We start from the raw sequence: 57,399 nt of genomic DNA, 5'->3' as shown, positions 1-57,399 counted from the left end.
GGCTAATATATCAGTGGCGTGCAAGCTTCCAGACAACAACAAGATATGGAGTAAGGCTATGACCACGATTGCCTATATCGCGGCTCGCTTCGAGCGGCTGCCTATGTCGGGCTATCAACGAAAGCTCTTCGCGATCATTGCGACCGCATGGTTCTTCGATTCACTGGACCTGGGCATGATGACCTTCATGCTGGGTTCGATCACCGCCGAATTCGGCCTCACCTCGACGCAGGCGGGCCTGTTGGCCAGTTCCAGTTTCGTGGGAATGTTCCTCGGTGCGGCAATCGCCGGCATGCTCGCCGACAAGTTCGGACGCAAACCGGTTTTCCAGCTGAGCATGATTTTCTGGGGCGTCGGCAGCCTCCTGTGCGGCTTCGCCGAGAATGTCGAGCAACTGATGTGGTTCCGCGTGCTGCTCGGCTTCGGCATGGGCATGGAGTTTCCCATCGGGCTCTCGCTGGTATCGGAAATCGTCCCGGCCAAGAGCCGCGGCCGCTACATCGCCATCCTCGAAGGCTTCTGGCCGCTGGGCTTCATCTGTGCCGGGGTGATCGCCTACTTCTTCATGCCGATCATCGGCTGGCGCGGAATCTTCATCGCCCTGGCCGTTCCGGCCCTGTTCGTCTTCATCGTGCGTCGTTGCGTGCCCGAGTCGCCGCGCTGGCTGGCCGAGGTCGGTCGTAACGACGAAGCCGATACGACCATGGATCGCTTCGAGGCATCGGTCATGCGCTCTGCACAGATGAACGCGCTGCCGGTGGTGACGCGCAGCATGGAAAACGCGGCTAGCGCCCTGGTGGCCAAGGCGCGCTTTCGCGACATCTGGCAGGGTGAATATGCCCAGCGCACTCTGATGTTGTGGGGGCTCTGGTTCTTCGCACTGCTCGGTTACTACGGCCTGACGGCCTGGCTGGGCGCGCTGTTGCAGAACGCCGGGTATGAAGCCACCCAATCGGCGCTCTACACGGTCTACATCTCGCTGGCGGGCATACCCGGCTTCATCTTCGCGGCCTGGCTGGTCGAGGCGTGGGGACGAAAGGGCACCTGCGTGCTGATGCTGCTGTGCAGCGCGGCCTCGGCCTTCCTTTATGGCCAAGCCGCCGCAACCGCCGCGCCTCTTGTATGGCTGATCACCGCTGGTCTGTTCATGCAGTTCTTCCTGTTCGGCATGTGGTCGGTGCTTTACGCCTACACCCCCGAGCTTTATCCGACTCGCCTGCGTGCGACCGGTACTGGCTTCGCCTCGTCCATCGGCCGCTTCGGCGCGCTGCTTGGCCCCTACATCGTCGGCGTGCTGCTGCCGCTCACCGGGCAGGGTGGAGTGTTCTCCATGGGCGCCATATCCTTCGCCATCGCCGCGCTGCTGATCATCTTCCTGGGTGTGGAGACCAAGGGACGCTCACTGGAGGACGTTTCCAACTGATCTGCAGGCCAGGTCGTCAACCAGAAACGCCTCGTCGAAGTGATTCGGCGAGGCGTTTTCTATTTCTGGAGGCTGAATGGGAGAATCTCGGCAATCAGGTTCGCCGATCTCAACCTTCGCGCACCAGCCTCAGGCCCAGATGGGTCGGTGGCAGACCCACCGAACAGGCGCCACTGGTGGGGTTGCGCTCGAAATCGGACAGTACCGACGGGTGGCGTCCAGCGGCGATGCGAATGTTGCAGAAGTCGCCACCACTGCCCGAAAAGCAGGTGTCGGTCCACTCCCAGACATTCCCACCGGCATCCAGCAAGCCGTGCTCGTTGCTCCCATAGCCGCCAAAGGGCTTGAGCGCTTCCGGCAGGCGCTCGCGGCTGGCACGTTGCGCATACTCGGCGAGCCAGCGGCGTGCCGGATTGCGTGGATCTTCTGTCACCGGCGCTTCGTCAATGTAGGCCGAGGCAGCCGCCAGTATCCATTCGCCATGCCGCGGCAACCGATAGTGATGTCCGCTCCGGCGAGAGAGCCAGGCCGCATAGGCGCTGGCATCCTGCCAACTCAATCCCACCGCCGGCAACTGTGCCGAAACCTCATCCGCTGTCTCCAGTGCCGGGCATTCGCCGGCATCGACACAGGCGGCGTATTCGGCCTGGCTGACCTGGCGGCGCATGATGGAAAATTTTTCCAGGCGCTCTTCGTGCACCTCGCTGGTGCCTGGCAAGTGATAGCGCGCCAGGCCAGCCGGGACCGTGACGAGCTCCGGCTCCACCAGAGTCTGCTCATCGCAGGCGGTCAGCAGGCCCAGTAGCAGCGGGGCCGCGAGGTACACGAAGCGACGCATGGCCTCACTCCTGTGATGTGATCGGACCGGGCGCCTTGACCTGCTTCATCAGCTCCTCGTTCCACTCGCCGCCTTCCACCACGATATGGCCGGCCGCGCCCATTTCCGCCTCGATCAGGTTGTGGTTGAGGTAGGCATAGACGCCGGGCTGGCGGAAGGTGTAGAGCGCCACGGCGGCCGAGCCACCGCGCACGAACCAGGTCTCAAGATTCTTCAGCGGCGGGTTGTCGAACTTGCCGGTTTCCCAAACCCAGTCACCGTGGCCGCCGATCAGGTGCGGACGGGAGTCGCGGTTGGCCTGGGAGTGGATCAGCAGCACCGATTCGCCGACGTTGGCTTTGAGGGCGTTCTTGCCGGTCAGGGCGCCGACCCGGCCGTTGAACACCACGTGGCTCGGGATCAGGCCGCGCATGGTTTCGCGAGTGTCGGCATAGCTGTCGAGCAGGGTGCTATAGTCCTTGAACTTGCCGTCCTTGTCCTTGGGAATGTACAGGTCGAACTCGCCGATGGTGTAGGCACGGTCGTAATGCAGCGGGTTGCCGGCCGGGTCCTTCAGACCCTCGCGCGGCAGCACCATCAGCGTGCCGCTCATGCCGGCCAGCACGTGCCAGGCGACCATGCCTTCGGGTGCGCAGTGATAGACGAAGGTTCCGGCACGGTCGGCCTTGAAGCGCAGCACGGCTTCCTGTCCGGGAGATACCAGGGTCATTGCGGCGCCGCCCAGCGCACCGGTAGCCGCGTGCAGGTCGATGTTGTGCGGCATGGTGTTGGTGGCCGGGTTGACCAGGGTCAGCTCTACGTAATCACCCTCGTGCACCACCATGGTCGGGCCGGGCATCGAACCGTTGAAGGTCATCGCCTGGAGCGTGGTGCCCTGGTCGTCGATGACCATTTTCTTTTCCTCGATCACCAGGCGGAACTGCACCACGCGCGGCTCTTTCGGCGCCACTTGCTCATGGGCATGCACCTGAGGCGGAGCCACAAGACTGACCTTCACATGTGGCAAACCGTCCGCGGCGTCCGCCAGAGCCTGACCGCTAAAAGCCAGTGCAACAGACAAGGCCAGGTATTTGATCGTATTCACAAGTTACGCTCCTGCAGGATCTAGTTGCTGCTCATTACGCGGCAAACCCGGCAGACGAACCTTGCGTCTCGACAAGAATTACCTCCGTTTTGGTAGAGGGCGGCGATTTGCCACAGACCAAATGAATACCTCGAACGAATGAGAAAAAGGCGCTGCTCGCGTTACCTCAACAGTCTCTCTGGGGCGATGGCAAAGGCTTCGCTTGCAACGCAGATATTGGCGCGACTGGCAGGGTCCGCTCGGCTCCTCGGGTGGCTCAAGACGATCCACTGTGCTGGAATTCGTGCCCCTCGGTTCGAGTCAAACGCCATCGGCCAGGGGCGATCCTTCAATCGAATGTTGAATGTAAGCAGGGCGGCATGAAAAACCAGCGTAAAGCGACCTTCATCGGGCTCGTTGCAATTGTCTTGTGGAGCTCGATCGTCGGCCTGATCCGGGGCGTCAGTGAGAGCCTCGGCGCGACCGGTGGCGCCGCCATGATGTACAGCGTCGCATCGGTAATGCTGTTGTTCACGGTCGGCTTTCCGCGGATACGGGAGTTCCCCCGACGCTATCTCGTCTGGGGCAGCCTGCTGTTCGTCTCGTACGAGCTGTGCCTTGCGCTGTCCATCGGCTACGCCAACAGCAGCCGGCAGGCCATCGAAGTCGGCATGGTCAATTACCTGTGGCCGGCCTTCACGATCCTGGCGGCGATCCTGTTCAACAAGCAACAGGCCAACCTGCTCATCGTTCCCGGCTTCCTCATCGCGATCCTCGGGATCTGCTGGGTGCTCGGCGGGGAACAGGGGCTGGCTCTGCCCGGGATGGCGGCGAACATCCGCGACAACCCCCTCAGCTACGGGCTGGCCTTCGCCGGCGCGGTGATCTGGGCGGCGTACTGCACGGTGACCACGCGGATCGCCGGCGGCAAGAACGGTGTCACGCTGTTCTTCATGCTGACGGCATTGGCGCTATGGGCCAAATACCTGGCCATCGGCGGGGAAGCGATGGCATTCAGCTACCACGCGCTGATCTATCTGGTGCTGGCCGCCTCCGCGATGGGCTTCGGCTATGCGGCGTGGAACGTCGGCATCCTGCACGGCAATGTCACCGTCCTCGCCGGTGCTTCGTATTTCATCCCGGTGCTGTCCGCCGCCCTGGCGGCCGTACTGTTGCGTACGCCGCTGTCGCTGTCGTTCTGGCAGGGTGCCGCCATGGTCTGCATCGGGTCGATCCTCTGCTGGTTCGCCACGCGTGCAAAACCGCCAGAATCGGCGCAGTCGGGTGACCAGGCCAGCGCAACCACGCCGCGTCGAAACGGATAAAAAAGGCGCTGCCCGCATTCGAGCAGCGCCTTTTCTATGGTCGGTCAGGGTTGACCGCTGAGGTGCCCGTCCCAGGCATTCAGCACGATCTGTCGATAGGCGAGGGTGGCATCGGCCACCGGAAACGCCTTGGCCAGTCGTGTCACCGCGAGCGCATCGGCGATCAGGTCGTCGAGGGTTTCCTCTTCGATGCCGAAGGCTTTCAGGTCGCTGGGAATGTCCAGGCGCTCGATCATGGCGCGCACTGCCACGGGCACCCGGCGCGCGGACTCTTCCGGGCAAGCGGTCGCCAAACCCATCATTTGCGCGATTTCGGCCAGCTCGCTCTGGCGCGTCTCGCAGAGTGCGTCGAGCACGTAGGGGAGCATCACCGCATTGGTGCTGCCGTGGCTTTTGTGCGTCTGCCCCGCGACCGCATAGGCGATGCCATGGCCCGCGTTGAGCCCGGCGGTGCCGTAGGACAGTGCCGCGTAGATGCTGGCATAGGCCATGCCGACCCGCGCCTCGGTGTCGTCGCCCTGTTGGTAGGCACGCTCCATCCAGGCGAAGCACAGGCGCATCGATTCCCTGGCGAAGAGCATGGTCAACGGCGAGCGACCGCTATAGCCCGGATCGGGATTGCCGGCGCGCTCGAACAGCGCGCTATCGAGCGTCAGGAAGGACTCGATGGCGTGGGTGAAGGCATCGATGCCGGCATCGGCCGTCACGCGGGGAGGGCAGGTGTAGGTGAATTCGGGGTCGATCAGCGCTATTTGCGGGCGCAGTGCGTTGTCCATCACCGCGATCTTGGTCGCATTGGCGGGGTCGAGCAGAATCGCACCGGGCGTCGCTTCCGAGCCCGTGCCGGAAGTCGTCGGCAGGGCGATCAGGGGCAGCGGCCTGCAGCCGCCGATGTCGCCCGCGAACTCGGCGATGGGCCGGCCGTGCGGCAGGGTCAGGGTCAGGGCTTTCGCCAGGTCGATATTGCTGCCGCCGCCTAGGGCAATGACATGGTCCGGCTGCTTGCCGGCCAATTGGTCACGCAGGACAGCGGTGGCTTCGTCGCACAGGCCCGTCGTCGGATCGGGCAGGCCGCCGGCATAGATGATGGTGCTTATGCCCAGCCGTTCGGCGGCCTCGGTGTATTCCTTTACCCAAGGGGTTTTCTCGGCGAAGAAGGCGTCGGTGACCAGCACCCCGGAGCGATAGCCCAGCCGGGCGAGCAACTGGGGCAGCTGGTGGCGCGAGCCATTGCCGATGATCAGGCGTCCGGGTGCGCAGAAATGAATCAGGTCTTCGGTTCTCATGGTCGCTCCTGAGCGTGATGAAGCTTGGCGATGAAGGCGTTGATGTGCTGCGCCACCTCGGCGGTGTTTTCCGTCAGCAGGCTGTGCCCGGCACCGGCGATAACGTGCAGCTCGGCGTTGGGGATGCCCTCGGACAACCAGCGCGCATGTTCGAGGGGCGAGTCCGGGTCGGCATCGCCATGAATGATCAGGGTGGGCAGCTGGATATCCGCGAGGGCGGCGCTGTGATCGACGTCCTGAAGGCCTTCCCAGGTCCAGGCAACCGCCTGGTGATCGGCGGCCATGGCGAGTTTCAGGCGCTTCTCGCGTGCGGCGATTTCCTTCAGCAGCCGATCGCCGCGTTCACTGAACCAGGGCGCCAGGCCGGGGCGAGGGGTGCCGGAAAGCAGAATCAGAGCGCATGGCTGTGGACCAGCGTTGCGGCGCAGGTATTCGAGCGTTACGGATACGCCCATGCTCCAGCCGGCCAGGATGAAAGGCCCGTCGAGCTGTCGAGCTATTTGCGCGAGATCCCCGCTGAAGGCTTCCAGCCTGTAGTCCTGGGGGGCTTGCCCGCGCAGGGCGTTACCCCGTCCGCGCAGGTTGGGGCAGATGACGTGGGCTTGTGTCGCACAGGCTTGGGCGACGGATGACCACGCAGCGCTGGTGCCTTGAATGCCATGCACAGCGAGTAGACTCATCCGGCCTGTTTCCATCGATGTTCGAGTCATTGTTATTTCCTTCGATGTACAGCTGATATATTAGTCTAGCTGATCATGATTCACTTTTGCTATGCTGCGATTGGATCGAAAGGAACAGCCGAATGGAAAGCAGCACCACCCTGACGTCGCCTCTTCCCAGCTTGACGGGAAAATCGAAGGCCAAGCTCACCGATATCGCTTATCAGCAGCTCGAAGAAGCCATAGTCACGCTCCGTATTCCGCCCGGGACGCTCATTTCCGAGCAGTCGCTGAGTGCCATGACCGGCATCGGTCGCACGCCCCTTCGCGAGGCGGTGCAGCGTCTGGCGCGCGAGCATCTGATCCTGGTGATGCCGCAGCGGGGCCTGCTGATCCCGGCCATCGATATCGGCAAGCAGCTGAGGCTGATCGAGACCCGGCGGGAGATCGAGCGGTTGGTCTGCCGCAGTGCCGCCAAGCGAGCGAACGAGCAGCAGCGTAAATCCTTCGCGCGGCTGGCCGAGGAGTTCAATGCGGCGGCTGTCGACAACGACGACATCACCTTCATGCGCTCCGACCGCGAGTTCAACGAGCTGTGCCTGATCGCGGCCAGGAACGAATTCGCCGAGAGTGCGTTGCGCTCGCTCAACGGTCTTTCCCGGCGCTTCTGGTACCTGCATTACAAGCAGGCTGCCGACCTGCCCGAGATGGCCCGGCTGCACGCCGCCGTAGCCGCGGCGATTGCGGCGGGCGATCCGAAAGAGGCGGCCGAATGCCTGGATCGGCTGATCGATAACATCGAAACCTTCACCAAGGCGACGGTGCTGCTCGATCAGCTCTGAGGCAGTGCCTGCTTCTGCAGGCTTGCCAGCAATCTCAGGAGGCCGGCGAGGCAGGCTGGCCAAGCGTCGGACAGCTGCCCGGGCTCACCTCAGTCAGCTTCTTTCAGGCCACGCAGCAAGGCCTCGTGGAACACCTCCGGGGCCTCTACCTGGGGTGAATGGCCCAGTTCGGGAAACGGCACGAGGGTGGCGCCGGGAATCGCCTGCTCAGCCTTTCGGCCCAGCTCGGGGTAGTTTCCCAGCCGTTGCGCGACCTGCTCCGGCGCGCGGTTGGCGCCGGGTGCGGTGCGGTCCTTGCCACCGATCAGCAACAAGGTAGGCATCTTCAGTTGGCCGAACTCGTGAATGACCGGTTGGGTGAAGAGCATCTCGGAAGTCTGCGCCTGGTTCAGCGCGACGATTTCCTTTCCATTTCCGGCATACATCCCGGCGAGCATGTTCACCCAGCGGTCGTACTCGGGCTTCCAGCGCCCGTTGTAGTAAAACTTCTGCTGGTAGGCCTTTATCTTCTCGAAATCCGTCTTCAGCTCGTTCGCGTACAACTGGTCGATGGTGGCATAGGGCACGCCTTCGGCCTGCCAGTCCTCCAGGCCGATGGGGTTGACCAGAACCAGCTGCTCGACGTTCTGTGAGTAGGAGAGGGCGAAGCGTGAGGCCAGCATGCCGCCCATGGAATGACCGATAACGGTGACCTTGTCGATATCCAGCGACTGCAACAATCCCTGGGTGTTGTGCGCGAGCTGGGCGAAGCTGAACTGGTAACCCTCAGGTTTGCTGGAACTGCAGAAGCCGATCTGGTCCGGGGCAATCACGCGATAGCCATTCTGCGAGAGCACTGCGATGGTTGCCTCCCAAGTGGCCGCGCAGAAGTTCTTGCCGTGCATGAGTAGCACCGTGCGGCCGTTGGCCTTGCCTTCCGGTTGCACATCCATGTACGCCATGAACAATGGCTGCTGTTGCGATGAAAATTCGTGGCGCTTGACGGGATGTGGGTAGTCGAACCCTTCGAGATGCGGACCGTAACTCTGCCGCTGCTCGGCATGTAGCGCTGGAACCAGGGCAAGCCCGGCGATCAGCGTCAGCGATGACATGGCTTTCTTCACACATCGACTCCTTGTAGGCAAGCGGCCGCTCGGCCGCGTTCATTCCGGCCGCTCGGGACCGCAGAAAGACATCGGCAATCCCCATGGTATGTAGCATGCGCGGCGCCGATGTCCGGCACTGAATCTTGCACGGGGTTCGGGTAGAGAACCGAACAAGAATTGTTTCTCCTTTATTCCGCCCACGACACGGAGGCTGGCTTGCCAGTTGCCGCGTTCTACCGTCCGGCGACCGAATGCCAATGGCGCAGCCCACTCGGCACAACGCCGGTCCAGCGCTTGAAGGAGCGGCGAAAGTTGGTGGTGTCCGTGAAGCGCAGGTAAGCCGCCACCTCGTCGTTGCCATAGCCCCTGGCCTGGTACAGATAGAGCGCCACGTGCTTGCGTACCAGGTCGAGTTGCTCCTGGAAGTGAGTGCCGTGCTTCTGCAGCTTGCGCTTGAGCGAGGCCGGGCTCATCCCGAAGGCCTGGGCGACCCGTTCCAGATTCAGCGGCGTGCGGATATTGGCCTGCAGGTATTCGTACAGCTGATCGAGGAAGCTGCCAGGCCAGCCATGGCTCGCCAGCAGCGCCTGGCTGGCCTGCTCGGCGACCTGGCCGGCGGTTGCGGATGCATTGGGCCAGGGCCGGTGCAACCATTCCAGCGGCAGGCTCATCATCGTCAGCTGGCTGTCGAACGTCAGATCCTCACCCAGGTGAACCCAGTACTGCTCGACGTAGCGGGGCTTGGCGTAGCTGAAATGAAAGCGCCACGGCAGGCGCTCGGCCGAAAGCCGCCGGCTCATGGCGACGACGGCGGTCATGCAGGCTTCGGCCAGGAAGACCTGCGCATGCGCGGCACCGCAACTGTCGCTCCAGTAGAGGTACGCCTGCTTGTCGTCGAGCAGCAGCCGAGGCGTCAACAACGGGCTGAGCAGCGCGCGGAAACGTTGCAGCCGCTCCAGTGCCTGGTGCAGCGTGCAGGCGTGTTCCAGCGTATGGCTGGCCTCGCCGTAATGGCCGGGCAAAAGCCTTTGCCCGAACAGGAAGCTGCTGTCGTCGGCATCCAGCAGGCGTTTGGCGTTGCCGATCAGCGTGACGAACTGCTCGGGACAAAGCTTTGCATGGCCGCCGGCGATATCGGCATAGAAGAGCCCGGTGCCACGCAGCAGCCTGTGGCTATCGATCCCGCGCGACAGCGCCAGGTCGATCAGCAAGGCCGGCTGATGGTGCGCCGCGATGAAGCGGGTGTCGCATTCGTAGCCGATGAGCATGATCCGCTCCTCAGGCGCAACGCGGCAGACGCTGTTTGGCCTGGGCCAGCCCCAGGTTGAGGCGCCTGAGCAACTGCTCGGGGTCGTCCTCCAGGGCCATGACGGTCGCGGTGCTGGCGCGCAGGAAGAGGCGTTCGCCGTGTCGCCCGGTTCGGTGTGCCAGGCTGGCGACCGCCTGCTGCAATTCTTCGGCGATCATCCGCGCCTGGGCCTCGCCGGTGTTGGGCAGCACCGCGACGAAGCGATCCCCCGCCAGGCGACACAGCAGATCCTGCCGGCGCAGATTGAGCATCAGCAGTTGCGCGATAGCCTGCAGCACGGCATCGCCTTCGTCCTGGCCATAACGTCGGTTGATGGCATCGAAGTCGTCCAGGTCCACGGCGACGAGCGACAGCGGCTGCTCCATCTCGCAGGCTTCTGCCAGCGCGCGCTGAATCTGCTGGCGCAGGTATTCGGCGGCGCCCAGAGGCGTCACCTTGTCGAACAGGCGATGTTCGCGAAACAACCTTTCGCGTTTGCTCATCTGCTGGCTGATGGCGCGCTGTTCCTGGTTGAGGTGATAGATGCCGAGCGTGAGCAGCAGCAGGCCGATGGGCATCGGCGCCGTCTCCAGCCAGTTGTCCCAGGCCACCGTCTGCGGCAGCTGGACGAACTCGTCCAGCGTATCCATCCACCAGGAGAAGAAGATGCAGGCGAGCCCGAGCGCCAGCAGCCGGGTCACTCGACCAGCCGGCCGGCTGCGCAGCAGCATGATCAGCCAGACCAGCGCCAGCACGGCCGAGCCGCCTTCGCCGGCGACATCCATCCAGTCGATTTGCGCCCAGCTTTTCAGCTCGCCGGTGGCGAGGTAGAGCTGCAGGCCGAGGTTGGCGGCGATGGCGAGGCCCACCAGGGGCCAGGTGTGCAGTCTGAGGAAGGATTTCATCGGTTCCGGGCCAGTCGGCAGTTGAAACCGGCACCTAAGCAGATCGGTGTGACAGTGGGGTTACGCGCGTCGGGGGTCAATTCGGCTCAGCTCGATTGCGTGCTGTAAGGGGCGTTCGAAGCCTTTCGGTGGCCCGCGAGCGCGCCGAGCACCGTGGTGCCGCGCCGGGACGATCGCCCGGGTCGGCCCGGACGGGGTCAATTCGGCTCAAAAACCACCTAAAACAGGCCGTAACGCCGCCGATTCGGGGCTCTTGCCCATGCGCTGTCACAGAACTGCCATACCCCCTGCCTACCGTCCGCTGCAGTTTCCGGGATCGGCCCGGATGGATTTCCGCAGAGGGGACGGGATGAGCGCTCATTGGCATCGGAACCGAAATCAGCGATTCAGGATCAGCCTGCTGGCGCTGGCCGTTGCGGCCAGCTCGGCAGCGCTGGCGCAGGAGCCTGGCGTCGAGCACGTCGAGGTGGTCGGCCAGGCGGTGAGCATCGACAAGGCGCTCAAGGAGCAACGCAGTTCCGACAGCGTGAAAAGCGTGGTGCATGCCGATGGCATCGGCCAGTTGCCGGACGACAACGCGGCCGAGGCGCTGCAGCGCATACCGGGCCTGTCGGTGGAGCGCGACCAGGGCGAAGGCCGCTTCGTCAGCGTGCGCGGCATCGCCCCGGACCTGAACAGCGTGACCATCAACGGCACCCTGGTGCCCGCGCCGGAAGGCGACCGTCGTGCCGTGGCGCTGGATGTGCTGCCGTCCGAGCTGGTGCAGTCGCTGTCGGTGGTCAAGACGCTCACCCCGGACATGGACGCCAACTCCCTGGGCGGCACCATCGAAGTGGAAAGCCTGTCGGCCTTCGACCACGACGGGCTGTTCTACAGCATCAGCGCCGAGGGCAGTCATGACGAGAACGTTGGCAAGCAGAGCCCGAAGTTCTCCGGCGCCTTCAGCAATCGTTTCAGCCTCGGGGACGGCGTCGACAACTTCGGCGTCGCTGCGGCGCTGAGCTGGCAGGAGCGCGATTTCGGCTCGGACAACGTCGAAACCGGCGGAAAATGGGATTTCGAAGACGGCGCGCGACTCGAGGAGCTGGAACAGCGCGACTACGAGATCACCCGTGAGCGTACCGGGTTCGGCCTCAACTTCGACTACAAGCCCGACGATTTCAGCAGCCTTTACCTGCGCACGCTCTACAGCCGCTTCAAGGACACCGAGACGCGCAACGCCGCCGGCGTCGCCTTCGATGACGCCCAGCAGGCCGGCGAGCGCGGCGACGCCGAGGGCTGGCGCGAGCTCAAGTCACGCGAGGACACCCAGACAGTCCAGTCCTACGTGTTCGGTGGCGAACGTATGCTCGGCCTGTGGACGCTGAGCGGCCAGGCCGGCTACAGCGAATCGCGCGAGCGCAACCCGGGCGGCATCGCCAGTGCGGTCTTCGAAGGCGACTTCAGCGACGCGGGCTTTTCCAGCACGCGCAAGCCGACGCTGTCCGTGGAGTCGGGTTTTTACGACCCATCCCGTTTCGAGCTCGACGAAGTGGAGTGGGAAAAGAGCGACGCCCGTGACCGGGAGAAGAACATCCGCCTGGACCTGGCCCGCGACTACGACATTCAGGGCTACGCCGCTCAGCTCAAGTTCGGCGGCAAGCTCAGCCGCCGCGACAAGTCCAACGACAGCGAAATCTGGGTCTACGACGATTTCGACGACCTGACCCTGGCCGATTTCCAGGCAGGGCGCGTCGATTACGGCCTTGGCCGCTTCGGCCCGGGCATCAGCGCATCGGGTATAGAGGGCCTGATCGGCGGGTTCGACGCCGGCGAGTTCTACGACGAGGAACAGTCGCGCATCAACGACTTCCGCATGCGCGAGGACATCGATGCCGCCTACCTGATGAATACGCTGGACCTGGACCGCTGGCGCTTCATCGTCGGCATGCGCTACGAGGGCACCGACTTCAGCGCCAAGGGCACCGGCGTGCGCGACGGCGTCTTCGAAACGATTTCCAGCAGTCGGCGCTACGATCACTGGCTGCCTGGGTTGCATGCGCGCTATCAGCTCAGCCCCGACACCCAGCTGCGCGCGGCCTGGACCAACAGCGTGGTGCGGCCGACCTTCGGCCAGCTGGCGCCCGGCTTCGTCATCGAAGGCGACGAGGCGGAGTTCGGCAACCCGAACCTCAAGCCACTGGAATCGGTGAACTACGACCTGGGCATCGAGCACTACATGGGCCGGGCCGGCGCGGTGTCGGCCTTCCTGTTCTACAAGGACATCGACAACTTCATCTACAACACCGACCTGGCCGGTACGGGGCAGTGGGCCGGCTATTCCGAGGCGCTCAGCTACGAGAACGGCAGCAGCGCCAGCCTCTATGGCATCGAGCTGGCCTATTCGCAGAAATTCGACTGGCTGCCCGCGCCCTGGAACGGCCTGCTGCTGGGTGCCAATGCTACCTTCAGCCGCTCCGATGCGGACATCGAAGGGCAGGGCGCCAAGCGCGGCATCGACCTGCCGAACCACTCCGATACCGTCGGCAACCTTATGGTCGGTTGGGCGAACGATCGCTTCAACATGCGCCTGGCGGCCAACTACAAGTCCGAGTACCTGGCCGAAGTCTCCGGTGTCGACGATGCGGATCACGACCTGTATGCCGACGAGCAGCTGTTCGTCGACTTCAAGGCCGGTTACTTCATCACGCCGAACCTGCAGCTGACCTTCGAGGCGCTGAACCTGACCGACGAAGCCTATTTCGTATACACCGGGCGCCAGCGCTACAACGCCCAGTACGAAGAGTACGGCCCGACCTACAAGCTCGGCCTGACGCTCACCCACTTCTGACCCGATGCCGCCCCGGTGCGCCTTTGCTAGGCGCCGGCTGGCGGCTGCTGACTGGACTACCCCATGTACGCACACTTGCAACGAAAACTCCTGCTGGCCTCCTGTATCGCCCTGGCCGCCTGCCAAAGCGCGGGCGAGCGCGCGGCGATTCATGCACCCGCTGCCTTGTCCAGCTCAGATTCCGCCCCCGTTGCTGTCGAGGCCGCACGCCTGCTGCGCACCAACGCCTTCGACCGTGTCGAACTCGACGGCCGCGGCTTGCGGCTACTGGACAGGAACGGCCAGGTCCTGACCCAGCTCTCCGGTCGTTTCGAGGGCCTCGATCAGCGCGAAGGCGACGCTGGCCTGCTGCTGGCGACCGTCGAGCGCAAACGCCAGCAGGCGATGCTCGTCGGCGTGAACAATGACGGGCAGTGGAGCGAGCCGCTGTTCCTGCCCAGGACCGCCTTCGCCATCGAAGGGCTGTGCCTGTTCCGCGACGCTGGTCGCAACGACTTTCTGTTCCTCGTCGGCGAAGAGGGCATCGGCGAACAATGGCTGGTGGGTAACGGTGGCCAGTTGCTGGGCGAGGCCCGTCGTGTACGCGGCCTGAGCCTGCCGCCCGCCAGTGGCCATTGTCAGGTGGACGATGAAACCGCGCGGCTGTTCGTCAACGAGGAAACGGTCGGCCTCTGGGCCTATCCCGCCGATGCCGAGGCGCCGCTGGAGCGGGTGCCGGTGGACCTGCGCGCACCCTTCGGTGGCCTTGAGGAGGGCGCGGCAGGCATGGCGCTGGTACCTGGCGGCGTGCTGCTGCTGGATGCCGAGGCCTCGGCGCTGCACTTCTACCAGGAGCAGGCGGATGGCTGGCAAGCCGTGGGCGCGGTGGCGCTGGAAGGCTTCGACGAGCCCGAGCAGATCAGCGCACGGGCCACGCCCCAGGGGCTGGAGCTGTTGCTGGTCGACGACGCCGGCAGTCGTCAGGCCACCCTTGATTGGGTGCCACGACCGCTCGAGCGCAAGCAACCCTTGCCGCTGCTGCCCGCCGAAGGCGAGAGCGGCCCTGTGCCGAGCCTGGGCGATGCGGCCGACGATCCGGCCATCTGGATCAACCGCGGCGAACCGGGCGCGAGCCGGGTGCTGGGCACCGACAAGAAGGGCGGGCTGGTGGTGTACGACCTGGAGGGCCGCCAGGTGCAGGACCTGCGCGCCGGACGGCTGAACAACGTTGACGTGCGCGACGGCTTCCGCCTCGGCCAGCGCCAGGTCGATCTGGCGGTGGCGAGCAACCGTGATCGCAACAGCCTGCATCTGTTCGCCATCGACCCGGCCAATGGTCGTTTGGAAGACATCGGCCAGATCGCCACGCCGCTCGCCGATATCTATGGGCTCTGCCTGTTCAAGGATCGCCAGGGCGCCATCCACGCCATCGCCAACGACAAGGACGGCAGCTTCCTGCAGTACCGGCTCGATGGCCGCAGCGGCAAGGCCCAAGGCGAGCTGGTGCGGCGTTTCAAGGTGGACAGCCAGCCGGAAGGCTGCGTCGCCGACGACCGTCGCGAGCGGCTGTTCATCGGTGAGGAAGACGTTGCCGTGTGGACGCTGGGCGCAGCCGCCAACGCACCGACCACCCTGGAGAAAGTCATCGGCGTGGGCGAGGTCGTGCACGACGATATCGAGGGGTTGGCCCTCTACCACGGCGAGCGCGCCGACTACCTGGTGATCTCCAGCCAGGGCAACGACAGCTACGTGGTGCTGGATGCCACGGCGCCCTACGCGGTGCGCGGTGCGTTTCGTATCGGCCTCAACGCCGCGCGCGGCATCGACGGCGCCTCGGAAACCGATGGCCTGGAGGTCACTTCGGCCAACCTCGGTGGCCCCTGGCACCAGGGCCTGCTGGTGGTGCAGGACGGGCGCAAGCGAATGCCCGAGGGGACGCAGAACTACAAGTACCTGTCCTGGGCGGCGGTCGCCGATGCCCTGGGCCTCGAATAGTCATCGTCCGGTAACGCAGTCGTCATTCAATACAGCTGCTCAGGCCGGGCAGGAGGAAACAGCGATGCAACATGCAGTCGAACAGATGTCCATATGGGGGCTGGTCAGCGAGGCCAGCGTGGTGGTCCAGGCGGTCATGGCGATCCTGGTGCTGGCTTCGGTGGCCAGCTGGTATCTGATCATCCAGCGCAGCGTCGTGCTGAGGCGCAGCGAGCGCCTTCTGCGCGAGTTCCTGCGCCAGTTCCGCCAGAGCGGTGATCTGGCCCAGTTACAGCGCGACGCCGAACGCCAGGCGCAGTCGCCGGAGGCTGCGTTGCAGCGTATCTTCCGCGAGGGCTTCCAAGTCTTCGGTCAGTTGCAGCGCCAGCCCGGTCTTGCTCCGCAGACGCTCGGCGAAGCCGTGGATCGCAGCCTCTACGTGGCGGTGGCCGAACAGGAGGAGCGCCTGGAAACCGGCCTGCAGGCGCTTGCCACCATCGGTTCGGTGAGCCCCTACATCGGCCTGTTCGGCACCGTCTGGGGGATCATGAACGCCTTCCTCGGCCTGGCCCAAGTGCAGCAGGTCACCCTCGCCACGGTGGCACCGGGCATCGCCGAAGCACTGATCGCCACAGCCATCGGCCTGTTCGCGGCGATTCCGGCGGTGATCGCCTACAACCGCTTCGCCGCTCGCGGGCAGGCGCTCGCCGGCCGCTACTACGCCTTCGCCAACGAACTGCAGGCCCGCCTGTTGCCGCGCCTGCATGCCGGCGCACCGAACATCGCCGTGGCGGCCGCCTGAGGAGAAAGCCCATGCTAGTCAGGCCCCAGCGCAAGCACGGTCCCAAGGCGGAAATGAACGTGGTGCCCTACATCGACGTCATGCTGGTGCTGCTGGTGATCTTCATGGTCACCGCGCCGATGCTGGTACAGGGCGTGAACATCGAGCTGCCCAAGGTCGCCGCCGAGGCGTTGCCGACGGAGAACGAGCGCAAGCTGCTCACCCTGTCGGTCAAGGCGGACGGCAGCTTCTACTGGAACCTGGGCAGCGAGATCGACATCGAGCAGCAACAGGATTCTGCCGTGGAGCTGGCCGAGATGCGGGCCAAGGTCGAGTCGCTCATCGCCGAGCACGGCGACGCCCAGGTCTACGTGCGGGCCGACGAGGCCGCCGACTACGGGCGCGTGGTGGCCGCCATCGCCGAGTTGCAGCGGGGTGGGGTGGTCAACCTCGGGCTGATCACCGAAGCGCCGGATACGATGGCACCGGGAGCAGGGCGGCCATGAACGCGGCGCTGATGGAGGGCATGCTGCTGCGCGAACCAACGCCGCCGTCCCGCGCCCCGCAGGGGCTGGCGCTGCTGGGTGCGATCGGCCTGCACGTTGCGCTGGGCGCGGTGCTGCTGAGCAGCTGGACGCCGACGTTCGAGCCGCCGAGCAACGCGCAGATCCTGCGTACCCAACTGCTGAGCCTGCCGGTGCCGGTCGAGCCGCACGTCCAGCCTGAAGCACCGATCGAACCGCCGCCCGAGCCTGTCGTGCCGGAGCCGGTGGTCCAATCCGAGCCCGCTCCACCGACCGAAGCCGAACTGGCGTTCAAGCGGGCCGAGCAGGAACGGGCCGCCGAAGCGGCGCGTCAACAGAAGCTGCGCCAGCAACGCGAAGCCGCCGAGCGCGAACGCCAGGCACGCGAGGCCGAACAATTGCGCCTGGCCCGGGAAGCCGAGCGCGCAGCCGAAGCCCCGCGCCAGCTCGAAGCCGAACGAGCCCGGGCTGCCGCTGCGGAACAGGCACGGCGCGAGGCCGCCGCCGCCGCGGACCGGCAGTACCTGCCCATCGCCAAGACGCCGCCGGTGTATCCGCAGCGCGCGCTGGATTCGGGTGTGCAGGGCGAGTGCACGGTCAGCTACGACGTCGACCCGAACGGCCGCGTGGTGTCGCCGCAGGTGGCGGGCCAGTGTCACCCGCTGTTCATCCGCCCCTCGCTCGATGCGGCCAAGCGTTTTCGCTACCGCCCGCGCATCGTCGACGGCCAGGCCGTGACGGTGCGGGGCGTACAGAACACCTTTCACTACCGCATCGAATGATGCGTTGAGGACTCCAATCGACATGAAGCAGGATTTTCGCGACTTTCACGCCTCCCTCGCGGCGCTCGACGACCAGTCGATCAACCCGAGCCGCCAACCGAACCTGAGCGAGGTGGTCGACCGCAGCCGACGCGGGCTGCTCAAGGGTGGCCTAGGCCTTGCGGGCGTGGCTTTTCTCGGCGGTGGGCTGTCCGCCTGCGGTGCGGTTGCGGCACGCAGCACGCTGCTGGGCTTCGAATCCGTTCCGGCGCAGTTGGACCCGACTTTCGACAGCGTGCAGGTGCCGCCGGGCTATCGCGCCCGGGTGTTCTTTTCCTGGGGCGACCCGGTGGAGAACGACGCGCCGCAGTGGCAACCCGACGCCAGCGACGACTGGCAGGCGCAACTGCTGCAGGCCGGCGACAACCACGACGGCATGCATTTCTTCCCTTTCCCCGAGGCGCCCGACGAGCACGGCCTGCTGGCGATCAACCACGAGTACGTCAACCCGCCGCTGCATCCCGACGGCATGAGCCTGGTGGACGGTCGCCGGCCGCTGGCCGAAGTGCGCAAGGAACAGGCCGCCCACGGCGTCAGCATCATCGAGGTGCGCAAGGATGCCGCCGGCCAGTGGCAGCGGGTGTATCCGTCGCACTACAACCGACGCATCAGCGCACTGACCCCGATGGCGGTCGCCGGTCCGTTGACCGGCCACGAACTGCTCAAAACCGCCTCCGATCCGAGCGGGACGCGCATCATCGGCACCCTGAACAACTGTTCCAGCGGCTTCACGCCCTGGGGCACCTACCTGACCTGCGAGGAAAACTGGCACAACTACTTTCTCAATCGCAATGCCGAAGACCTGGCTTCACGAGCCGCCCACGTCCGCTACGGCGTTTCAGGCGGCGAACGCAGCAAACTCTACGGCTGGGAAAGCGCCGATGAACGCTTCGATGCCACACCCGATTCCAGTCGACCCCACGGCAGCCATGTCAACGAGCCGAACCGCTTCGGCTGGGTGGTGGAAATCGATCCCTTCGACCCGCAGTCGCAGCCGGTCAAGCGAACCGCCATGGGCCGGTACTGCCGCGAATGTTCGGTGTTGTCGCTGGGCGAGGATGGGCGCATGGCCTTCTATTCCGGCGACGACTCGCGCGGCGAGTACATCTACAAGTTCGTGCCTGCCGGTCGCTACGTGCCCGGCGCAGATCAGCAGAACCGCCAGCTGCTCGACGAGGGCACGCTCTATGTCGCGCGCTTCGATGCCGACGGCAGCGGCCAGTGGTTGGCGCTGGTTCACGGGCAGAACGGGCTGACAGCGGAAAACGGCTTCCCCAGCCAGGCTGAGGTGCTGCTCAATGCACGCGCCGCGGCCGACCGGCTCGGTGCCACGCCCATGGACCGCCCGGAATGGGTGGCAGTGCATCCGCGCACGCGCGAGGTTTACGTCACCCTGACCAACAACGATCAGCGCGGCGACAAGGTGGCGGTCGACAAGGCCAACCCGCGGCCGCAGAACCTGCACGGGCAGATCCTGCGCTGGAACGAGGCGGGCGGCGACCCCGCGGCGACGCGCTTCGAGTGGGAGATATTCCTGCTTGCCGGCGAGCGGGAGGGCGCGCGCGATGCCGATGACAAGCCGGTGCCCGCGCACCTGACCGGCACCATCGATGGCGATGTGTTTTCCTCGCCGGATGGCCTGGCCTTCGATGCCGAGGGTCGCCTGTGGATCCAGACCGACTATGGCGACGATGAGCCGGTGATGCAGGCCATGGGTACCAACCAGCTGCTGTGCGCCGATCCGCGCACGCGCGAGGTGCGTCGTTTCCTGGTCGGCCCACGCGGCTGCGAGATCACCGGCATCACCTGGAGCCCGGACTACCGCGCCATGTGGATCAACGTGCAGCACCCCGAGCTGAGCTTTCCAGCCAGCGACGGCCGATCCCGGCCGCGCTCCTCGACAGTGCTGATCACGCGGGACGATGGCGGGATTATCGGAACTTGAGTGCGGCGTGCAGTGAAAAGCCGGCTGCGCTTTCAGGCCAGGCCGGCGGGCCAGCTCATAGGGGCTAAGGAGGTAAGGCCGCCGTCGAGGGTGTCCGCTCCGTGATCAACGAGACTTACGTTGATACGGAAGGCCAAGAGGCTGGCGATGATGAATGCGCACTCTTGCTTTACATCCCAGCCGCAAACTACTGCAGGGCAGGACACGAAGCTTTATCGACTTGTAGTTGAGACATTCGGTGCCAAAAAGCAGCTTGATACCGCTCGCACAGGAATTTCTTTTGGGACGATGGCGGCCCTTGGACAGAGGCAGCTACCCGCCAGAAGCAGCCGGTCAGACATCAGCATCCAAACCTGCGAGAGCGAACAGTATGTTCAACGCTGTCGGTAACATTCCAACCGTCATTTTTATTGACACCCCGAACCCATCCCCAGTAACGTCCGGCCTCCCTCCTTTCCGGCCACCTCTGCCGTGAACCGCCCAGGCGTTAACTCGCGAAGCGGTCATACAAGTTGCCGACACTTTTACGGTCGCTATCTGCTAGCGCGCCTCATTTCCGATATTAAGTGTTAAGGATGATTCTATGATCATTCGTCAGGCTACTAACGCCGACCATCCGCTGCTGCTCAACATTTGGCAGCGCTCCGTTCGCGCCACTCATCACTTCCTGCAAGAATCCGATATCGAGGAATTGCTTCCTCAGCTCCGTGATAACTACCTACCCGCTGTTGAGTTATGGGTTGCGGTGGATACGGAGGACTCGCCGTTAGGCTTTATTGGGCTCAATGAAAACCACGTCGAGATGCTCTTCATCGAGCCTGATCTGCGAGGGAAAGGTATTGGTCGCGCGCTATTGGATCATGCCCGGAGCTCGCGCCAACAGATGAGTGTTGACGTGAATGAGCAGAACCCCGAAGCGGTAGGGTTCTACTTACATTACGGGTTTGTTCAAACAGGTCGCTCTCCGCTTGATGGCGAGGGTCGCCCCTTCCCCTTGCTTCACCTGAGCTTGCCCGTCTAGGACAGTAATCGTGAATCGCTCCTGAGCTCTGCTTCGGGGCGATTCCAAATCCCAGCTCAGGCATCAAGCCTGAAATCTTTTGTTGGTCTTCCAGATGAGACGGCGTCCATTGATGCGGTAGCAATTACCTCATCTCAACTGCTCGTTGTGCCGACAGCCGTTTCTTAGTGGTTAGTTGCTTTAGGCTCAAACTTACGTTGACGAGCTTCCAAGTTACGAATGTTCCTGAGTGACTGCTCTTGGTCGTAACCTGCTGTGAACAGCTAGCCGCTTTGAAACCAAGCGAAATCCTCCCGGGGCGTTAGTGCCGAGCTATGGGTAATTAGCGGGAATTTGTCGATAAATATACTGGGCGGCTTTCTCAAACCGCCGCCCGCGCCTGCTGCCGGCGCCACATGCGCTTGAGCCAGCGCCAGGTGATCCAGCCGGCGCCGATCAGGTAGACCAGCCCGCCGGGGACCCACATGATCAGGCCGGCCAGCTGTTGGTCCTGGACGTCCCGTTCGGCGCCGTAGAACGACTGGGTGCCGAAGGTCAGCAGGGCGCCGAGCAGGCCGGTGTGCATCAGGGTGAGGAGGATGGCCATCAGCGCCTGGGGCACCTGTTTGGGGTTGGCACGCAGCACGGACCACCAGAACAGCCAGGCGGTGAACAGGAAGCAGGCGTGCTCCACCGCATGCCACCAGAGGTTGTCCAGCGCCAGCAGGTAGAGTTTCGGCGTGTGCCAGATCCAGATGACGGCACCGTGCAGAAGCGCCAGCAGCGTGGGGTAGCGGCCAGCGCGGAGAATGGTCGTCCAGAGCGGCTGGGCGAACGATCCGGTGACGCCGCGCCATTGCGGCAACGGTCGCGCCAGGGCCCACATGGGCGCGATCACCAGCATGAACAGCATGTGCTGGGTCATGTGCCAGCTGGTGCTGGTTTCTGCCCAGTCATCGATGGGGCCGAATACCGCGAGCACCACCAGCAGCATCGCGCCATGGAACCACAGTGCCTCGCCACGCCGCGGCGGCACCTTGCGTGCGCCGATCACGTACAGCAGCCAGGCGGTGGCGACCAGCAGGGCGGTCAGGAACAGCGGTGCGCGCTCGCTGAAGTGCGCGTCGAACAGACCATGAGCCAGTGCGGGTGCAGGTAGCGTCAGCAGGCCCACGGACCACAGCGCGACCCATAGGGTGAGTCTTCTCGAAGAATTCATAGACATGGTGGAAGCTGCAAGAGGGGAAGGCCGACGAAAAGGGTCGCCACGGCCGCGGTCAGGTGGACGCTCGCGGTCAGGCGGGTCACGAACTGCCGGCGCTCGTCCAGCGCCTGGTTGGCGCCGGAGAGCCGCCAGAAGTAGCGTGCGAGGCACAACAGCAGGGCGGCGGTCAGCAGCGTCAACAGGCCGAGGCTGGCGTTCAACCAGTTCCAGATGCCGTGCTCGGGCGCCGGCGGGCTGATGGCGCAGGCGACAGCCTGGCCACCATAGATGGCGACGAACCAGAGGCTCCAGATGATCAGCCCGATAGGGATCTGTACTGGATGGAAGGGTGAGGTGCGCGGATGTTTCATCAGGCGGCTCCCCAGGTCGCGGGAAACAGGACGATAGCCACATAGCTGGTCCAGAGTACGCCCAGGTTGTAGAGCCAGAGCTGTTCGACCACGATCGGCTCGTAGGGCGCCTGCTCGCCGACATAGCCGTAGCTCACCCGCCAGGCCTGCAGCGCCGTGAGCACCGCCGCCAGTGTGCAATGGATGAGGCTGTAGGCGAGCATCACGAAGATGATGGCGTCGTGCGCCGTGGCCTTCGGCTCGAGACCGGCCGTGAGCAGCAGCCACAGCAGCGTCGCGGACTGCATGAAAGCCAGGCCGGCGAGCAGTGCCAGATTCGGAAGCAGGCGCCGGATATCGCCCGCGCGCAACCGCCTGATCACCTGATGCAGGCCGAAGGTGCCGACGCTCAGCAGCAGGGCGCTGGCCAACATCAGCCAGCCGTTGAGCGATCTGTCCGGTACCTGCCAGTCCGGCGAGACCGTCCACAGGTAGAACCAGCCGAACAGCAGCGACAGGTACAGCGCACCATTAGCCAGCAGCGTCACGCCCATCCCCCACAAGCCGGGCCCGTCGAAGGTGCGCGAGTGCAGCGGCGGTTCGCCTGGCTGGGTCTTGGCATCGGGGGCGGCGCCAGGATGGGCGCCGTTCACCCAGGACCAGCGAAACAGCACGATCAGCGCGGCCAGCGTCGCGATGATCGCCAGCATGTAGGTCTTGTTCAGCAGGCTCAGGCACAGCATCGCGAGGAACAGAGAGGCAACGAAAGGCAGCCAGCTGTTTCCGGGCAGGTGCACCACCTCGCGAACGTTGCCGGTCAGCGGGTCGACGCCCCAGGTTTCCCGGCGACCATGGTCGATCACCGTCAGTGCATGCTCACCACGAGCGATGCTGTCGGGCAGATCCGGGTCTTTCCAGAGCGGATGGCGGTCGCGCACTTCCGGCAGGCTGATGAAGTTGTAGGCGCTTGGCGGCAGGCTGGTGGCCCATTCCAGGGTATCGGCGTTCCAGGGATTCTTCGGCGCCGCGACGCCGAAGCGGAAGTGCAGCACGATATCCAGCAGGATGGTGGCCACGCCGATGGACATGATGAAGCTGCCGATCGACGAGACCAGGTTCGGCATGTCCCAGCCCAGGCCCGTGTCGTAGGTGTAGACCCGCCGCGGCATGCCGATCAGTCCGGTCCAATGCATGATGAGGAAGGTCAGGTTGAAGCCGATGAAGAACAGCCAGAAACCCCAGCGGCCGAGCTTTTCCGAGGGCATCCGCCCGGAGAAATGCGGCAGCCAGTAGTACAGCCCGGCCATCAGTGGGAAGAACATCCCGCCCACCAGCACGTAGTGCATGTGCGCCACCACGAAATGGGTGTCGTGCACCTGCCAGTCGAAGGGCACCAGCGCGAGCATCACGCCGGTCAGGCCGCCGGCGACGAACACGATCAGAAAGCCCACCAGCCAGAGCATCGGCACCCTGTACACCGGTCGCCCCAGCCACAGCGTGGCCAGCCAGGCGAAGACCTGGATCCCGGTGGGTATCGCCACCAGCATGCTCGCCGCTGAAAAGAACGCCTGCGCCAGCTGCGGTATGCCCACGGTGAACATGTGGTGCACCCACAGCCCGAAGCTGATGAAACCGGTGGTCAGCACGCCCAGCACCACCCAGCGGTAACCCACCAGCGGGCGCTGGCAGAACACCGGGATCAGCGTCGAGACGATGCCCGCGCCCGGCAGGAAGATGATGTACACCTCGGGATGGCCGAACAGCCAGAACAGGTGCTGCCACAGCAGCGGATCGCCGCCACGCGCCACATCGAAGAAGGGCATGCCGGCGGCGCGCTCCAGCTCCAGCAGGATGCTGCCGAGGATCAGCGGCGGAAAGCCCACCACGATCATCATCGCCATCACCAGGATGTACCAGGCGTAGATCGGCATCTTGTGCAACGCCATGCCGCTGGCCCGGGTGCGGAGGATCGATACCACCAGCTCGACACCGGCCGACACCGCGGAAATCTCCACGAAGGTGATGCCCAGCAGCCAGAAGTCCGAGTTCACGCCCGGCGTGTGCGCGGCGCTGGACAGCGGCGTGTACATGAACCACCCGGCTTTCGGCGCCACGTCGAGAAAAATACTAGACAGCAGAATGATTCCGCCGAACAGGTAGCAGAAGTAGCCCAGCGCCGACAGCCTCGGGAATACCAGGTCGCGGGCGCCGAGCATCTTCGGAATCAGGTAGACCGCCAGGCCCTCCATCATCGGCACGGCGAAGAGGAACATCATCACCGTGCCGTGCATGGTGAAGACCTGGTTGTAGACGTCCGGCTCCATCAGCTCGTAGCCGGGCAGGGCGAGCTGGGTGCGGATCAGCATCGCCAGCAAGCCGCCGATGAGGAAGAACACCCCGCCGGTGACGAGGAAGCGCAGGCCGATGCTGGTGTGGTTGACGATGGTCAGCGCCTTCCAGCCGCGCGGGTTGCCCCAGACCTCGTTGAACTGGTCGTGCAGCTGGTCGGGATCGGTGCTCGGGGCGCCTTCTTTGTGAACGGGGCTCATGGGGCGAGCGTCTCCAGCCAATCGGCGATCTGTTCGAGGGTTTCGTCGGTGACGTCATCGTGGCGCGGCATGGCATTGCCGTGCTTGAGGCGCTGATGCTCGTGCAACCAGCGGCGCAGGCCTTCGCTGTCGTTGTCGATGACCCCGGCACCGAGCGTCGGCCGGGACGCCAGGTCGGTGAGGTCTGGCGCGCGCTTGCCTTCGGTCACGCCGGCCACGCGGTGGCACTGCCCGCAGCGATCCACAAAAACCGTCGCGGCTTCGCCAGCGGGCGGCTGACCGACGACCAGGTTCTGCCGTGCGGCAATCCAGTCATCGAATCCAGGCGCCTCCAGGGCCTCGACGTGAAGAATCATGTGCGCATGCTGGGTGCCGCAGAATTCCGAACATTGCCCGCGAAATATCCCGGCCTGGCCGGCTTCGAGGCGGATCACATTGGTGCGGCCGGGCACCATGTCGATCTTCCCGCCCAGGCGCGGGACCCAGAATGAGTGGATGACGTCGGCGCTGGTCACGGCGATATCCACCGGACGCCCCACGGGCAGGATCAGCTGGTTGGCCGTCACCACACCGCTTCCCGGATAACGCACCTCCCACCACCACTGATGCCCGGTCACCTCGATACGCAGCGCCTGGTCACCCGGCAAGGGCAGCATGCTGCGCCCGGCGGGCAGGCCGAATGCCAGCAGCAGCACGATGCTGGCCGTGGGCAGTACCAGGCCGCCACCGATGAGCCAGCGCAGGTGGATGCGCCTTGCCTCTGCGGGGCTGGTTTCCCTGGGCTGGCGCCGCATCGCGTAGATCCACAGAGCGCTGACCGCCAGCAACACCAGCGTGGAAAAGCCGAACATCGCCCACCAGACGTTCGCCACGCTGCTCGCCATCGGGCTGGCCGGTGCCAGCGCCGACTGCGGACCGTCGCAGGCGGCCAGCAACGGAACTGCCAGTGCCAGCGCGGCTCCATTGAAAAGACCGGCGCCCCGTTCGGAGCGTGTCCTGGCCGGTCTTTTCAGCCACTGGAGGGCCGCATGGCCGAGTATCGAGACACCATCCACAGTCGCGCGGCCATTGGCGGGCATCCGCTGCATCCGATGCTGATCCATTTTCCGGTAGCCGCGCTGACGGGGCTGCTGCCGGTCGATCTGGCCTATCTCTGGACGCTCGATGAATTCTGGTGGCGCGCCGGCCTCTGGCTTTCCGGCGTGGGCGCGCTGGGCGGCTGGGTGGCCAGCATCTTCGGGCTCATCGACCTGGTCAGCGTGCGCCAGATCCGCCTGAAGATCACCGCCTGGTGCCACGCGATCCTGGCTGTGATGATGCTCTCGCTGGCCTCGCTCAACTGGGTGCTGCGCTATCACGACGAGGCCGTCAGCATGCAGTACTGGGCGCTCTATCTCTCTGCGATCACCGCGGCGCTGATCGCCCTGGCGGCCTATCTGGGCGGCCGGCTGGTCTATGAGCATGCGGTCGGGGTCGACGTGGAGCGTTGAGGTGGACAGGAGGCGTTCGGTCATGGGATGACGTTCGGGTCCGTAAGGTGATGGCGGTCTGCGCTTCATGAGAACGGCTTGGCCAGGACCAGCCACAGCGTCGCGGCGATCAGCAGCATGGCCGCCACGCCGATCAGCCCGCAGCGAAGGTCGATGCTCTGCTCGGGCGCGCGCTCCACGCGTAGAATCAGCACGCCGCACCAGGCATGGCAAAGCACCATGCCGGCGACAGTGGTGAGTTTCACGATCAGCCAGCCTTCGAAGATGGCGTCGCGCAGGAACAGCGCGGTGCCCGAGCCGATGGCCAGCAGCGCGGCTGGTGTGGCGACCAGGGTGAATACCATCCGCGTGAGGTGCGCATGGTCACGGTAGAAGAGTGAGTCGCTGCGCCTCGTACCCGCGGCGATCAATGCCGGCAGGTAGAGCAATGCACCGCACCAGCAGAGCAGGGCGGCAAAGTGCAGCAGTTTCAACAAGGGCATGCGCGTCTCCATCCTGCTCGTGGCCCTGTACGCTTCGAATCCGTTGTCGAGGGTCCTGAAACGAGTCGCCGCGCCGAAAATGTCATGCGGGGCAGGTCAGAACTTGTGACAGCCCTCGCCCGGAGCGGTTCGGCGTGGATGCGCCTGCAAGCGCGGCACCGCCGCAGCGGTTACCATGACCGGCCTGGATGGAACGAAGCCTTCCTGCCGACTATCACAATCAGGTGGACGGCCGGCTTTGCGACAATCCCGCTTAAGGCATAGTCTTCACTCATGCTCAGAACGTAGCTGGAGAGCGAAATGCAGGATTCACAGTTGGTCGACCCCTTCGGCCGACGCATTACCTACCTCAGGTTGTCGGTAACCGACCGCTGCGATTTTCGCTGCACCTATTGCATGAGCGAGGACATGGTCTTCGCGCCGCGCGCGCAGATCCTCACGCTCGAAGAACTCTATGCCGTAGCCGACGCCTTCATTAGCCTGGGCGTCAGGCGCATCCGCGTGACCGGTGGCGAACCCTTGGTGCGCAAGGGGCTGCCGAGCCTGTTGGCGCGTCTGGGCGCGCGCGAAGAGCTGGAAGACCTGGCCATCACCACCAACGGCTCACAGCTGCACAGCATGGCTACCACGCTGCGCGAAGCCGGCGTCAGGCGACTGAACATCAGCCTCGATTCGCTCAAGCCGGAACGTTTTGCCGAGTTCACCCGCCGCGACAAGCTCGACCAGGTGCTTGAAGGTATCGAAGCGGCGCGCCAGGCGGGCTTCAAGCGGATCAAGATCAACAGCGTGATCCAGAAGGGCCGCAACGACGACGAAGTGGCCGATCTGGTGGCGTTCGCCGTGGCTCGCGGGCTGGACATCAGCTTCATCGAGGAGATGCCGCTGGGCAGCGTCTCCAGCCACCAGCGGGAAATCACCTTCTGCTCCAGCGAAGAGGTGCGCGAGCGTATCGAGCAACGCTATCAGCTGGTTCGCAGCAACCACGCCACCGGCGGTCCGTCGCGTTACTGGCAGGTGGCCGGGAGCGAGACGCAGGTGGGCTTCATCTCGCCGCACAGCAACAACTTCTGCGGCAGCTGCAACCGAGTGCGCGTCACCGCCGAGGGCAAGCTGGTGCTGTGCCTGGGCGACGAAGGCGCGCTGGACCTCAAGAGCCTGATCCGCCGCCACCCAGGCGACAGCGAACGACTGCGGGACGCCCTGATGACGGCCCTGCAGCTCAAGCCGGAAAAGCACCATTTCCGTACCGATGAGCAGGTTCAGGTTGTGCGCTTCATGAGCATGACCGGGGGCTGACCAACGAGGCGGGCTCGCTGTCCTAAGCTTCGCGTCGAGGACGGCGCTCCCAAGGCTTGCAACACGCCAGTTATGCCTGAACGATCGTACCCATGCTCCTGCGTGGGTACGCAACGTGCGATGCTCCGCGTCGCTGGGCACAGGATGCTGCGGGCCGGGTTCCCACGCAGGAGCATGGGAACCATCAGGCCATTTTTGTGGGGGCCGCGCGCTCGCGGCGAATGCAGGCGGCAGCCTTCCAACGTGACCAAAANCTCGCGGCGAATGCAGGCGGCAGCCTTCCAACGTGACCAAAAGCTTCGCGCCGAGGTCGGCGCTCCCACAAAGCAGAAGCCTTGCTGGCTCCTTGCAAGCATAGCCGCCCGTTGCTGTGAAATACGCCGCACAGCCTGCTGCGAGGCCGCCTGGCCAGCGTGATAAACTCCGCGCCCTATGACTCCCGCCAACAATGCTCAGGCTTCCCGATCTTATGCACGGTGAATTGCGCTCATCGGAGCGGAGACTGACTGCCACGGACAGGCCGACATGAGACTGAAAAGCATCAAGCTCGCGGGCTTCAAATCCTTCGTCGATCCGACCACGGTGAGCTTCCCCAGCAACATGGCGGCGGTGGTCGGCCCCAACGGTTGCGGCAAATCCAACATTATCGATGCCGTGCGCTGGGTGATGGGCGAGAGTTCGGCGAAGAACCTGCGCGGCGAGTCGATGACGGATGTCATCTTCAACGGCTCCAACACCCGCAAGCCGGTTACCCAGGCCAGCATCGAGCTGATCTTCGACAACTCCGACGGCACCCTCACCGGCGAGTACGCCGCCTTTGCGGAAATCTCCATTCGCCGCCGCGTGACCCGCGACTCGCAGAACACCTACTTCCTCAACGGCGCCAAGTGCCGGCGGCGCGATATCACCGACATCTTTCTCGGCACCGGCCTGGGACCACGCAGCTACTCGATCATCGAGCAGGGGATGATTTCCAAGCTGATCGAGGCCAAGCCGGAAGACCTGCGGATCTTCATCGAGGAGGCCGCGGGGATTTCCAAGTACAAGGAGCGCCGCCGCGAAACCGAGAACCGCATCCGCCGCACCCATGAGAACCTGGCGCGCCTGACCGACCTGCGCGAAGAGCTGGAGCGTCAGTTGGAACGCCTGCATCGTCAGGCGCAGGCGGCCGAGAAGTACCAGGAATACAAGGCCGAGGAACGTCAGCTCAAGGCGCAGCTGTCCGCGTTGCGCTGGCAGGCGCTGAACGAGCAGGTCGGTCAGCGCGAGCAGGTGATCGGCGACCAGGAAGTCGGTTTCGAAGCGCTGGTGGCCGAGCAACGCAATGCCGACGCCAGCATCGAACGGCTGCGCGATGGCCATCATGAGCTGTCGGAGCGCTTCAATCAGGTGCAGGGGCGTTTCTACTCAGTGGGCGGCGATATCGCCCGGGTGGAGCAGAGCATCCAGCACGGCCAGCAGCGTCTGCGCCAGTTGCAGGACGACCTGCGTGACGCCGAGCAGGCGCGCCTGGAAACCGAATCCCACCTGGGCCACGACCGCACCCTGCTGGCAACGCTCGGCGAGGAGCTGGCAATGCTCGAGCCCGAGCAGGAACTGGCCAGCGCATCGGCGGAGGAAGCCGGCGCCCAGCTGGAAGACGCCGAGATGGCCATGCAGGGCTGGCAGGAACAGTGGGAAGGCTTCAACCAGCGCAGTGCCGAGCCGCGTCGCGCCTCCGAAGTGCAGCAATCGCGCATTCAGCAACTGGAGCAGAGCCTGGAGCGCCTGGCCGAGCGCCAGCGGCGTCTGGAAGATGAGCGCCAGTCGCTGGTGGCCGATCCGGAAGATGCGGCGGTGCTGGAGTTGGACGAGCAGTTGGCGATCAGCGAGATGAACCTCGAGGAGCTGACGGCCGCGCAGCAGCAGACCGACGAACAGCTGGAGCGGTTGCGCGAGCAGCTGCAGCAGATGAACCGTGAGCAACAGCAGGCGCAGGGCGAACTGCAGCGCATGAACGGCCGCATCGCCTCGCTGGAAGCCTTGCAGCATGCGGCGCTGGACCCGGGCAAGGGCGCCGCCGAATGGTTGCGCGAGCAGGGCCTGGAGCAACGCGCGCGGCTGGCCGAAGGGCTGCGCGTCGAACCCGGCTGGGAGCTGGCGGTGGAAACCGTACTCGGCGCCGACCTGCAGGCGGTCCTGCTGGATGATTTCAACGGGCTGGACCTGGGCCGCCTCGATCAGGGCGAGCTGCGCCTGCTCAGCCTGGCCAGCGCCGGCAGCGGCCAGACCGGAACCCTGCTGGAAAAGGTCGAGTCGCCGCACGACCTGTCGCCCTGGCTGGCGCAGGTGCGCCCCGTGGAGACCCTGGAGCAGGCGCTGACCCTGCGTGCTTCGCTGGCGGCGGGTGAAAGCCTCATCAGCCGCGATGGTTACTGGCTCGGCCGGCATTTCCTGCGGGTACGGCGTGCCGCTGAAGCCGAATCCGGCGTGCTGGCGCGCGGCCAGGAACTGGAAGGCCTCTACGCCGAGCGCGATGAGCGGGAAGCCAGGCTGGCCGAGTTCGAGGACAGTCTGGAGCAGCTCGGACAGGCCCAGCGCGCGCAGGAGGAGATTCGTGATCAGCAGCGTCGTCGACATCAGGACGAATCGCGTCAGCAGGGCGAGTTCAAGGCTCAGCTGCTGGCCAGCCAGACCAAGCTGGAGCAGCTGAGCCTGCGGCGCCAACGGCTGGATGAGGAACTGAGCGAACTCGGCGAGCAGCGAGCGCTGGAAACCGAGCAATTGGGGGAAGCGCGCCTGCAGCTGCAGGATGCGCTGGACGCCATGGCGCTGGACAGCGAACAGCGTGAGGCACTGCTGAGCCGCCGCGATGTTCTGCGTGACGGCCTCGATCGGGTCCGTCAGGAGGCACGACAACGCAAGGACCAGGCCCATCAGCTGGCCGTGCGGATGGGCTCGCTCAGGGCACAGCACGAATCCACGCGCCAGGCGCTGGAGCGGCTGGAACAGCAGTTCGAGCGGGCCATCGAACGCCGCGAGCAGCTCAGCCTGAACCTGGAAGAGGGCGAGGCGCCGCTGGAAGAGCTGCGCATGAAACTGGAAGAACTGCTCGAGCGGCGCATGGGCGTGGAAGATGAACTGAAATTCGCCCGGCTGGCGCTGGATGACGCCGACCGCGAATTGCGCGACGCGGAGAAGCGTCGCACCCAGGCCGAGCAGCAAGCCCAGCTGCTGCGTGGCCAGCTGGAGCAGCAGCGACTGGAGTGGCAGGCGCTGGACGTGCGGCGCAAGGCCCTGCACGAACAGCTGCAGCAGGATGGCTACGACCTGCACGGCGTACTCGCGACCCTGCCGGCCGAAGCCGGGGAGGCGGCCTGGGAGGCGGAGCTGGAGCGTCTGGCCGCGCGCATCCAGCGGCTCGGGCCGATCAACCTGGCGGCCATCGACGAGTATCAGCAGCAGTCCGAGCGCAAGCGCTATCTGGATGCTCAGAACGACGACCTCACCGAGGCCCTGGAGACGCTGGAAAACGTCATCCACAAGATCGACAAGGAAACCCGCAATCGCTTCCGGCAGACCTTCGACCAGATCAATGGCGGTCTGCAGGCGCTGTTCCCCAAGGTTTTCGGCGGCGGCAACGCCTATCTGGAACTAACCGGGGAAGATTTACTCGATACCGGGGTGGCGATCATGGCGCGCCCGCCGGGCAAGAAGAACAGCACCATCCATCTGCTTTCGGGCGGTGAGAAAGCCCTGACGGCCCTGGCGCTGGTGTTCGCCATCTTCCAGCTCAATCCCGCTCCGTTCTGCATGCTGGACGAAGTGGATGCGCCGCTGGACGACGCCAACGTCGGCCGTTACGCAAGACTGGTCAAGGAGATGTCGGAAAAGGTGCAGTTCATCTACATCACCCACAACAAGATCGCCATGGAGATGGCCGACCAGTTGATGGGCGTCACCATGCACGAGCCGGGTTGCTCGAGGCTGGTCACCGTGGATGTCGAACAGGCGGTCGCGCTGGTGGAGGCCTGATGGCCGCACCAACGCTGGCCCGGATAGAAAGGAATGCCTATAAAAGAGAAGGGGCGGGCGGTGCAAAACTACCGTTCGTCGTGCTAGTTTAAGGCGCAATTTTTACGATGCGCGGATGAGCCTGTTCAGCGGCTCGGTTTTCGCGTCTTTACCATCGGAATCAGAGGTTTAAGCATTAATGGATATCGGTCTGCGCGAGTGGCTGATCGTCATCGGCATCATTGTCATCGCCGGCATTCTGTTCGACGGCTGGCGGCGCATGCGGGGCGGCAAGGGCAAGTTGAAATTCAAGCTGGACCGGAACATTGCCAACCTTCCCGATGACGACGAATCCATCCACGATGTGCTCGGCCCTGCGCGTGTCGTCAGCCGCGCCAGCGAACCCGAACTCGACGAGAGCGATCTGCCGTCGATGAGTTCGCGCGATTCGAACGTTCGTCGCAACCGCGAGCCCTATCAGGGCGACCTGCAATTGAATACCGAAGAGCCGGTGCCGACCCTGCTCAACCCCGTGGTGGGCGAGGAGGACGACGAGCGGGAAGAATCCTCCAAGGACCTGCCGCCGGTCGAAGAAGTGCTGGTGATCAACGTGATTTCCCGGGACCCTTCGGGTTTCCGCGGGCCGGCGTTGCTGCAGAACATCCTCGAAAGCGGTCTGCGTTTCGGTGAGATGGATATTTTCCATCGTCACGAAAGTATGGCCGGTAACGGCGAAGTGCTGTTTTCCATGGCCAATGCGGTCAAGCCCGGGGTGTTCGATCTGGACGACATCGACCACTTCACCACGCCGGCGGTGAGTTTCTTCCTCGGCCTGCCAGGCCCGCGCCATCCCAAGCAGGCCTTCGACGTCATGGTGGCAGCCGCGCGCAAGCTCTCTGCCGAGCTCAATGGCGAACTCAAGGACGATCAGCGCAGCGTGCTCACCGCGCAGACCATCGAGCATTACCGCCAGCGCATCGTCGAGTACGAGCGCCGGCAGATGACCATCAAGCGATAAGCTCTTTCCTGTGAGGCGCGACCGCCGAAGGCCTGCTTGCAAGCCAAAAGCGTCGCGCTGAGGTCGGTCCCCCCCACGAGACAACGTGTTCACCGCATTGCTCTTGTAGGAGACGCGCCCTTGCAGCGATTCAGGCCGAAGGCTCGCCACTCTGAACCTCGCGCAACCTGCCGTTCATAGCGTAATCGGCTAAAATCCCGCGCCTCACCATCAACCAAGGCGCGCTGATACTGTCCGAATCAGCATCGCCACAGCTACGGCTCCGTCATATGCCTTCCGCCCAAACCGCTGCCGAGCGCATTGCCGAACTGCGCAGCGAAATCGACGCCCATAACTATCGCTACTACGTGCTCGACGAGCCCAGCGTGCCGGATGCCGAGTACGACCGGCTGTTCAAGGAGCTGCGGGCGCTGGAGGCCGAGCATCCCGAGTTGGTCACCCCCGAGTCGCCCACCCAGCGGGTGGGTGGCGAAGCGTTGGCGGCCTTTGGCCAGGTGCGTCACGAAGTTCCCATGCTCAGCCTCGGCAATGCGTTCGAGGAGCAGGACCTGACCGATTTCGATCGCCGGGCGCGAGAAGGGCTGGATCTGCCGGCCGGCGACCTGTTCGGTGATGGCGCCGAACTGGAATACAGCTGCGAGCCGAAACTCGATGGTCTCGCGGTGAGCCTGCTCTACGAGAACGGCCATCTGGTGCGGGGCGCCACGCGCGGTGACGGCAGCACGGGCGAAGACATCAGCGCCAACGTGCGCACCGTGCGCAACATTCCGCTGAAGCTGCACGGCAGCGGCTGGCCCGCGGTGCTCGAGGTGCGCGGCGAAATCTACATGCCCAAGGCCGGCTTCGAGGCGTTGAATGCGCGCCAGCTGGAGAGTGGCGGCAAGCCCTTCGCCAACCCGCGCAATGCGGCGGCCGGCAGCCTGCGCCAGCTGGATTCGAAGATCACCGCCAGCCGACCGCTGGAACTCTGCGCCTACGGTGTCGGTCGCAGCGATGGCGAGCTGGCCGATACACACATCGGCATTTTGCAGGCGCTGAAGGGCTGGGGATTGCCGATCAGCCGCGAGCTGAAGCTGGCCCGGGGCCTGGCCGAGTGCCGTGAGTATTTCCAGGCGATGGGAGAGAAGCGCGACGCGCTGCCCTACGAAATCGACGGCGTGGTGTTCAAGGTCAATTCCATCGCGCAGCAGCGCGAACTGGGTTTCCGGGCGCGCGAGCCGCGCTGGGCGATCGCCCACAAGTTTCCCGCACGCGAGGAGATCACCGAGCTGCTGGGGGTCGAGTTCCAGGTCGGACGCACGGGAGCGATCACGCCGGTGGCGCGGCTCAAACCGGTACAGGTAGCCGGAGTGACGGTATCCAACGCGACGCTGCACAACATGGACGAGGTGGCGCGCCTGGGCGTGATGATCGGCGATACCGTCATCGTGCGCCGCGCCGGTGACGTGATTCCGCAGATCCTCGGCATCATCGCCGAACGGCGCCCGGCCGATGCCCGCGCGGTAGCGGTTCCAGAAAGCTGCCCGGTGTGCGGGTCGGCGGTCGAGCGTACTCAGTTGATCAAGCGCAGCAAGGGACGTGAGACGGTCAGCGAAGGCTCGATCTATCGCTGCGTCGGGCGCCTGGCCTGCCAGGCGCAGCTCAAGCAGGCGATCATCCATTTCGTTTCACGCCGCGCCATGGATATCGACGGCCTCGGCGACAAGATCGTCGAGCAGCTGGTGGACAAGGAGCTGATTCGCTCGCCGGCCGATCTCTATTGCCTGACTTTCGAGCAGGTCGTCGCGCTCGAAGGCTTCGCCGAGGTGTCCAGCCGCAACCTGCTGAAGTCCATCGAGGCAAGCCGGACGCCGACGCTGGCGCGCTTCATCTATGCGCTGGGCATCCCCGATGTCGGTGAGGAGACCGCCAAGCTGCTGGCTCGCGCCCTGGGCTCGCTGGAGCGTGTGGCACGTGCGTTGCCCGATGTGCTGGTCTACCTGCCCGATGTCGGCCTGGAAGTCGCGCACGAAATCCACAGCTTCTTTCAGGACGCGCACAATCAGCAGGTCATTGAACAACTGCTCAAGCGCGGCGTTCAGCTGCAGGAAGAGGGCGATATCCATCCCGAATTCGCCGCCTGCGCGACCCTGGCCGGCCTGATCGACAAACTCGACATTCCCTTCATCGCCCGCACCGGCGCGCAACGCCTGGCCGATCGCTTCGGCAGCCTGGAGGCGATCATCGGTGCCGACTGGCTCGATCTGCGCCAGGTCGAACGCCTCAACGAGAAGGCCGCGCGTGCCTTGCGTGATTATTTCGACGTTCCCGAGAACGCCCAGCGCGCACGCGATGTGGAAGCCCAGCTGCGGGACTTCGGCATGCACTGGCAGAGCGAGCGCAAATCGGTCGAGGGGCTGCCTCTGGCCGGCCAGACCTGGGTGCTCACCGGGACCCTCGAGGCCATGAGCCGGGACGAGGCGAAAGTGCAGCTGGAGGCGTTGGGCGCCAAGGTCTCCGGCTCGGTATCGGCCAGGACCAGCTGCGTGGTGGCGGGGCCGGGGGCAGGGTCCAAGCTGGCGAAGGCCAACGAGCTGGGGCTCAAGGTCCTGGATGAGCCGGCCTTTCTCGAACAGCTGGCCAAGCTGCAGGCTTGATCCCGGTTTTCCGCTCGCTGAAGTAAAACCCGGGTTCGATAGCGATCATTCGCCTCACCCCGTGGTCTCTCCCAGACAATCGGCCGCTCGCCTTCGAGGCGGGCGCGCCGATCAATCCTTCCTTGGGGGAATGCATGCCACGAACCGAGCTGCTGATCAGCGATTGCGATGGCGTGATCGTCGACAGCGAGATAATCAGCCATCGCGTCCTGTTCGAATCCCTTAGTGCCCACGTCCCGGCGCAGGCGCTGGAGGCGGCGCTGGAAGGGACCTTCGGCCTTACCACGCCGAGCATCATTGATCTCATCGAGAAGCGCTTCGACCTGCAACTGGGGGCGGATTTCGAGAGCGATCTGCGGCGGCTGACCGAGCAGCGCGTAGCGGCCGAAGCCCAGCCCATCGCCCATGTGCGTGAGGCGCTGATAGCCATCGACCTGCCGCTGGCCGTGGCGTCCAACAGCCGTCGCCACAACGTCGAGGCGTCATTGCGCCGTGCGGGGCTTGCCGAGCGCATCGCCGGCAACATCTTCAGCGCCGACATGGTTGCAGCGCCCAAGCCGGCGCCGGATGTCTATCTGCTGGCCGCCGAGCGCATGGGCGTCGCGCCTGGCCACTGCATCGTCATCGAGGACAGCCCGACCGGCGTGCTTGCCGCGCGAACGGCGGGCATGCGCGTGATCGGCTTCACCGGGGCCAGCCACATCCCCGAGGGGCATGATCGGGCGTTGCGCGAACTGGGCGTCAGCGCGGTGGTCAGCGACATGCGCGAGCTTCATTCGGCCATTGCCGGGCTGATGACATCCGCCTAGCGGAATTTTCGACATGTTTTGCAATATTTTCAGAAAAACACGGAACCGCCGCGAATCCGTTGCGTCTGACCGAACGTGATGGCCAGCACCCATCATTCTGACCGTGCCCTGCCTTGAACCCATCCTTACCGGAGGGTGTTCCGTCGTTCGGTTGCCATGGACAGCATCCCCTTGATTATTGCCGAGCGCACTCTATGGAACAGATACTCGCGGTGGTCCTTTCCTATAAACGCCAGGACCTGCTCAAACGTTGCCTCGAGGCGATCAGCCAGCAGAGCCGGCGCTGCGACGGCGTCGTCGTCGTCGACAACGCCAGCCATGACGGCACGGAGGAAATGCTGCAGCAGCTGCCTCTGGCCAATCTGAAAATCTATGTGCTGTCCCGCAATACCGGTGCTTCGGGTGGCTTCAGCGCCGGCTTTCGCATCGCCTACCAGCTCGGCGCCGATTTCGTCTGGATGATGGATGACGACGTCATTCCCGAGCCGGATGCCCTGGAGCAACTCATCGACGCCAAGGAGCGGCTGCTGGCGCAGGACCAGCCGTATTCCTACCTGCTGTCGCTGGCCTATACCGAAGACGGTCTGCTTACCAACGTGCCGAGTGTCGACCAGCGCGCCAACGCCATCGATTACGGAAACTGGCCCGCGTTGCTCGATCTGGGCGTGATACCGGTGCGGCCGGCGACCTACGTTTCGATCCTGGTGCCCAGGGCATCGCTCGAGCGCCATGGCCTGCCGCTCGCGCCGATGTTCATGTGGGGCGACGACACCGAATTCACGCTGAGAATCAGCCGGGAGGCACCCGGATATCTGGTCGCCGCCAGCAAGGTGCGGCACTTGCGGCGGGTGAGCGGCACCATCGACATCCGTCGCGAAACCGATCCGGCCCGGATTGCGCTGCACCGTCATTTCATCCGCAACGAGTTCTTCGTGGCGCGCCGTTATGCCGGCAGTCGGCGTGTGGCGAGCCTGATGCTTTCGCGCACGCTGTTGGTCGTGCGGCTGATCAGGGCCGGGCAGTTCGCCAAGGCGAAGATCGTGCTGCAGGGGCTGCGCGAGGCTTTCGGTTTCAATCCCCGGGTCGAGGCTGCTGATGCGCCACTCGAAGCGCTGGGCGTTTCCGTGCGCCAGTTGAGCCCGGTGGTGTCGGTTCTCGATCAGGCTCGGGCCGGTTCGGAGCGATCGGCCGGCGGCGAGCCGGCGAGCGCCGCGCCGGCGAGCGCCGCGCAGGAGGACGACCAGCCCGAGACACCCGCGGTGGCTTCGGCCATGCCGAGGATTCTGGTTTGCGGCGCCGGCGGTCAGGTCGGACATTGTCTGCTCAACCAGGCGGCCAGCTTCGGCCTCGAGGCAATCGGCTTGTCGCACGAGGAACTCGACATCACCTGCCGGACGCAGATCGGCCAGGCGCTGGAGCGCTACCGGCCGGCGCTGATCATCAATGCCGCCGCCTATACCAATCTCGATCACGCCGAGGCCGAAATCGCTCAGGCCGAGGCGGTCAACTGCCATGGTGTCGCCAATCTCGCCGAGGCGGCCAGGGAGTTCGGCATACCCTTGTTCCACCTTTCCAGCGAATACGTATTTTCCGGTGACGGCGACCAGCCGTATCGGGAAACCGACCCGACGTCGCCGGCCAACGTGTACGGTGCGACGCGGCTGGCTGGCGAGGAGGCCATCCGATCCCGCCTCGACCGTTACCTGATCCTGCGGACCAGCTGGATCTACGGCGAGCATGGCAACAACTTCGTCAAGACCATGCTCAAGCTGGGTGGCAAGAGCGATGAAATCTCCGTGGTCAGCGATCAGATCGGTTGCCCGACCCGTTCCAGAAGCATCGCCCGGGTGCTGATCGAGCTGGCCGCGCGCTATTGCCGCGAAGGCACGCTGCAATGGGGCCTGTATCACTACAGCAGTTCCTCGCCTTGCTCATGGGCCGAGTTCGCCGAGGAAATCTTCCGCGAAGCGGCGCGCGTGGGCCTGATCGACAAGGCGCCCCGAGTCTTGCCCATCGCCAGTGAAAGCCTGCCGCGCGCGGCTGCCCGGCCGGCCTGGTCAGTGCTCGACTGTCGCCGGATCGAAGAAATCTTCGGTATCCGGCCCAAACCCTGGCGGGATGAGCTGCGCCATGTGATTCGACACCTGAACGAGCTGCCGGACGCCTCGTCCGGCCCGGCGCCGAGCCGTGTTCCGTTCAGGTTGTACAGCCAGGGATAAAAAACGCTTTCCGCCAGCCTGTCCGGATGTATGGACGGGCGCCATTTTATTTATCAATGCCCGCTTGGGCAGCAACGAAGGGATTCCGTGATGAACGATGCAGTTGGAAAAAGAGTAGGTATTTCGGGCACGGGAATGATCTCGCACTGCCTGGTTCGCCTGATATTGCGCCATTACCCACAGCTGAAGATCAGCCGGGTGCTGACGCGCAGGAGCATCGCCACGCTCGCCGATTTTCCGGCCGCCGATGTGTTGACCCACTCGATCGACGATCTGATCGACCATTCGGACATCATCGTCGAGTGCACCGGCGATGTGGCTTTCGGGACCGAAGTCATCGAGCGGGCATTCGAGGCCGGGTTGCCGGTGGTGACCATCAACGCCGAACTGCAGGTCACCACGGGCTCGTACCTGGCCGGCAGGGGATTGCTCACCGAGGCGGAAGGCGACCAGCCGGGCTCCCTGGCTGCGCTGCGCGAAGATGCGCTGCGGATGGGCTTCGAGCCACTCGTGTACGGCAACATGAAGGGCTATCTGAACCACAACCCGAGCCGGGCCGACATGGAGTACTGGTCGAAGCGGCAAGGCATCAGCCTGAATCAGACCACCTCGTTCACCGACGGCACCAAGGTGCAGATCGAGCAGGTTGTGGTGGGCAACGGCTTCGGCGCCACCATCTCCCGGCAGGGGCTCGAAGGGCTGGCCTCCACCGACCTGAACCGCAGCGCGGAGATCCTGGGCATGATCGCCGATGGTCTGGGGCAGCCGATCGTCGACTACGTGGTGCCCAGCGGCTATCCCGCCGGTGGCGTCTTCCTGGTCTGCAGGCACGACGTCGACCAGGCGCCTGCCATCGAGTATTTCAAGCTGGGTGCCGGGCCTTACTACGTGCTGACGCGGCCCTTCCATCTCTGCTCGCTGGAAGTCGGCAAGACCATCTCACGAGTGCTTGCAGGCGGCGGTGTGCTGCTGAACAACTCCACTGCGCCGACGTTGGGCGTTGCGGCGATCACCAAGCGCGAGCTCGGGATCGGTGAGCGGATCGGTCGTGGTATCGGTGGCTTCGATGTGCGCGGCGAGGCCGTGCGCCTGGCCGACAGTCCCGATCACGTCCCCATCGGCTTGCTGAGCAATGCCGTGCTCAAGCGCCGGCTCGAGCCGGGCCAGTTGGTGACATTCGACGACCTGGAACTCCAGCCGAGCCGCGTGCTGGATATCGTGCTCCAACAGCGCCAGAAGGTGCTGGAAGTGCCCGCGACGCTGCGACTGGTCAGCGACGCGGTGCGTTGAGGCGATCGCTCAGGGGCGCGTTTCGTGCCCCATCGGCGTGCTGTCCGGCAAGGTCACCGAGGTTGCTTCGAAGTCCGGGCTGTGAACCTCCGAATCCAGCGGCATGTGGCTGTAGTGCTGCCTTTGCGGAACGGATCGTTCAGTGGCCTCGGTCAGAATTCGTTTCGCCTCGCAGTGGCCGCTGATCCCGCGAAAGAGCGCCATGCCGCCGGTGGCAAGTTGCAACAGGCCGCCCAGGCCGCCATGGCGCAAGCCCTTGCCCATCAGCACCAGACCGCCGGCCACCGAGACGGCGCGTTCCCAGCCATGGACGTTCTGGTTGGTCTTGTCGAATAGTCGATTCATGGGGAGTCCTCGGTTCGTTGTCTACAGAGGACTGTACGAAGCGAGAGCCGTTCCTTCCGTGTCGCCGGGCTGCCAGTCCGTCGTTCCTTTCATTCGCCGAGCCGCGCGCCCATTCGCGTGCTGATCCGGCGGGTGATCCGCAGCAGAGTCTGCGCCGCCTTGCCATCGGGCTCGGCCATGAAACCCGGCTCGGTGCCGACCACGGTGACGACCCCCGCGATCCGCTGGCCGCCGCTGAACAGTGGCGCGGAAAGCGCGTTGACGCCGGCCATCAGCAGCCCCTGCACCGATTGCACCTGTGTTTGGCGAAGCCGCTCCATCGCGGCCTGCAGATCACGGGGGGAGGGCGCGGAGGGCGTCTGCAATTCCAGATCGCGTAGATCGGCTGTCTGGGCATCGGCGAGGAAGGCGTTGAACACCAGTCCGGTGGACGAGCCCAGCAGCGGCAATACCGAGCCCACCTGGGTGACCAGAGTGACCGCACGCACCGCCTGCTCGACATGCACCACGGTCGGGCCGCGGTTGCCCCACACCGCGAGAAAGCAGGTCTCGTTGAGCTCGTCGCGCAATTCGGCGAGATAGGGCGTCGCCAGCTTGACCACATCCAGCCGGCCCAGCGCCGCGAGGCCGACGAAGAGAGCGGCAGGGCCCAGGCCGTAGTGGTTGGTGGTGACATCCTGCTCGGCGAAACCGCTGGCGATCAGCGCCTGCAGATAACGGTGCACCTTGCTGGCCGGCATGCCGACGTGCTCGGCCAGGCGCGACAGGGAGGTTGCCGGTGCCAGCTCCGCCAGCGCGGTGAGGATGTCCGTTCCCACTTCGGCGGCCTGTACTTTCTGCCGCCGACCTGCGCCACCTGCACTGCTTTCTGTCATGAGTCGAACCGCCCGTCTGTGGAGGCGGTGTTTATAACTTGACGCTGGGGGGAGTTCAAATTACTTTTTGCGTAAGCGAATTACGCTAAACGTGAGGCGGCCATGCAACCACAACAACAATCCGCAAGAAACCTCGAGTACCTGTCCGGGTTTGGCAACCAGTTCAGCAGCGAAGCCCTGCCCGGTGCCTTGCCGGTGGGCCAGAACTCACCTCAGAAGGTGCCGTACGGGCTCTATACCGAACTGCTGTCCGGCACGGCCTTCACCGTGCCGCGCAGCGAAGCGCGAAGGACCTGGCTGTACCGCATTCGTCCGTCGGCCAAACACCGCAAATACCAGCGGCTGGAGCGACAGCTGGACAGTGCCTTGGGTGCGGTCACGCCCAATCGTCTGCGCTGGAACCCGGCACCGGCTCCGCAGGCCGCGACGGATTTCATCGACGGCCTGATGTGCATTGCCGCCAATGGCGAGCCGAGCCAGCCGGCGGGTGCGAGCATCTATCGCTACGCGGCGAACCAGTCGATGGAGCGGGTGTTCTTCGATGCCGACGGCGAGCTGCTGATCGTTCCGCAGCAGGGCGGGCTGAAGCTGATGACCGAACTGGGCGTGCTGGAAGTCGCGCCGCTGGAAATCGCCGTGATTCCGCGCGGCATGAAGTTTCGCGTCGAGCTGCTCGATGCCGGCGCCAGTGGCTATCTGTGCGAGAACCACGGCTGCGCCTTGCGCCTGCCTGATCTGGGCCCGATCGGCAGCAATGGCCTGGCCAATCCGCGCGACTTTCTCGCGCCGGTCGCGCATTTCGAAGAGCGTGACGAGCCGGTGCAGCTGGTGCAGAAGTTCCTCGGCGAGCTCTGGTCGACCGAACTCGATCACTCACCGCTGGACGTGGTCGCCTGGCATGGCAACAACGTGCCCTACAAGTACGACCTGCGTCGCTTCAACACCATCGGCACGGTCAGCTTCGATCATCCGGACCCCTCGATCTTCACCGTGCTGACCTCGCCCAGCGCCATCCATGGCATGGCCAACATCGACTTCGTGATCTTTCCGCCGCGCTGGATGGTGGCGGAAAACACCTTCCGTCCGCCGTGGTTCCATCGCAACCTGATGAACGAGTTCATGGGCCTGATCGCCGGCGCCTACGATGCCAAGGCCGACGGCTTCTCGCCCGGTGGTGCCTCGCTGCACAGCTGCATGAGCGCTCATGGGCCCGATCATGTCTCGACCGAACAGGCGACCAGCGCTGAACTCAAACCGCACAAGATCGAGAACACCATGGCCTTCATGTTCGAAACCGGCCAGGTGCTTCGCCCGACGCGCCAGGCACTGGAAAGCCCGCAGCTGCAGGATGACTACGACAGCTGCTGGGCCGGCCTGACCAAGACCTTCGACAAGAACGAGAAATGACATGACCGTACAAACCATGACGGCACGAACAGAGCTGCGCAGTTGGGTCGAGTCGGCCAACGGCCATTCGGAGTTTTCCCTCGCCAACCTGCCGCTGGGCATCTTCAGTCGCGACGGTGGGCAGCCGCGCGGCGGTGTCGCGGTGGGCGACTGCATCTTCGACCTGAGCGTTGCCTGCGAGGCAGGGCTGTTCGAAGGGCAGGCCGCCGAGGCGGCGAAGGCCGCCAGCGCCAGCAGCCTCAACGCCTTCTTCGACCTGGGCGCACCGGCGCGCCAGGCGCTGCGCCAGGCATTGCAGAACCTGCTGGCGGAAAACGGCGAGCGGCGCGAGCAGCTGCAGCGCATGGGCGAGTCGTTGCTGCAGCCGATGGATCGCTGTCGGATGCATCTGCCGGCCAGGGTGGGCGACTACACCGACTTCTATGTCGGCATCCATCACGCCAACAACGTCGGCAAGCTGTTCCGCCCGGACAATCCGCTGCTGCCGAACTACAAGTACGTTCCCATCGGCTATCACGGTCGCGCTTCGACCGTCGATGTGTCCGGTGCAACGGTGAGGCGCCCCAACGGTCAGACTCTGCCGGCGGGCGCCAGCGAGCCGAGCTTCGGTCCGAGCAAGCGGCTCGACTACGAGCTGGAACTGGGTATCTGGATCGGCCAGGGCAACGCCCGCGGCGAGTCGATTCCGATCGGCGAGGCGGGCGGCCATGTGGCGGGCTTCTGCCTGCTCAACGACTGGTCGGCGCGCGACCTTCAGGCCTGGGAGTACCAGCCGCTGGGGCCATTCCTGTCCAAGAGCTTCGCCACCAGCGTCTCGCCCTGGGTCGTGATGCCCGAAGCACTGGAGCCCTTCCGTTGCGCCCAGCCGGCGCGGCCCGAGGGTGACCCGCAGCCGCTGCCTTATCTCTACGACGAGAAGGACCAGCAGCAGGGTGCGCTGGATATCGAGCTGGAGGTGTTGCTGCTGACCCAGGCCATGCGCGACAAAGGCCTGCCGGCGCAGCGGATTACCCTCAGCAGTACCCGCAACATGTACTGGACCGTGGCGCAGATGGTGGCGCACCACAGCGTCAACGGCTGCAGCCTGCAGCCGGGCGACCTGTTCGGCTCGGGCACGCTGTCGGGCGAGCGTGACGACAGTTGCGGCAGCCTTCTGGAGATCACCCAGGGGGGCAAGCGGGCGCTGGAGCTGCCCGGTGGCGAGACCCGCACCTTCCTGGAAGATGGCGACGAAATCATTCTCAAGGCGCGCTGCCGGCGAGAGGGCTATCCACCCATAGGATTCGGTGAATGCCGCGGTCGGATCCTGCCGGCTGCAAGCTGATCCGCCGCGATGAGGTCTGCCTGGTCCCGTTTCTTAGCAGAGACGGGGCTCTAGGGTTTGTTCCCGTTTCGACGCAAGCCGCGCAACCCGAAGGGACGGGCCTGTTCTTGCGCGATACTGCGTTGCTCGCCGCTCGTATGGGTCCACCAGACTTCACGGCTCGCGCCTTGCCTCGCGCAAAAACAGGCTCCGTCGCGGCCGCGAGCGAAACGGGAACAGACCCTATGGCAGGGCCTTTTCTGCGTAGGGGCGGGTGTCCAGGCCGAGCTGAGCGCGAAAGCTTTCCATATCGAACATGGTGCATATCTCGCGTATCTGGCCGGTCGGCGTGAGGGTCCAGAACGCCATTGCCGATATGCTCAGCACCTTGTCGCTGGGGGAATAGCCCAGCGCGGGCTTCTGGATGGTGCCGATGAGGGTGCTCCAGGTCACCACCTTGTCGGCTTCGGCCAGGCATTCCTCGATCACCACTTCCAGGTCCGGCATGGCAGTGCGGATCTGCTCGACCATGGCCAGAAACTCGCCACTGCCAAGTGGCCGGCCGACGAAAGAGCTCTTGTAGAGAAAATCCTTGCTGTGCAGCTGCTCGGCCAGCGCCATGTGCCCCCTGTTCCAGGTCAGGTCTATGTGTTTGCGAGCCAGCTTCTTGTTGCGTTCCAGTGACATTCCTTTCTCTCTGGTGTGTGCGCGAGGCCACATTCTAGGGGTTGTCGAGGTTGAGCGGGTAGCTATGTGTTGCGAGTCGCCATCGTCTTATTCGTCGCGCAACCGGATCCGGAATGCGGCACCGCCGAGGCTGGAGTCGTCCAGCGCCAGCTCGCCGCCATAGCTGTCGAGGATGTCCTTGACCACCGCCAGGCCGATGCCCTGGCCGGGGTGCTGAGCGTCGAGGCGTTCGCCTCGGCGGATGATCCGGGTGCGCTGATCCGGGGGCACGCCGGGACCATCGTCCTCGATGCTCAACAGCAACAGCCCGTCTTCATGTTCGAGGCCGATATGGACCTGCTGCAGGCAGAGCCGGTAGGCGTTCTCCAGCAGGTTGCCGAGCAGCTCCATCAGTGCACCTTGTTCCATGGGCAGGACGGCATCGGCGGGCAGCTCCATCCGCACCTGCACCTGTTTTTCCTGATAGACCTTGTCCAGCGTGCTGCACAGCTTTTCGAGCAATGGGCGCAGCGCGACCCGATGCCGTACGAGCCCGCTCTTGCCGAGGGAAGCGCGCTGCAGCTGATAGCTGATTTGCTGGCTCATCCGTTCGATCTGGGCCCGCATGACATGGGCGTGCTCGCGGCTCCGAGGCTCGGCAGCTATCAGGTCGCCGACGCCCTGCAGCACGGTCAGTGGCGTTTTCAGGCTGTGGGCCAGGTCGCCCAGGGTGTTGCGGTAGTGTTCGCGCTGGCGGCGTTCGCCATCGAGCAGGCGGTTCAGCGAGCGGGTCAGGCGCAGCAGCTCGTGGGGATGATGTTCGCTGAGTTGGCCCAGATGGCCCGACTCGACCTGGTCCAGCTCGCGACTGAGGCGCTTCAACGAACGGAAGCCCCAGGTCAGGCCGAGCCAGAGCAGGGCCAGCAGCACCAGCAAGCCGCCGCCGAGCCAGAGAAACAGCTGCTGGCGAAATTCTTCGTACAGGCTGCGGTATTCGCTGGTGGGCTGCATGGTGATGAAACTGAACGAGCCTTCGCCTTCGCTACCACCTAGGTCCAGTTCGACGTCGTAGACGAAGTACTCCAGGCCATCCGTATCGCGCGTCCGGCGGAACTCGGTGATGCCGCCGTGATAGTGCGGGCGGTAGTCGATGCTTTCGTCTTCGGCCGAGCGCGACTGCCAGAGCCGTTGACCCGCGGCATCGAAGATGTAGCCGAGCAGCTGGGCGTCGGGCAGGTCGAATTCTTCGTCGGGGAGTCGCTCGGGCATGGTCAGCTTGCCTTCTTCGAAGCGTGCGGCGGTGATCAGGGTATTGGCATCGGCCGCCAGGCGCTGCGTGATCACCCGCTCGAAGGCCAGGCTGAAGGCGGCCTGCAGCACCGGTACCAGCGCCAGCATGAACAGGATCGCCAGGCCGGCGGCGCCCAGCGTCAGACGCAGGCGCAGCGACATTCCGCCGTTGAGGCCCGAACGCATCCGCGCCAACAGGCGGCGCCAGCGACGGCTCATCGGCAACGCTCGGTGAACAGGTAGCCGAGGCCGCGAACGGTTTCGATGGGCCTGAGATTGCCCTGGGCTTCGAGCTTGCGTCGCAGGCGTCCGACCAGCACCTCGATGACATTCGCATCGCGTTCTTCGTCGTCGGGGTAGAGCTGCTCCATCAGACGCTCCTTGGCCACGACCTGCTGCTGATGTCGCATCAGGTATTCGAGAATGCGATATTCGAACGCCGTCAGGGCCAGAGGCTCGTCGTTCACCGTGGCCTGCTTGCGGTTCAGGTCTAGCCGCAGCGCCCCGGCTTCGATGCTCGCCTGGGTGAAGCCGGATGACCGTCGCAGCAGCGCATTGAGGCGGGCTTCCAGCTCCTCGAACTGAAACGGCTTGACCACATAGTCGTCGGCGCCGGCGGCGAGTCCTTCCACCTTGTCCTGCCAGTTGCCGCGGGCGGTCAGGATGAGAATGGGGAAACTCTCGCCATTGCTGCGCAGCTGGCGAATCAGGTCCAGCCCGCTGATGCCGGGCAGGCCGAGATCGATCACCGCCAGGTCATGGTTGAATTCGCGGGTCCGGTACAGCGCTTCTTCCGCGTCGGCGACTGCATCGACCACATGGCCGCTTTCGCTCAGCCGGGTATGTAGGTGGTGGCGCAGCAGCGCCTCGTCTTCCACCACCAGCACTTTCATCGTCTGCTCCTGTGCAAGCGGCCGGGGTCGCCCCGGCCGCTGTTCCATGGTGGGGCAAGTCGCAACGACCCGTTAGAAGTGGTAATTCACACCGAGATAAGCCTGCTTGCTGCTGTGCAGGTCGATGGAACCGATCTTGCCTACGCCATGCTCGGCCACTTCGGTTCCGGCGTTGCTGCGCAGGTAACGATAGCCGGCTTCGATCGAGGCGTTGGCACCGACGTTCTGCAGGATACCCGCCTGCAGGCCTACCAGATAGCCGATGTCGCTGTCGCGACGGTAGCCGCTGGATTCGTTCTCCAGCTTGGTCAGGCCTGCGCTGGCGCCACCGAACAGGCGAGTGGTGTCGCCGAGCGGGAGAAACATGTCGTAGCTGCCGATCAGGTTCTGCTGGCGGAGCTTGAGGGTGTTGCCATAGTCGTCGGAGACGTTTTCGTAGGTGACGTAGTAGCGGCCTTCATCGGTCATCTGACCGGCGCGGATGCCCCAGGTGCCGCTGTTCTTGATCACATCGTCGAAGCGGTCGCTGCCCATGTTCTGCTTCAGGGTGGAGGAGCGGTCGATATTGGCGGTGCTCTCGCCCCAGGTGAGGCCGACGAAGTTTTCGGCGGCATGCGCACCGAGGGTGAAGAGGCTCAGGCTGGTGGCGATGGCCAGGGTGTGCAGCTTGTTCATCGTGTAACTCCTTTGCAGGAAGGGGGAATGTTTACCCCTGTAATCCTGCCCGGAGGCCGCTGAACGGTACCTGAACCCTGGCTGAACCTGAGCTGAACGAAGCCGCGGTCGGTGAGCTATCTGTGCTTGCCTAGACCAGCACTTGGCGAGTCGAGGCGATCAGCTGGTGAACCTGGCGTTCGATATGCGGCTCGGTTGGCTTTTCCGGCCCGCGCCCGCGTGGGCAGGGCAGGCTGGGCGTCGTCCCGAACAGTCGGCAGATCAGCGGGCGCTGGTCGTAGACTTCGCAGCCATCCGGGCCGAGGTGGACGCAGCGCCAGTCGGCGAGCGCAGCATCATGCTCGGCTTCGCTTTTGACCGGCAGCCGCGACATTTCCGTGGACGAGGTGGTGACCGGCCCGCAGCAATCGTGACAGCCCGGAACGCAGGCGAAGCCGGGAATCCGCGTGCGCAGCCGGTCGATCCTTTCACTGATGCAGCTCATGCAGCGATTCTCCGTAGCGAAAATCGCTGCATGTTAACCGCTACTGCAGCGGGCCGATCGAGGTGCAACTGCTGGGAGCTGCCGCATGCTTCTTCAGCACCGGCAATTGCGGGCGGTCCTCGCCGCTTTTCACGTCCAGCGCCAGTACGTAGTCGCCCCACCAGGGCCCGGCCGCCCAGTAGGTCAGCGGGATGCAGTTCTCGCGCAGGTAGCCCAGAAGGTTGTCCATGGCATCGATCGCATCGGCGGCATAGGCGGGCACGCCGAACTCGCCGATGTAACCGCGCAGGCCGTTCTCCTTCAGCCAGTCGACAAAGGGCCGCGCACGATCGATGCCCAGTGTCGGCGCGAAGGTTTCGGTCGTGTCGTAATACATGCCCGAGGTATCGCGGTCCAGGTACATGTGGGCTTCATAGACGAGGTTATTGCGCGGGTCGCGCATCCAGGGATCGTCGACCAGCCGGGCATTGTATTTGGGCCAGTGCCAGGCGCTGGAATATCGGTCGCCCGCCACGTAGATCCAGTGTTCCGGGTCGATCTGGCGAATGGCTTGCGAGGCGGCCATCGCAGCTTCCGGCCAGAGGCCGTTGGTGCCGTAAGGCTCGTTCATCAGGCCATAGCCACTCACCGCCGGGTGCTCGCTGACCTGCTGGGCGATGCGCCGCCAGACGTCGGCGAAGGAGGCGATGGGCACCTCGGGAGAGCCGATCAGTTTGCCGTAGTAACGGTAGTAGTTGTGCAGGTCCAGAATCACCTTCACGCCATGCTTGTGGGCGAAATCCAGCGATTGCACCAGGCGCGCCAGTTCGGCCGCGTTGAGTTCGCTGTCCAGTGCCGGCTGGATGCGTTCCCAGAGGAACGGCAGGCGCACCAGGTTCAGGCCCTGCCCGGCGTATTTCTGGTAATACGACTCCGACGGATAGATGTAGTTGGTACCGTGCTTGCCCGGCAGGACCGAAGAACCGAAGCCCGCGCCGGAAAGGTTCACGCCAACCAGCGATATCCGCTCGCGAGCGTCCTCCTGCGGCGGCCTGGAGGCTTCCGGTAGCGCCGGCTGCTGTGCGGCTGGGTCGAGGACGCTCAACCTGTTGGGATAGCCGACCAGCGTGCCATCCAGCACTGGGCCATCCATCAGCACGGTCAGGTTCGAACCCACCTTCCTGACCTCGGTGATGGTGCGAACCTGTCCATCGGCCAGGACCACGGAAGCGCCGACCTGGAACGAGGCGAGGTTCTCCGCCGTGGCCTGCACAGACACGCCAGCGGACTTGCGCCAGGAGCCGTTATCCCATTCGTGGTTGGTGAACTTGTTGATCAGTGCGGCAGGCGAGGCCGGGCTGACCTCGGGCGTGGCACCGGGGTTCTCGTCGGCTGGCGGCGGTTCGACCGGAGCCGAACCGACCGCCCTCAGCCTGTTCGGGTAGCCGACGACGGTACCGTCGAGCGGGGCGCCCTGCATGAATACGCTGAGGTTGGCGCCCACGGTTTTCACCGACGACACGGTATGCAGCCGATCATCGGCGGTGCGCACCAGCGTTCCGGCGCGGAAGGCGGCGAGGTTCTCCGCCGTGGCTTGCACAGACACCCCGGCGGTTTTGCGCCAGGAGCCGTTGTCCCATTCGTGGTTGGTGAACTTGTTGATCAATGCGGCAGTAACGACAGGTATGACACCGGTGTCGACCGGGGCCGAACCGACCGCTCTCAGCCTGTTCGGATAGCCGATGACGGCGCCGTCGAGTGGGGCGCCCTGCATGAATACGCTGAGGCTGGTGCCCACGGTTTTCACCGAGGTCACGGTATGGAGTCGACCGTCGACGGTGCTTACCAGCGTTCCGGCGCGGAAGGCGGCGAGGTTTTCCGCCGTGGCTTGCACCGACACCCCGGCGGATTTGCGCCAGGAGCCGTTGTCCCATTCGTGATTGGTGAACTTGTTGATGAGCGCGGCATAGCTGATGCCGGCAGGTGCGGTGGCGAGGCTGTTCGCGTTGCCCATTGGGGTAGCGGCGAAGCCAGTACCGTAGCCGCACATCAACGCGACGGAGGCGATAGCGAGAAGAAGTTTCTTGGGGCCAACGGAAGGCCTGACGACAGACATGCGTCTCTCCACGATGAAGATCGGAAATCGCAACGCCATGGGCGCGCAGAAGCGGCTGTATCGACGCGCGATCGGAGCGCGCCAATGGCCAGGTTGCGGCGAGACTTTAATAGCGGAGATTTAAGGAAGGAATAAGGAGAGACGTAAGTACGGCGCCAATTAAAAGTCATGACGGCGCTAAATGGCTCAATGCTATTAATGCTGAGCTTGTTCGCCGCTCATACGGGCCTCTGATGACGTATGGGTGGCGTCATTTTTTTGAATTTCCGTTCATCGGCTAACCAGCGACCGTGGGTCGTATCCGATGAACGGTCTGCCTTTTTCGGGAACTTTTCCGTTTTGTTGTATTGATTTTGCAGTCGATCATCGGGAGGACGCGGTTTCGGTGCCTGCCGATGTCAACGGCTTGTCGATCTGGTTGCGCAACCGACTCGCCAGGGCGTCGGAGAACTGCTGCGCTGCGGACCAGCGCAGGTGCACGGCGTCGACGAAGGCGCCCAGAGGCGCAGGCCATTCCTTATCTGCGTTCCAGTAGTGTGCGCCACCATTGCCCAGGCTGGCGAGGATGCGGTCGTCGAAGTCGGCGAGGAAGCGGCCCTCCGGATCGTATCGCTCCTTCCACTGCGGATGCAGCGGCGTGGCGACCATGGTGAAGCGTCGTCCTTCCCGTTCGAGGCGCTGGCTCAGGGTCGCGAGCGAGTTGAAACAGTTCCGGTCGAGTGCTTCGGGTTGGCCGTAGAGCAGGGGACGGCTGTCGTCGGTGACCAGGGGGCCGTCGCCGTAGCGATTGAACACCAGCGGGTCCCATTCGCTGCGGCCGGCGCGTTGATCCTTGATCGTCAAGGCGTTGCGTACCAGCGAGCGCGGTGAGAAGTAGCGCATGTAATAGCCCCAGGGCGTCGCCTGCTCGGCCAGGTAGGCGTCCGCGTCGCTGCGGCTGAACACCGCGTCCGGCACGCGCCAGCAGCCGGTGAAGTCCTGTGGGTCAGCGACCATCACCACATGGCGGATACTCGGCTCGCGGTCCAGCAGCCAGTTGGCGACATACACCGCCTGGTTGGCGAAAAGACCACAGAAGGCGCCGTTAAGCGGATTGGCGTCAGGTATCTCGCGAACCAGCGCATCGCCGTCGACATGTCGCCAGGCCACGGACGAGCCGATGACCAGCAGGTTCGGCGAAGCGATGGGGTTGCTGCGCAGGAAATCGAGCTTCTCGTCCACGCAGAGGTTGTTGGAGAAGGCAGGCGGCGGCAGGTTCTCCGTTCTTTCGAGCCAGAACAGCGCCAGCCAGAACAGTCCCAGCGCCCCGAGCACGCCCGTCGACAGCGACAGCAGGTATCGACGGAACAGGCGGGTAGCTGAGCTCGTGGCGCCTGATGCCGCGGGCGAGGCGTCCTCTTCGGCGAGTTTCGATGCGTCGATCATGATCCGAGCTTCGCGCCGATCAACTGAACGAAGTGCCCCACGTTGCGCAGCGATTCCAGCTCCGCGGTGCGGAAGCGGATGCCGAAGCGCTGTTCGGCGGCGACGATGAGCGTCACGTGGGCCTGGCTGTCCCAGCCGTCGATATCGTTGGCGGTCGTTTCCGGCGTCAGCTCGATGCCGTCATCGTCGAACACGTCGTGGAAGAGCTGGGTCAGGGCGTCGAGAATATCGGCTGGCGTCATGGCTGGATCACCTCGATGAAATGGCGGGTTGAGAAGGGTTTGCCGAGGTCGTAGCGCCAGTAGCTGGCGTCCGGCTCGCCGTCATGAACGAGCGGATGCTGCTCGAAACCCAGGTTGGGATAGTGTTCGGCGACCATGGCGTTGCGTTCGGTGCGGCGGTACTGGCCAACGAGTGCGCGATAGCCGGCCTGCCTGGCTGCGCGGCCGAGTACTTCCAGCACGGCGCATTCGACCTGGCGACCGAGCACCCGGCAGCTCATCAACCAGCTGTCGATCAGCAGTTCGTCATCGTTCAGTTCCGGATCGGGCCGGGCCAGTACCACGCTGATCAGGCCGTTATCGCCGAACTTGTCCCTCAGGCGAAACGCCAGGGCCAGCGCACCGGCCGAGTCGGCGATTCGCGCAACCTCCGCTTCGCTGTAGCGCCGGGTGGTGAGGTTGAACTGGTTGGTCTTATTGATCAGCTGCGTGCAGCGGGCCCGTTCGGCCGGGCCGATCGGGATGACGTGCAGCACCATCGTCAGGCTGCGCAGGTAGCCCTCCATGTCGGTGGCCTGGCTCAGCGCGAGCTCGCGTGCGGCGTTGAGCGCGTAGTTGCGCCCCCGCGTGGCGTCGTCCGTGGTGAAGGAAACCGCTTCGAAATAACCGGCCGCAGCCAGCCGGGCCGGGTAGTGGGCAACGTCGTCGGGCAGTTCCGGTACGGCGACCTCGGGCAGTTCGCGGCGGATGATCTCGCGTTCGGCCGGGTTGTCGTCGACGAACACCAGGCTGTCCAGGCCGATGCCGAGCATCTGTGCGATGCGCCGAAGGTTGCTGGCCTTGTCCTCCCAGTTGGCGACGAAGGCTGCGATATCGCTGCGCTGGAGCGCCATTTCGGTGTGTCCGAATGCAGCCTCGGCAACGGCTGGATCGTTCTTGCTGCACACCGCCAGGATGATGCCGCGTCGCGACATCAGGGCGGCATAGCGTTGAAAGGAAAGAAAGGCTTCGCCGCCTGGCGAGCCCTGGCCGAGCTGGATGCCTTCCAGCCCATCGTCACCGACCACGCCGCCCCAGAGCGTGTTGTCCAGATCCAGCACCAGGCACTTGCGTGACAGCCCGACGCTGGCCGCGGCGATACGCGCCAGGTGGTCGCCGTAGAGTGGCGCGAGGTTGGGGCTGACCAGTTGCTTGGCCTGATGCCAGCGCACCGGCTCGGCCAGGCCGTCGCCATAGCCACCCTGTGCGGCCTGCCAGGCCAGGTCCAGCAGCAGGACGCCGTCTTCGCGCGCCGCCTGGCGAATGGCTGCGTTCAGGCGCTCGATGACCGTATGGGGCGCGGCGGGCACCAGGGCTTCGAAGGCGCCGAAGAGTGGCGGATCGGCCGGCACCAGCGTCTGCTGCACCACCTGTGCGGCGAAGCGCTGCCGCGCGCGTCGCCAGAGCAGGCGCAGCTCCTCGACCCGCCCGGCCACGGCCGCGTCGACCTGTTCCTGCGAGGCCTCCAGCGGCAGTTGCAGCGGGGCGTCATGCGCATCCAGCGCCAGCACCACCATTTGCGGCGCGAAGGCGCTAAGCTCGGGATCATCGCCCAGCAGCGCCTGGCGATACAGGCCATAGGGCGCGACCTGCAGCGACAGTGCCAGGCCTCGCTGCAGGCCCGCGACGCGAATGGCTGGCAGCAGATGGTCGACACTATGCGAAGCGAGCAGGGCCATGCGCAGCGGTCGCAGACCGGTTTGAGGGGCGTCGCCGTCATGGACCATGCGCAGCGCTGGCGCCGCCAGGCGGTCCAGGCGGTTGGTCAGGGTGAAGTCGCGACGAAAGCCCGCGAGCCTGGTCGCGGTCGCCAAGCGGGAAAGGGGGTCGATTTCCCCTTTGGCTTCGGTGATTGCACGGCCGAGGTCGGGATGTTGCGCAAGCCAGGGAAGCTGATCCATTAGCCATTGACTCCTTGTGGTTCAGAACTGGAAGTACAGGAACTCGGTTGGCGCCACGGAAAAGGCCACTGCCAGTGCGAAGAAACCGAGCATGCCGATGGCCAGGCCGATCACCGGTGTCGGGCTCCAGCTGGCGAACGGCAGCCATTGCGGCAGCCAGCCTTCCTGTGGGCACGCGTCCAGCGCGGTGCGGAAACGGGCCATCCATTGCTGGATGTTGGGCATGCTCCAGACGAAGCCGAGCAGGATGGCGATGGTGAGAAAGTCCGACTTGTCGAAATCGGTGCTCAGCTGGCTCAGGCCGGCCATGCCGTACAGCATCGCCATGGCGGCGGATACATCGGCCGCGCGGAAGAACACCATCGCGACCACGACGCAGAGAAAGGTCAGCAGCACGGCGGCGGCATGATGAAGGGGGTTGGTGCTGTCGAGCGCCCAGCCCTGGCGTGCCTTCCAGGCGCGAAAGCCGTGGGCGACCACCAGATAGCAGCCATGCAGCAGCCCGAACACCACGAATTGCCAGCCGGCCCCATGCCAGACCCCGGAAATGAACATGGTGAACACCGTCGGGTAGGCCACCAGCACGACGAAGGTCCCCAGGCTCATCCTGCCCCGGCGCGGCAACGGTTTGCCGGCGGCCATGCGCGCCCGGGTGATGCGCATGACGATGGGGTTGTAGATGTAGGCAGTGAGAAAGCGCGTCAGGGTCATGTGCCAGCGTGACCAGTAGTCGATGACGTTGTGCGCCTTGAACGGACTATTGAAGTTCACCGGCAGGCGGATGCCGAACATCAGCGCCAGGCCGATGGCCATGTCGCTGTAGCCGGAAAAGTCGAAATAGATCTGCAGCGTATAGGTCAGCGCGCCGGTCCAGGCGTCGTACAGCGCCGGCACGGCGCCGTCGGCGGCGACCGCGAAGATGGGCGAGGCCTTCTCCCCGAGCGGGTCGGCGATGATCACCTTCTTGAACAGCCCCAGCAGGAAAACCGTGATGCCCAGCGAAAGATTGTCCAGGCGCGGACGAAAAGTGGCGTCGTCCCTGAACTGCCTGAGCATCTCCCCGTGATGGGTGATGGGCCCGGCAATCAGTTGCGGAAAGAAGCTGATGAACAGGCAGTAGTGGACGAAATCGTGCTCGGTCACCTCGCCGTCGTGGGCATCTACCAGATAGGCGATCTGCTGAAAAGTGAAAAACGAGATGGCCAGCGGGAGGATGATCGGCTCCAGCGACCAGCCCATGGTGAACAGTTCGTCGAGCGTCCCGAACAGGAAACCCGTGTACTTGTAATAGCCCAGCAGCGCGACGTTCGCCGCCACGCCCAGCACCAGCACGGTGCGTGATGGTCGCCGCAGCAGCTGGCCGCCGACGAGGTAGTTGAACAGTATGCTGCCGATCAGCAACGGCACGTAGGCGGGATTCCACCAGCCGTAGAACACCAGCGAGGCGAGTGTCAGCCAGATGGCTGCCATCCGTTGCTTGCCATTGCCTGCCAGCAGGATGAACCCCAGCAGAACCACCGGAAGAAAACCGGCGATGAAAACCAACGAATTGAAAAGCATCGTCCTTTATCCCTGTAACACCATTCCATTTCGTGGCGGTGGTGGAACGCCAGGCTCCCGCGGCGACTGGCTGGCTGCCGGGGGCTCCATGAATCCTTGTTTCGAATGCTCGTGTCCCCTGACAGGGGGCGTTGGATACTTTTGGACACAATGTTCGTTTGACAGTTTCAGCTACGAAAGCATATGCCGGGTTGTGACTTCGGGTAGGGGCCGGGCCTGAAAAAGGCACACCACTTATCCGATTTCATGGCTGCCGTTTCGCCCGTCTGGTGCGGCGCCGCGCCGTGAAATAACCGCCAGCTGGACCGCTGGCGTTTCGAATGATGAGGTCTTGAGCCATGGCGAGGGCGCAGGCCGGACACCAGCTGGTAAAGGCGAAAGCGTGCGATAACCGAACGGAGCGCTTCAGGAACCTGGCCGTATCTCCTATGCTCGGCAGCAGCCATAGCCTGTGCGATCGAAGGTAGCGGCGTCGGTTATGCATATGACGCCAGCTCTCTATAACAATTATCAGAGTGCCTTGTGATGGATAGTCTGCTGAATCCAGGAAGCAGGATTTTCGAGCGTGCCGACCCCCGTGCCGTGTCGGAGTACGTCAATCAGCACGTGGGTACGCACTGCATCCAGCTGCCACGCACTGGCCATCCCCAGGCCAGCCTCAGCCACCGCAAGTTCGGCAAGCTCGACCTCTGCCGGCTCAGTTATGGCGGCAGCGTGCATGTCACCTCGCCTGCGCTGGAAACCATCTACCACCTGCAACTGTTGCAGCGCGGCCATTGCCTGTGGCGTGGGCGCGGCGAAGAGCATTATTTCGTGCCGGGTGAGCTGTTGCTGATCAACCCGGACGATCCGGTGGACCTGACCTATTCGGATGATTGCGAGAAGCTGATCATCAAGCTGCCGGCCTCCTTCCTCGAACAGGCCTGCGTCGACAACCAGTGGTCGGCGCCGAAGGAGGGCATCCGCTTCTTCGACCATCGTTACGAGCTGACGCAACTCGATGGCATCGACAGCCTGCTCGGGCTGATCTGCCAGGAAGCGCAGGCCGAGCACTGCATTCCCCAGTTGCAGGACCAGTACAGCCGCATCATCGCCAGCAAGCTGCTGTGCACCCTGGCCAACAACATCCGCCGCGAAACGCTGAGCGAGAGTTGCCCTTCGTTTGGGCGCATCACCGACTACATCGACGAGCACCTGAAGAAGGACATCTCCGTCGAGCAACTGGCCGAGTTGGCGCACATGAGCCCGCGTTCGCTGTACGTGCTGTTCGAGCGCAAGGTCGGTACCACGCCGAAGTCCTACATCCGCCAGAGGAAACTCGAGCAGATCCATGGCCGCCTGAGCGACCCTTCCGCCAAGGTCCGCAACATCACCGAGATCGCCATGGATTATGGCTTCATGCACCTCGGCCGCTTTTCGGAAAGCTACAAGAGCACCTTCGGCGAGCTGCCATCGGACACCCTGCGCCGCCATCACTGAGTCCCCTCGAGCTGCCGTCGACCCTTTGGCGGCAGCTTCCTTTCCTGTTTCCCTTCCCTCATGAATCGAGCCTGCGGCTTCTCGCCGGAGGCAGGCGAGTCGCGCCTGTACCTGCGGCAATTGGCCATCTTGCATCTGCAGAAAACGGATAGAGGTCCTGCAGAAAACGGATATTGATGCCCCTCCCAGCGCCTTAGCCTTCATCACGTAGAAACAATAACAATGGAGGCCCCGGCCATGTCCCTGGGATTCGATTACCTTGATTCGCTCGTTGAAGACGACAAAGAGAAGGGCATCTTCCGCTGCAAGCGCGAGATGTTCACCGACGAGCGCCTGTTCGAACTGGAGATGAAGCACATCTTCGAGGGCAACTGGATTTACCTCGCCCACGAAAGCCAGATTCCCGAGAAGAACGACTACTACACCACCCAGATGGGCCGGCAGCCGATCTTCATCGCCCGCAACAAGGACGGTGAGCTCAACGCCTTCATCAATGCCTGCAGCCATCGCGGCGCGATGCTCTGCCGTTTCAAGAGCGGCAACAAGGCCACCTATACCTGCCCGTTCCATGGCTGGACCTTCAACAACTCCGGCAAGCTGCTAAAGGTCAAGGACCCCAAGGAAGCCGGCTACCCGGACAGCTTCAACTGCGACGGCTCCCATGACCTGAAGAAGATCGCCCGCTTCGAATCCTATCGCGGCTTTCTGTTCGGCAGCCTGCGCGAGGACGTTGCGTCATTGGAAGAGTTCCTCGGCGAGTCGCGCAAGATCATCGACATGGTGGTCGACCAGTCGCCAGATGGCATCGAAGTGCTGCGCGGCTCTTCCAGCTATGTC

The 57,399-nt window shown here is 64.3% G+C and carries 46 protein-coding genes (2 of these 46 cut by a window edge); 22 read left to right on the top strand and 24 right to left on the bottom strand.

Annotated features, from left to right (window positions below; translation table 11 throughout):
- Positions 1 to 1,423, top strand: the 3' portion of a protein-coding gene (locus EA795_RS17700; protein ID WP_122078715.1) for an MFS transporter. It extends 26 nt beyond the left edge of the window; 1,423 of the gene's 1,449 nt are visible here — the last part of the coding sequence; its start codon lies off the left edge, out of view; the stop codon is at positions 1,421 to 1,423.
- Between the two features lie 109 nt (positions 1,424 to 1,532).
- Here the strand turns inward: EA795_RS17700 and EA795_RS17695 are convergent, their stop codons facing one another.
- Together EA795_RS17695 and nirK are read right to left on the bottom strand one after the other, a co-directional pair.
- Positions 1,533 to 2,261 (bottom strand): SUMF1/EgtB/PvdO family nonheme iron enzyme, encoded by a 729-nt coding sequence (locus tag EA795_RS17695; protein ID WP_122078713.1) that lies wholly within the window; start codon positions 2,259 to 2,261, stop codon positions 1,533 to 1,535.
- Between the two features lie 4 nt (positions 2,262 to 2,265).
- The gene (gene nirK, locus EA795_RS17690) at positions 2,266 to 3,345 is read right to left on the bottom strand and encodes a copper-containing nitrite reductase (protein WP_122078712.1); all 1,080 of its coding nucleotides are present in this window, start codon (positions 3,343 to 3,345) and stop codon (positions 2,266 to 2,268) included.
- 359 nt (positions 3,346 to 3,704) lie between these two features.
- Between nirK and yddG the strand changes: the two genes are divergently transcribed.
- On the top strand, positions 3,705 to 4,649 hold the full coding sequence (yddG, locus tag EA795_RS17685) for an aromatic amino acid DMT transporter YddG (protein ID WP_122078710.1): 945 nt from the start codon (positions 3,705 to 3,707) through the stop codon (positions 4,647 to 4,649).
- 44 nt (positions 4,650 to 4,693) lie between these two features.
- On the opposite strand, the gene EA795_RS17680 is transcribed toward yddG, so the two are convergent.
- Complete coding sequence (locus EA795_RS17680) at positions 4,694 to 5,935, bottom strand: iron-containing alcohol dehydrogenase (protein WP_122078709.1); 1,242 nt, start codon at positions 5,933 to 5,935, stop codon at positions 4,694 to 4,696.
- A complete protein-coding gene (locus EA795_RS17675) occupies positions 5,932 to 6,615 on the bottom strand; it encodes an alpha/beta fold hydrolase (RefSeq protein ID WP_205891499.1) in 684 nt (227 codons plus the stop codon). The genes EA795_RS17680 and EA795_RS17675 overlap by 4 nt, the downstream gene beginning before the upstream one ends.
- Before the next feature lie 122 nt (positions 6,616 to 6,737).
- On the opposite strand from EA795_RS17675, the gene EA795_RS17670 reads away from it, so the two are divergent.
- A complete protein-coding gene (locus EA795_RS17670) occupies positions 6,738 to 7,436 on the top strand; it encodes a GntR family transcriptional regulator (RefSeq protein WP_014852610.1) in 699 nt (232 codons plus the stop codon).
- Positions 7,437 to 7,525: 89 nt separating this feature from the next.
- On the opposite strand, the gene EA795_RS17665 is transcribed toward EA795_RS17670, so the two are convergent.
- The 3 genes from EA795_RS17665 to EA795_RS17655 form a co-directional block, all read right to left on the bottom strand.
- A complete protein-coding gene (locus EA795_RS17665) occupies positions 7,526 to 8,539 on the bottom strand; it encodes an alpha/beta fold hydrolase (RefSeq protein ID WP_122078706.1) in 1,014 nt (337 codons plus the stop codon).
- Between the two features lie 215 nt (positions 8,540 to 8,754).
- Complete coding sequence (locus EA795_RS17660) at positions 8,755 to 9,789, bottom strand: AraC family transcriptional regulator (RefSeq protein ID WP_122078704.1); 1,035 nt, start codon at positions 9,787 to 9,789, stop codon at positions 8,755 to 8,757.
- 10 nt (positions 9,790 to 9,799) lie between these two features.
- A complete protein-coding gene (locus EA795_RS17655; RefSeq protein ID WP_122078703.1) occupies positions 9,800 to 10,714 on the bottom strand; it encodes a GGDEF domain-containing protein in 915 nt (304 codons plus the stop codon).
- Positions 10,715 to 11,063: 349 nt separating this feature from the next.
- On the opposite strand from EA795_RS17655, the gene EA795_RS17650 reads away from it, so the two are divergent.
- From EA795_RS17650 to EA795_RS17620, 7 genes are all read left to right on the top strand, one after another.
- On the top strand, positions 11,064 to 13,544 hold the full coding sequence (locus EA795_RS17650) for a TonB-dependent receptor (RefSeq protein ID WP_122078701.1): 2,481 nt from the start codon (positions 11,064 to 11,066) through the stop codon (positions 13,542 to 13,544).
- 63 nt (positions 13,545 to 13,607) lie between these two features.
- Positions 13,608 to 15,518, top strand: coding sequence for a phytase (locus tag EA795_RS17645; RefSeq protein ID WP_122078700.1), 1,911 nt, complete (start codon positions 13,608 to 13,610; stop codon positions 15,516 to 15,518).
- A gap of 64 nt (positions 15,519 to 15,582) precedes the next feature.
- Complete coding sequence (tolQ, locus tag EA795_RS17640; RefSeq protein WP_014852616.1) at positions 15,583 to 16,299, top strand: protein TolQ; 717 nt, start codon at positions 15,583 to 15,585, stop codon at positions 16,297 to 16,299.
- Positions 16,300 to 16,310: 11 nt separating this feature from the next.
- On the top strand, positions 16,311 to 16,784 hold the full coding sequence (gene tolR, locus EA795_RS17635) for a protein TolR (protein WP_058075806.1): 474 nt from the start codon (positions 16,311 to 16,313) through the stop codon (positions 16,782 to 16,784).
- The gene (locus tag EA795_RS17630; RefSeq protein WP_122078698.1) at positions 16,781 to 17,584 is read left to right on the top strand and encodes an energy transducer TonB; all 804 of its coding nucleotides are present in this window, start codon (positions 16,781 to 16,783) and stop codon (positions 17,582 to 17,584) included. Before tolR ends, EA795_RS17630 begins: the two co-directional genes overlap by 4 nt.
- Before the next feature lie 22 nt (positions 17,585 to 17,606).
- Positions 17,607 to 19,568 (top strand): PhoX family protein, encoded by a 1,962-nt coding sequence (locus EA795_RS17625; RefSeq protein WP_122078697.1) that lies wholly within the window; start codon positions 17,607 to 17,609, stop codon positions 19,566 to 19,568.
- Positions 19,569 to 20,151: 583 nt separating this feature from the next.
- Positions 20,152 to 20,589: an acetyltransferase gene (locus tag EA795_RS17620; protein ID WP_122078695.1), complete on the top strand. Its 438-nt coding sequence runs from the start codon at positions 20,152 to 20,154 to the stop codon at positions 20,587 to 20,589.
- A gap of 361 nt (positions 20,590 to 20,950) precedes the next feature.
- On the opposite strand, the gene EA795_RS17615 is transcribed toward EA795_RS17620, so the two are convergent.
- The 4 genes from EA795_RS17615 to coxB are packed head-to-tail and all read right to left on the bottom strand — an operon-like array spanning position 20,951 to position 25,555.
- Complete coding sequence (locus EA795_RS17615; protein WP_122078693.1) at positions 20,951 to 21,787, bottom strand: cytochrome c oxidase assembly protein; 837 nt, start codon at positions 21,785 to 21,787, stop codon at positions 20,951 to 20,953.
- Complete coding sequence (locus tag EA795_RS17610) at positions 21,784 to 22,143, bottom strand: hypothetical protein (RefSeq protein ID WP_122078691.1); 360 nt, start codon at positions 22,141 to 22,143, stop codon at positions 21,784 to 21,786. The genes EA795_RS17615 and EA795_RS17610 overlap by 4 nt, the downstream gene beginning before the upstream one ends.
- Positions 22,143 to 24,671: a cytochrome c oxidase subunit I gene (gene ctaD, locus EA795_RS17605; protein WP_122078689.1), complete on the bottom strand. Its 2,529-nt coding sequence runs from the start codon at positions 24,669 to 24,671 to the stop codon at positions 22,143 to 22,145. Before ctaD ends, EA795_RS17610 begins: the two co-directional genes overlap by 1 nt.
- Entirely contained in the window at positions 24,668 to 25,555 is an 888-nt protein-coding gene (gene coxB / locus EA795_RS17600) for a cytochrome c oxidase subunit II (RefSeq protein ID WP_122078734.1), read from the bottom strand. Before coxB ends, ctaD begins: the two co-directional genes overlap by 4 nt.
- Before the next feature lie 144 nt (positions 25,556 to 25,699).
- Between coxB and EA795_RS17595 the strand changes: the two genes are divergently transcribed.
- Entirely contained in the window at positions 25,700 to 26,161 is a 462-nt protein-coding gene (locus EA795_RS17595) for a DUF2231 domain-containing protein (protein WP_058077238.1), read from the top strand.
- A gap of 65 nt (positions 26,162 to 26,226) precedes the next feature.
- On the opposite strand, the gene EA795_RS17590 is transcribed toward EA795_RS17595, so the two are convergent.
- Positions 26,227 to 26,643 carry a CopD family protein gene (locus EA795_RS17590; protein WP_014852625.1) on the bottom strand — a complete coding sequence of 139 codons (417 nt, stop codon included), beginning with the start codon at positions 26,641 to 26,643 and terminating at the stop codon, positions 26,227 to 26,229.
- Between the two features lie 300 nt (positions 26,644 to 26,943).
- Between EA795_RS17590 and moaA the strand changes: the two genes are divergently transcribed.
- The 7 genes from moaA to EA795_RS17555 all read left to right on the top strand — a co-directional run bounded on the left by moaA (position 26,944) and on the right by EA795_RS17555 (position 39,904).
- Positions 26,944 to 27,939, top strand: a complete 996-nt coding sequence (gene moaA, locus EA795_RS17585; protein WP_058077236.1) for a GTP 3',8-cyclase MoaA — start codon at positions 26,944 to 26,946, stop codon at positions 27,937 to 27,939.
- Between the two features lie 525 nt (positions 27,940 to 28,464).
- Positions 28,465 to 31,953: a chromosome segregation protein SMC gene (gene smc, locus EA795_RS17580; RefSeq protein ID WP_122078687.1), complete on the top strand. Its 3,489-nt coding sequence runs from the start codon at positions 28,465 to 28,467 to the stop codon at positions 31,951 to 31,953.
- A 178-nt stretch (positions 31,954 to 32,131) separates the two neighbouring features.
- A complete protein-coding gene (gene zipA, locus EA795_RS17575; RefSeq protein ID WP_122078685.1) occupies positions 32,132 to 32,950 on the top strand; it encodes a cell division protein ZipA in 819 nt (272 codons plus the stop codon).
- Positions 32,951 to 33,219: 269 nt separating this feature from the next.
- The gene (gene ligA / locus EA795_RS17570; protein ID WP_115027803.1) at positions 33,220 to 35,586 is read left to right on the top strand and encodes an NAD-dependent DNA ligase LigA; all 2,367 of its coding nucleotides are present in this window, start codon (positions 33,220 to 33,222) and stop codon (positions 35,584 to 35,586) included.
- Positions 35,587 to 35,720: 134 nt separating this feature from the next.
- Positions 35,721 to 36,395 (top strand): HAD family hydrolase, encoded by a 675-nt coding sequence (locus tag EA795_RS17565; RefSeq protein ID WP_115027802.1) that lies wholly within the window; start codon positions 35,721 to 35,723, stop codon positions 36,393 to 36,395.
- A 194-nt stretch (positions 36,396 to 36,589) separates the two neighbouring features.
- A complete protein-coding gene (gene rfbD / locus EA795_RS17560; RefSeq protein ID WP_122078683.1) occupies positions 36,590 to 38,614 on the top strand; it encodes a dTDP-4-dehydrorhamnose reductase in 2,025 nt (674 codons plus the stop codon).
- Between the two features lie 135 nt (positions 38,615 to 38,749).
- Positions 38,750 to 39,904, top strand: a complete 1,155-nt coding sequence (locus tag EA795_RS17555) for an NAD(P)-dependent oxidoreductase (RefSeq protein ID WP_115027800.1) — start codon at positions 38,750 to 38,752, stop codon at positions 39,902 to 39,904.
- 9 nt (positions 39,905 to 39,913) lie between these two features.
- Here the strand turns inward: EA795_RS17555 and EA795_RS17550 are convergent, their stop codons facing one another.
- Both EA795_RS17550 and EA795_RS17545 read right to left on the bottom strand, forming a co-directional pair.
- Entirely contained in the window at positions 39,914 to 40,249 is a 336-nt protein-coding gene (locus tag EA795_RS17550; RefSeq protein ID WP_014852633.1) for a YgaP-like transmembrane domain, read from the bottom strand.
- Between the two features lie 89 nt (positions 40,250 to 40,338).
- The gene (locus EA795_RS17545; protein ID WP_115027799.1) at positions 40,339 to 41,124 is read right to left on the bottom strand and encodes an IclR family transcriptional regulator; all 786 of its coding nucleotides are present in this window, start codon (positions 41,122 to 41,124) and stop codon (positions 40,339 to 40,341) included.
- A gap of 102 nt (positions 41,125 to 41,226) precedes the next feature.
- Between EA795_RS17545 and hmgA the strand changes: the two genes are divergently transcribed.
- Both hmgA and fahA read left to right on the top strand, forming a co-directional pair.
- Positions 41,227 to 42,531, top strand: coding sequence for a homogentisate 1,2-dioxygenase (gene hmgA / locus EA795_RS17540; RefSeq protein ID WP_115027798.1), 1,305 nt, complete (start codon positions 41,227 to 41,229; stop codon positions 42,529 to 42,531).
- A gap of 16 nt (positions 42,532 to 42,547) precedes the next feature.
- The gene (gene fahA / locus EA795_RS17535) at positions 42,548 to 43,855 is read left to right on the top strand and encodes a fumarylacetoacetase (protein WP_115028549.1); all 1,308 of its coding nucleotides are present in this window, start codon (positions 42,548 to 42,550) and stop codon (positions 43,853 to 43,855) included.
- Positions 43,856 to 44,077: 222 nt separating this feature from the next.
- Here the strand turns inward: fahA and EA795_RS17530 are convergent, their stop codons facing one another.
- The 10 genes from EA795_RS17530 to EA795_RS17485 form a co-directional block, all read right to left on the bottom strand.
- Positions 44,078 to 44,521 (bottom strand): ketosteroid isomerase-related protein, encoded by a 444-nt coding sequence (locus tag EA795_RS17530; protein ID WP_115027797.1) that lies wholly within the window; start codon positions 44,519 to 44,521, stop codon positions 44,078 to 44,080.
- Positions 44,522 to 44,608: 87 nt separating this feature from the next.
- Complete coding sequence (locus EA795_RS17525) at positions 44,609 to 46,009, bottom strand: ATP-binding protein (protein WP_115027796.1); 1,401 nt, start codon at positions 46,007 to 46,009, stop codon at positions 44,609 to 44,611.
- Complete coding sequence (locus EA795_RS17520) at positions 46,006 to 46,683, bottom strand: response regulator (RefSeq protein ID WP_122078681.1); 678 nt, start codon at positions 46,681 to 46,683, stop codon at positions 46,006 to 46,008. Before EA795_RS17520 ends, EA795_RS17525 begins: the two co-directional genes overlap by 4 nt.
- A 72-nt stretch (positions 46,684 to 46,755) precedes the next feature.
- Complete coding sequence (locus EA795_RS17515) at positions 46,756 to 47,358, bottom strand: outer membrane beta-barrel protein (protein WP_115027794.1); 603 nt, start codon at positions 47,356 to 47,358, stop codon at positions 46,756 to 46,758.
- A gap of 130 nt (positions 47,359 to 47,488) precedes the next feature.
- The gene (locus EA795_RS17510) at positions 47,489 to 47,842 is read right to left on the bottom strand and encodes a YkgJ family cysteine cluster protein (protein WP_014852641.1); all 354 of its coding nucleotides are present in this window, start codon (positions 47,840 to 47,842) and stop codon (positions 47,489 to 47,491) included.
- Positions 47,843 to 47,882: 40 nt separating this feature from the next.
- Positions 47,883 to 49,871 (bottom strand): glycoside hydrolase family 5 protein, encoded by a 1,989-nt coding sequence (locus EA795_RS17505; RefSeq protein WP_122078679.1) that lies wholly within the window; start codon positions 49,869 to 49,871, stop codon positions 47,883 to 47,885.
- 429 nt (positions 49,872 to 50,300) lie between these two features.
- Complete coding sequence (locus EA795_RS17500; RefSeq protein ID WP_122078677.1) at positions 50,301 to 51,362, bottom strand: hypothetical protein; 1,062 nt, start codon at positions 51,360 to 51,362, stop codon at positions 50,301 to 50,303.
- Positions 51,359 to 51,604, bottom strand: a complete 246-nt coding sequence (locus tag EA795_RS17495) for an acyl carrier protein (RefSeq protein ID WP_014852644.1) — start codon at positions 51,602 to 51,604, stop codon at positions 51,359 to 51,361. Before EA795_RS17495 ends, EA795_RS17500 begins: the two co-directional genes overlap by 4 nt.
- On the bottom strand, positions 51,601 to 53,523 hold the full coding sequence (locus EA795_RS17490; RefSeq protein WP_122078675.1) for an HAD-IIIC family phosphatase: 1,923 nt from the start codon (positions 53,521 to 53,523) through the stop codon (positions 51,601 to 51,603). Before EA795_RS17490 ends, EA795_RS17495 begins: the two co-directional genes overlap by 4 nt.
- Before the next feature lie 21 nt (positions 53,524 to 53,544).
- A complete protein-coding gene (locus EA795_RS17485) occupies positions 53,545 to 55,083 on the bottom strand; it encodes an MBOAT family O-acyltransferase (protein WP_014852646.1) in 1,539 nt (512 codons plus the stop codon).
- 525 nt (positions 55,084 to 55,608) lie between these two features.
- On the opposite strand from EA795_RS17485, the gene EA795_RS17480 reads away from it, so the two are divergent.
- The gene (locus EA795_RS17480) at positions 55,609 to 56,562 is read left to right on the top strand and encodes a helix-turn-helix transcriptional regulator (RefSeq protein WP_058074562.1); all 954 of its coding nucleotides are present in this window, start codon (positions 55,609 to 55,611) and stop codon (positions 56,560 to 56,562) included.
- A 237-nt stretch (positions 56,563 to 56,799) separates the two neighbouring features.
- On the top strand, positions 56,800 to 57,399 hold the beginning of the coding sequence (gene benA, locus EA795_RS17475) for a benzoate 1,2-dioxygenase large subunit (RefSeq protein ID WP_122078673.1). 762 nt of this gene lie beyond the right edge of the window; only the first 600 of its 1,362 coding nucleotides appear in the window; the start codon lies at positions 56,800 to 56,802; the stop codon falls past the right edge of the window.

This window comes from Stutzerimonas nitrititolerans (assembly GCF_003696285.1).
Taxonomy (GTDB): domain Bacteria; phylum Pseudomonadota; class Gammaproteobacteria; order Pseudomonadales; family Pseudomonadaceae; genus Stutzerimonas; species Stutzerimonas nitrititolerans.
Note: the sequence above shows the minus strand (reverse complement) of the source record. Positions and strands in the feature narration are given on the sequence as shown.

What these genes read in the sequence shown, in the direction of transcription:
- EA795_RS17695 (WP_122078713.1), bottom strand. Translation starts at nt 2,261, where the DNA reads ATGCGTCGCTTCGTGTACCTCGCGGCCCCGCTGCTACTGGGCCTGCTG.
- yddG (WP_122078710.1), top strand. Translation starts at nt 3,705, where the DNA reads ATGAAAAACCAGCGTAAAGCGACCTTCATCGGGCTCGTTGCAATTGTC.
- EA795_RS17680 (WP_122078709.1), bottom strand. Translation starts at nt 5,935, where the DNA reads ATGAGAACCGAAGACCTGATTCATTTCTGCGCACCCGGACGCCTGATC.
- EA795_RS17675 (WP_205891499.1), bottom strand. Translation starts at nt 6,615, where the DNA reads ATGAGTCTACTCGCTGTGCATGGCATTCAAGGCACCAGCGCTGCGTGG.
- EA795_RS17670 (WP_014852610.1), top strand. Translation starts at nt 6,738, where the DNA reads ATGGAAAGCAGCACCACCCTGACGTCGCCTCTTCCCAGCTTGACGGGA.
- EA795_RS17660 (WP_122078704.1), bottom strand. Translation starts at nt 9,789, where the DNA reads ATGCTCATCGGCTACGAATGCGACACCCGCTTCATCGCGGCGCACCAT.
- EA795_RS17655 (WP_122078703.1), bottom strand. Translation starts at nt 10,714, where the DNA reads ATGAAATCCTTCCTCAGACTGCACACCTGGCCCCTGGTGGGCCTCGCC.
- EA795_RS17650 (WP_122078701.1), top strand. Translation starts at nt 11,064, where the DNA reads ATGAGCGCTCATTGGCATCGGAACCGAAATCAGCGATTCAGGATCAGC.
- EA795_RS17645 (WP_122078700.1), top strand. Translation starts at nt 13,608, where the DNA reads ATGTACGCACACTTGCAACGAAAACTCCTGCTGGCCTCCTGTATCGCC.
- tolQ (WP_014852616.1), top strand. Translation starts at nt 15,583, where the DNA reads ATGCAACATGCAGTCGAACAGATGTCCATATGGGGGCTGGTCAGCGAG.
- tolR (WP_058075806.1), top strand. Translation starts at nt 16,311, where the DNA reads ATGCTAGTCAGGCCCCAGCGCAAGCACGGTCCCAAGGCGGAAATGAAC.
- EA795_RS17630 (WP_122078698.1), top strand. Translation starts at nt 16,781, where the DNA reads ATGAACGCGGCGCTGATGGAGGGCATGCTGCTGCGCGAACCAACGCCG.
- EA795_RS17625 (WP_122078697.1), top strand. Translation starts at nt 17,607, where the DNA reads ATGAAGCAGGATTTTCGCGACTTTCACGCCTCCCTCGCGGCGCTCGAC.
- EA795_RS17620 (WP_122078695.1), top strand. Translation starts at nt 20,152, where the DNA reads ATGATCATTCGTCAGGCTACTAACGCCGACCATCCGCTGCTGCTCAAC.
- EA795_RS17615 (WP_122078693.1), bottom strand. Translation starts at nt 21,787, where the DNA reads ATGAATTCTTCGAGAAGACTCACCCTATGGGTCGCGCTGTGGTCCGTG.
- EA795_RS17610 (WP_122078691.1), bottom strand. Translation starts at nt 22,143, where the DNA reads ATGAAACATCCGCGCACCTCACCCTTCCATCCAGTACAGATCCCTATC.
- ctaD (WP_122078689.1), bottom strand. Translation starts at nt 24,671, where the DNA reads ATGAGCCCCGTTCACAAAGAAGGCGCCCCGAGCACCGATCCCGACCAG.
- coxB (WP_122078734.1), bottom strand. Translation starts at nt 25,555, where the DNA reads ATGGCGAGCAGCGTGGCGAACGTCTGGTGGGCGATGTTCGGCTTTTCC.
- EA795_RS17595 (WP_058077238.1), top strand. Translation starts at nt 25,700, where the DNA reads ATGGCCGAGTATCGAGACACCATCCACAGTCGCGCGGCCATTGGCGGG.
- EA795_RS17590 (WP_014852625.1), bottom strand. Translation starts at nt 26,643, where the DNA reads ATGCCCTTGTTGAAACTGCTGCACTTTGCCGCCCTGCTCTGCTGGTGC.
- moaA (WP_058077236.1), top strand. Translation starts at nt 26,944, where the DNA reads ATGCAGGATTCACAGTTGGTCGACCCCTTCGGCCGACGCATTACCTAC.
- smc (WP_122078687.1), top strand. Translation starts at nt 28,465, where the DNA reads ATGAGACTGAAAAGCATCAAGCTCGCGGGCTTCAAATCCTTCGTCGAT.
- zipA (WP_122078685.1), top strand. Translation starts at nt 32,132, where the DNA reads ATGGATATCGGTCTGCGCGAGTGGCTGATCGTCATCGGCATCATTGTC.
- ligA (WP_115027803.1), top strand. Translation starts at nt 33,220, where the DNA reads ATGCCTTCCGCCCAAACCGCTGCCGAGCGCATTGCCGAACTGCGCAGC.
- EA795_RS17565 (WP_115027802.1), top strand. Translation starts at nt 35,721, where the DNA reads ATGCCACGAACCGAGCTGCTGATCAGCGATTGCGATGGCGTGATCGTC.
- rfbD (WP_122078683.1), top strand. Translation starts at nt 36,590, where the DNA reads ATGGAACAGATACTCGCGGTGGTCCTTTCCTATAAACGCCAGGACCTG.
- EA795_RS17555 (WP_115027800.1), top strand. Translation starts at nt 38,750, where the DNA reads ATGATCTCGCACTGCCTGGTTCGCCTGATATTGCGCCATTACCCACAG.
- EA795_RS17550 (WP_014852633.1), bottom strand. Translation starts at nt 40,249, where the DNA reads ATGAATCGACTATTCGACAAGACCAACCAGAACGTCCATGGCTGGGAA.
- EA795_RS17545 (WP_115027799.1), bottom strand. Translation starts at nt 41,124, where the DNA reads ATGACAGAAAGCAGTGCAGGTGGCGCAGGTCGGCGGCAGAAAGTACAG.
- hmgA (WP_115027798.1), top strand. Translation starts at nt 41,227, where the DNA reads ATGCAACCACAACAACAATCCGCAAGAAACCTCGAGTACCTGTCCGGG.
- fahA (WP_115028549.1), top strand. Translation starts at nt 42,548, where the DNA reads ATGACGGCACGAACAGAGCTGCGCAGTTGGGTCGAGTCGGCCAACGGC.
- EA795_RS17530 (WP_115027797.1), bottom strand. Translation starts at nt 44,521, where the DNA reads ATGTCACTGGAACGCAACAAGAAGCTGGCTCGCAAACACATAGACCTG.
- EA795_RS17525 (WP_115027796.1), bottom strand. Translation starts at nt 46,009, where the DNA reads ATGAGCCGTCGCTGGCGCCGCCTGTTGGCGCGGATGCGTTCGGGCCTC.
- EA795_RS17520 (WP_122078681.1), bottom strand. Translation starts at nt 46,683, where the DNA reads ATGAAAGTGCTGGTGGTGGAAGACGAGGCGCTGCTGCGCCACCACCTA.
- EA795_RS17515 (WP_115027794.1), bottom strand. Translation starts at nt 47,358, where the DNA reads ATGAACAAGCTGCACACCCTGGCCATCGCCACCAGCCTGAGCCTCTTC.
- EA795_RS17510 (WP_014852641.1), bottom strand. Translation starts at nt 47,842, where the DNA reads ATGAGCTGCATCAGTGAAAGGATCGACCGGCTGCGCACGCGGATTCCC.
- EA795_RS17505 (WP_122078679.1), bottom strand. Translation starts at nt 49,871, where the DNA reads ATGTGCGGCTACGGTACTGGCTTCGCCGCTACCCCAATGGGCAACGCG.
- EA795_RS17500 (WP_122078677.1), bottom strand. Translation starts at nt 51,362, where the DNA reads ATGATCGACGCATCGAAACTCGCCGAAGAGGACGCCTCGCCCGCGGCA.
- EA795_RS17495 (WP_014852644.1), bottom strand. Translation starts at nt 51,604, where the DNA reads ATGACGCCAGCCGATATTCTCGACGCCCTGACCCAGCTCTTCCACGAC.
- EA795_RS17490 (WP_122078675.1), bottom strand. Translation starts at nt 53,523, where the DNA reads ATGGATCAGCTTCCCTGGCTTGCGCAACATCCCGACCTCGGCCGTGCA.
- EA795_RS17485 (WP_014852646.1), bottom strand. Translation starts at nt 55,083, where the DNA reads ATGCTTTTCAATTCGTTGGTTTTCATCGCCGGTTTTCTTCCGGTGGTT.
- EA795_RS17480 (WP_058074562.1), top strand. Translation starts at nt 55,609, where the DNA reads ATGGATAGTCTGCTGAATCCAGGAAGCAGGATTTTCGAGCGTGCCGAC.